Source organism: Tardiphaga sp. GW821-FHT12E02 (genome assembly GCF_058807155.1).
Genome location: NZ_JBXAQK010000003.1, coordinates 56,588 through 113,149, shown reverse-complemented (window position 1 = coordinate 113,149; position 56,562 = coordinate 56,588). Strand labels below are relative to the sequence as shown.

53 protein-coding genes (2 of these 53 only partly in view) are annotated in these 56,562 nt (G+C 62.4%); 25 read left to right on the top strand and 28 right to left on the bottom strand.

The window, feature by feature from the left end; all coding sequences use genetic code 11:
* A protein-coding gene (blh, locus tag AC1RQ5_RS30815; protein ID WP_493204617.1) for a bifunctional sulfur transferase/dioxygenase Blh crosses the window boundary here: on the bottom strand, positions 1-1,124 show its 5' portion. It extends 178 nt beyond the left edge of the window; 1,124 of the gene's 1,302 nt are visible here — the first part of the coding sequence; the start codon lies at positions 1,122-1,124; its stop codon lies off the left edge, out of view.
* 83 nt (positions 1,125-1,207) lie between these two features.
* On the opposite strand from blh, the gene AC1RQ5_RS30810 reads away from it, so the two are divergent.
* Positions 1,208-2,470 (top strand): NAD(P)/FAD-dependent oxidoreductase, encoded by a 1,263-nt coding sequence (locus tag AC1RQ5_RS30810; protein ID WP_493204616.1) that lies wholly within the window; start codon positions 1,208-1,210, stop codon positions 2,468-2,470.
* 13 nt (positions 2,471-2,483) lie between these two features.
* On the opposite strand, the gene AC1RQ5_RS30805 is transcribed toward AC1RQ5_RS30810, so the two are convergent.
* A complete protein-coding gene (locus AC1RQ5_RS30805; RefSeq protein ID WP_493204615.1) occupies positions 2,484-3,131 on the bottom strand; it encodes a DsbA family protein in 648 nt (215 codons plus the stop codon).
* Positions 3,132-3,265: 134 nt separating this feature from the next.
* Here AC1RQ5_RS30805 and AC1RQ5_RS30800 point away from each other — a divergent pair, with 134 nt between their 5' ends.
* Complete coding sequence (locus tag AC1RQ5_RS30800) at positions 3,266-3,931, top strand: winged helix-turn-helix domain-containing protein (protein ID WP_493204614.1); 666 nt, start codon at positions 3,266-3,268, stop codon at positions 3,929-3,931.
* The gene (locus AC1RQ5_RS30795) at positions 3,928-5,340 is read left to right on the top strand and encodes an ATP-binding protein (RefSeq protein WP_493204613.1); all 1,413 of its coding nucleotides are present in this window, start codon (positions 3,928-3,930) and stop codon (positions 5,338-5,340) included. Before AC1RQ5_RS30800 ends, AC1RQ5_RS30795 begins: the two co-directional genes overlap by 4 nt.
* Positions 5,341-5,386: 46 nt before the next feature.
* On the opposite strand, the gene AC1RQ5_RS30790 is transcribed toward AC1RQ5_RS30795, so the two are convergent.
* From AC1RQ5_RS30790 to AC1RQ5_RS30780, 3 genes are read right to left on the bottom strand one after another with little or no spacing between them, the layout of a single operon-like run.
* The gene (locus AC1RQ5_RS30790; RefSeq protein ID WP_493204612.1) at positions 5,387-6,091 is read right to left on the bottom strand and encodes an autoinducer binding domain-containing protein; all 705 of its coding nucleotides are present in this window, start codon (positions 6,089-6,091) and stop codon (positions 5,387-5,389) included.
* A 14-nt stretch (positions 6,092-6,105) separates the two neighbouring features.
* Complete coding sequence (locus AC1RQ5_RS30785; protein WP_493204611.1) at positions 6,106-6,936, bottom strand: alpha/beta hydrolase; 831 nt, start codon at positions 6,934-6,936, stop codon at positions 6,106-6,108.
* Positions 6,937-6,946: 10 nt separating this feature from the next.
* Positions 6,947-7,666, bottom strand: coding sequence for a L,D-transpeptidase (locus AC1RQ5_RS30780; protein WP_493204610.1), 720 nt, complete (start codon positions 7,664-7,666; stop codon positions 6,947-6,949).
* Between the two features lie 115 nt (positions 7,667-7,781).
* On the opposite strand from AC1RQ5_RS30780, the gene AC1RQ5_RS30775 reads away from it, so the two are divergent.
* The 9 genes from AC1RQ5_RS30775 (at position 7,782) to AC1RQ5_RS30735 (ending at position 18,822) form a co-directional block, all read left to right on the top strand.
* The gene (locus AC1RQ5_RS30775; RefSeq protein ID WP_493204609.1) at positions 7,782-8,294 is read left to right on the top strand and encodes a thioredoxin family protein; all 513 of its coding nucleotides are present in this window, start codon (positions 7,782-7,784) and stop codon (positions 8,292-8,294) included.
* A 91-nt stretch (positions 8,295-8,385) separates the two neighbouring features.
* Positions 8,386-9,738 carry a c-type cytochrome gene (locus AC1RQ5_RS30770; RefSeq protein ID WP_493204608.1) on the top strand — a complete coding sequence of 451 codons (1,353 nt, stop codon included), beginning with the start codon at positions 8,386-8,388 and terminating at the stop codon, positions 9,736-9,738.
* The gene (locus AC1RQ5_RS30765; RefSeq protein ID WP_493204607.1) at positions 9,735-10,646 is read left to right on the top strand and encodes a c-type cytochrome; all 912 of its coding nucleotides are present in this window, start codon (positions 9,735-9,737) and stop codon (positions 10,644-10,646) included. The genes AC1RQ5_RS30770 and AC1RQ5_RS30765 overlap by 4 nt, the downstream gene beginning before the upstream one ends.
* 320 nt (positions 10,647-10,966) lie before the next feature.
* Positions 10,967-11,977, top strand: coding sequence for a GGDEF domain-containing protein (locus tag AC1RQ5_RS30760; protein ID WP_493204606.1), 1,011 nt, complete (start codon positions 10,967-10,969; stop codon positions 11,975-11,977).
* A gap of 216 nt (positions 11,978-12,193) precedes the next feature.
* Positions 12,194-13,759, top strand: a complete 1,566-nt coding sequence (locus AC1RQ5_RS30755; protein ID WP_493204634.1) for a cbb3-type cytochrome c oxidase subunit I — start codon at positions 12,194-12,196, stop codon at positions 13,757-13,759.
* Positions 13,717-14,376 carry a cbb3-type cytochrome c oxidase subunit II gene (locus tag AC1RQ5_RS30750; protein ID WP_493204605.1) on the top strand — a complete coding sequence of 220 codons (660 nt, stop codon included), beginning with the start codon at positions 13,717-13,719 and terminating at the stop codon, positions 14,374-14,376. Before AC1RQ5_RS30755 ends, AC1RQ5_RS30750 begins: the two co-directional genes overlap by 43 nt.
* Positions 14,377-14,378: 2 nt before the next feature.
* Positions 14,379-15,620 (top strand): c-type cytochrome, encoded by a 1,242-nt coding sequence (locus AC1RQ5_RS30745; RefSeq protein WP_493204604.1) that lies wholly within the window; start codon positions 14,379-14,381, stop codon positions 15,618-15,620.
* Complete coding sequence (locus tag AC1RQ5_RS30740; RefSeq protein ID WP_493204603.1) at positions 15,617-16,651, top strand: c-type cytochrome; 1,035 nt, start codon at positions 15,617-15,619, stop codon at positions 16,649-16,651. Before AC1RQ5_RS30745 ends, AC1RQ5_RS30740 begins: the two co-directional genes overlap by 4 nt.
* A 5-nt stretch (positions 16,652-16,656) precedes the next feature.
* Complete coding sequence (locus AC1RQ5_RS30735) at positions 16,657-18,822, top strand: heavy metal translocating P-type ATPase (RefSeq protein ID WP_493204602.1); 2,166 nt, start codon at positions 16,657-16,659, stop codon at positions 18,820-18,822.
* 27 nt (positions 18,823-18,849) lie between these two features.
* Here the strand turns inward: AC1RQ5_RS30735 and AC1RQ5_RS30730 are convergent, their stop codons facing one another.
* From AC1RQ5_RS30730 to AC1RQ5_RS30720, 3 genes are all read right to left on the bottom strand, one after another.
* Positions 18,850-20,301 (bottom strand): bifunctional metallophosphatase/5'-nucleotidase, encoded by a 1,452-nt coding sequence (locus AC1RQ5_RS30730; protein WP_493204601.1) that lies wholly within the window; start codon positions 20,299-20,301, stop codon positions 18,850-18,852.
* An 82-nt stretch (positions 20,302-20,383) separates the two neighbouring features.
* On the bottom strand, positions 20,384-20,779 hold the full coding sequence (locus AC1RQ5_RS30725) for an ArsR/SmtB family transcription factor (RefSeq protein ID WP_493204600.1): 396 nt from the start codon (positions 20,777-20,779) through the stop codon (positions 20,384-20,386).
* Positions 20,776-21,396: a peroxiredoxin gene (locus tag AC1RQ5_RS30720; protein WP_493204599.1), complete on the bottom strand. Its 621-nt coding sequence runs from the start codon at positions 21,394-21,396 to the stop codon at positions 20,776-20,778. Before AC1RQ5_RS30720 ends, AC1RQ5_RS30725 begins: the two co-directional genes overlap by 4 nt.
* A 198-nt stretch (positions 21,397-21,594) precedes the next feature.
* Between AC1RQ5_RS30720 and cydD the strand changes: the two genes are divergently transcribed.
* The 5 genes from cydD (at position 21,595) to cydX (ending at position 27,908) form a co-directional block, all read left to right on the top strand.
* A complete protein-coding gene (gene cydD, locus AC1RQ5_RS30715) occupies positions 21,595-23,259 on the top strand; it encodes a thiol reductant ABC exporter subunit CydD (RefSeq protein WP_493204633.1) in 1,665 nt (554 codons plus the stop codon).
* Positions 23,256-24,947, top strand: a complete 1,692-nt coding sequence (gene cydC, locus AC1RQ5_RS30710; RefSeq protein ID WP_493204598.1) for a thiol reductant ABC exporter subunit CydC — start codon at positions 23,256-23,258, stop codon at positions 24,945-24,947. Before cydD ends, cydC begins: the two co-directional genes overlap by 4 nt.
* Before the next feature lie 69 nt (positions 24,948-25,016).
* On the top strand, positions 25,017-26,594 hold the full coding sequence (locus AC1RQ5_RS30705) for a cytochrome ubiquinol oxidase subunit I (protein WP_493204597.1): 1,578 nt from the start codon (positions 25,017-25,019) through the stop codon (positions 26,592-26,594).
* A gap of 6 nt (positions 26,595-26,600) precedes the next feature.
* Positions 26,601-27,752 (top strand): cytochrome d ubiquinol oxidase subunit II, encoded by a 1,152-nt coding sequence (gene cydB / locus AC1RQ5_RS30700; RefSeq protein ID WP_493204596.1) that lies wholly within the window; start codon positions 26,601-26,603, stop codon positions 27,750-27,752.
* Positions 27,753-27,764: 12 nt separating this feature from the next.
* Entirely contained in the window at positions 27,765-27,908 is a 144-nt protein-coding gene (gene cydX, locus AC1RQ5_RS30695; protein ID WP_493204595.1) for a cytochrome bd-I oxidase subunit CydX, read from the top strand.
* Between the two features lie 98 nt (positions 27,909-28,006).
* On the opposite strand, the gene AC1RQ5_RS30690 is transcribed toward cydX, so the two are convergent.
* The 5 genes from AC1RQ5_RS30690 to traA all read right to left on the bottom strand — a co-directional run bounded on the left by AC1RQ5_RS30690 (position 28,007) and on the right by traA (position 34,392).
* A complete protein-coding gene (locus AC1RQ5_RS30690) occupies positions 28,007-28,321 on the bottom strand; it encodes a transcriptional repressor TraM (RefSeq protein ID WP_493204594.1) in 315 nt (104 codons plus the stop codon).
* Between the two features lie 399 nt (positions 28,322-28,720).
* Complete coding sequence (locus AC1RQ5_RS30685) at positions 28,721-29,332, bottom strand: TraH family protein (RefSeq protein ID WP_493204593.1); 612 nt, start codon at positions 29,330-29,332, stop codon at positions 28,721-28,723.
* A 14-nt stretch (positions 29,333-29,346) separates the two neighbouring features.
* Positions 29,347-30,486, bottom strand: a complete 1,140-nt coding sequence (locus AC1RQ5_RS30680; RefSeq protein WP_493204632.1) for a conjugal transfer protein TraB — start codon at positions 30,484-30,486, stop codon at positions 29,347-29,349.
* Positions 30,487-30,502: 16 nt separating this feature from the next.
* Complete coding sequence (gene traF, locus AC1RQ5_RS30675; RefSeq protein WP_493204592.1) at positions 30,503-31,087, bottom strand: conjugative transfer signal peptidase TraF; 585 nt, start codon at positions 31,085-31,087, stop codon at positions 30,503-30,505.
* Entirely contained in the window at positions 31,084-34,392 is a 3,309-nt protein-coding gene (gene traA, locus AC1RQ5_RS30670) for a Ti-type conjugative transfer relaxase TraA (protein ID WP_493204591.1), read from the bottom strand. The genes traF and traA overlap by 4 nt, the downstream gene beginning before the upstream one ends.
* A gap of 277 nt (positions 34,393-34,669) precedes the next feature.
* Between traA and traC the strand changes: the two genes are divergently transcribed.
* The 5 genes from traC to AC1RQ5_RS30645 all read left to right on the top strand — a co-directional run bounded on the left by traC (position 34,670) and on the right by AC1RQ5_RS30645 (position 37,980).
* Complete coding sequence (traC, locus tag AC1RQ5_RS30665) at positions 34,670-34,966, top strand: conjugal transfer protein TraC (protein ID WP_493204590.1); 297 nt, start codon at positions 34,670-34,672, stop codon at positions 34,964-34,966.
* A 4-nt stretch (positions 34,967-34,970) separates the two neighbouring features.
* Positions 34,971-35,186 (top strand): type IV conjugative transfer system coupling protein TraD, encoded by a 216-nt coding sequence (gene traD, locus AC1RQ5_RS30660; protein ID WP_493204589.1) that lies wholly within the window; start codon positions 34,971-34,973, stop codon positions 35,184-35,186.
* Positions 35,173-37,062: a Ti-type conjugative transfer system protein TraG gene (gene traG / locus AC1RQ5_RS30655; protein ID WP_493204588.1), complete on the top strand. Its 1,890-nt coding sequence runs from the start codon at positions 35,173-35,175 to the stop codon at positions 37,060-37,062. Before traD ends, traG begins: the two co-directional genes overlap by 14 nt.
* A gap of 110 nt (positions 37,063-37,172) precedes the next feature.
* On the top strand, positions 37,173-37,568 hold the full coding sequence (locus AC1RQ5_RS30650) for a thermonuclease family protein (protein WP_493204631.1): 396 nt from the start codon (positions 37,173-37,175) through the stop codon (positions 37,566-37,568).
* 97 nt (positions 37,569-37,665) lie between these two features.
* Positions 37,666-37,980 carry a WGR domain-containing protein gene (locus AC1RQ5_RS30645; protein WP_493204630.1) on the top strand — a complete coding sequence of 105 codons (315 nt, stop codon included), beginning with the start codon at positions 37,666-37,668 and terminating at the stop codon, positions 37,978-37,980.
* A gap of 10 nt (positions 37,981-37,990) precedes the next feature.
* Here the strand turns inward: AC1RQ5_RS30645 and AC1RQ5_RS30640 are convergent, their stop codons facing one another.
* The 10 genes from AC1RQ5_RS30640 to AC1RQ5_RS30595 all read right to left on the bottom strand — a co-directional run bounded on the left by AC1RQ5_RS30640 (position 37,991) and on the right by AC1RQ5_RS30595 (position 46,535).
* On the bottom strand, positions 37,991-38,302 hold the full coding sequence (locus AC1RQ5_RS30640) for a DUF736 domain-containing protein (RefSeq protein WP_493204587.1): 312 nt from the start codon (positions 38,300-38,302) through the stop codon (positions 37,991-37,993).
* 643 nt (positions 38,303-38,945) lie between these two features.
* Positions 38,946-39,593 (bottom strand): hypothetical protein, encoded by a 648-nt coding sequence (locus tag AC1RQ5_RS30635; protein ID WP_493204586.1) that lies wholly within the window; start codon positions 39,591-39,593, stop codon positions 38,946-38,948.
* Positions 39,506-39,886 carry a hypothetical protein gene (locus AC1RQ5_RS30630; RefSeq protein WP_493204585.1) on the bottom strand — a complete coding sequence of 127 codons (381 nt, stop codon included), beginning with the start codon at positions 39,884-39,886 and terminating at the stop codon, positions 39,506-39,508. Before AC1RQ5_RS30630 ends, AC1RQ5_RS30635 begins: the two co-directional genes overlap by 88 nt.
* Entirely contained in the window at positions 39,886-40,812 is a 927-nt protein-coding gene (locus tag AC1RQ5_RS30625; protein WP_493204584.1) for an ArdC family protein, read from the bottom strand. The genes AC1RQ5_RS30630 and AC1RQ5_RS30625 overlap by 1 nt, the downstream gene beginning before the upstream one ends.
* Before the next feature lie 296 nt (positions 40,813-41,108).
* On the bottom strand, positions 41,109-41,696 hold the full coding sequence (locus tag AC1RQ5_RS30620; protein WP_493204583.1) for a hypothetical protein: 588 nt from the start codon (positions 41,694-41,696) through the stop codon (positions 41,109-41,111).
* A 573-nt stretch (positions 41,697-42,269) separates the two neighbouring features.
* Complete coding sequence (locus AC1RQ5_RS30615; protein WP_493204582.1) at positions 42,270-42,572, bottom strand: DUF7673 family protein; 303 nt, start codon at positions 42,570-42,572, stop codon at positions 42,270-42,272.
* A gap of 472 nt (positions 42,573-43,044) precedes the next feature.
* Entirely contained in the window at positions 43,045-43,374 is a 330-nt protein-coding gene (locus AC1RQ5_RS30610) for a hypothetical protein (RefSeq protein WP_493204581.1), read from the bottom strand.
* The gene (locus AC1RQ5_RS30605) at positions 43,371-44,258 is read right to left on the bottom strand and encodes a DUF7007 domain-containing protein (RefSeq protein ID WP_493204580.1); all 888 of its coding nucleotides are present in this window, start codon (positions 44,256-44,258) and stop codon (positions 43,371-43,373) included. Before AC1RQ5_RS30605 ends, AC1RQ5_RS30610 begins: the two co-directional genes overlap by 4 nt.
* The gene (locus AC1RQ5_RS30600) at positions 44,255-44,728 is read right to left on the bottom strand and encodes a UCP036055 family protein (protein WP_493204579.1); all 474 of its coding nucleotides are present in this window, start codon (positions 44,726-44,728) and stop codon (positions 44,255-44,257) included. Before AC1RQ5_RS30600 ends, AC1RQ5_RS30605 begins: the two co-directional genes overlap by 4 nt.
* A gap of 91 nt (positions 44,729-44,819) precedes the next feature.
* The gene (locus AC1RQ5_RS30595; protein ID WP_493204578.1) at positions 44,820-46,535 is read right to left on the bottom strand and encodes a ParB/RepB/Spo0J family partition protein; all 1,716 of its coding nucleotides are present in this window, start codon (positions 46,533-46,535) and stop codon (positions 44,820-44,822) included.
* A gap of 596 nt (positions 46,536-47,131) precedes the next feature.
* Between AC1RQ5_RS30595 and AC1RQ5_RS30590 the strand changes: the two genes are divergently transcribed.
* Positions 47,132-47,527, top strand: a complete 396-nt coding sequence (locus AC1RQ5_RS30590; protein ID WP_493204577.1) for a VOC family protein — start codon at positions 47,132-47,134, stop codon at positions 47,525-47,527.
* 312 nt (positions 47,528-47,839) lie between these two features.
* Here AC1RQ5_RS30590 and AC1RQ5_RS30585 read toward each other — a convergent pair whose 3' ends face one another.
* From AC1RQ5_RS30585 to AC1RQ5_RS30570, 4 genes are all read right to left on the bottom strand, one after another.
* The gene (locus AC1RQ5_RS30585; protein WP_493204576.1) at positions 47,840-52,945 is read right to left on the bottom strand and encodes a helicase-like domain-containing protein; all 5,106 of its coding nucleotides are present in this window, start codon (positions 52,943-52,945) and stop codon (positions 47,840-47,842) included.
* Positions 52,946-53,054: 109 nt separating this feature from the next.
* The gene (locus tag AC1RQ5_RS30580) at positions 53,055-53,453 is read right to left on the bottom strand and encodes a DUF3085 domain-containing protein (RefSeq protein WP_493204629.1); all 399 of its coding nucleotides are present in this window, start codon (positions 53,451-53,453) and stop codon (positions 53,055-53,057) included.
* 9 nt (positions 53,454-53,462) lie between these two features.
* Positions 53,463-54,071, bottom strand: coding sequence for a DUF1419 domain-containing protein (locus AC1RQ5_RS30575; protein WP_493204575.1), 609 nt, complete (start codon positions 54,069-54,071; stop codon positions 53,463-53,465).
* Positions 54,072-54,566: 495 nt separating this feature from the next.
* On the bottom strand, positions 54,567-54,881 hold the full coding sequence (locus tag AC1RQ5_RS30570) for a helix-turn-helix domain-containing protein (RefSeq protein WP_493204628.1): 315 nt from the start codon (positions 54,879-54,881) through the stop codon (positions 54,567-54,569).
* 63 nt (positions 54,882-54,944) lie between these two features.
* Here AC1RQ5_RS30570 and AC1RQ5_RS30565 point away from each other — a divergent pair, with 63 nt between their 5' ends.
* Positions 54,945-55,532 (top strand): zinc-binding dehydrogenase, encoded by a 588-nt coding sequence (locus AC1RQ5_RS30565; RefSeq protein WP_493204574.1) that lies wholly within the window; start codon positions 54,945-54,947, stop codon positions 55,530-55,532.
* Between the two features lie 180 nt (positions 55,533-55,712).
* Entirely contained in the window at positions 55,713-55,919 is a 207-nt protein-coding gene (locus tag AC1RQ5_RS30560) for a DUF1737 domain-containing protein (RefSeq protein ID WP_493204573.1), read from the top strand.
* Between the two features lie 144 nt (positions 55,920-56,063).
* Here AC1RQ5_RS30560 and AC1RQ5_RS30555 read toward each other — a convergent pair whose 3' ends face one another.
* Positions 56,064-56,562 carry the 3' portion of a DUF3991 and toprim domain-containing protein gene (locus AC1RQ5_RS30555; RefSeq protein WP_493204572.1) on the bottom strand. 398 nt of this gene lie beyond the right edge of the window, so only the last 499 of its 897 coding nucleotides appear in the window; its start codon lies beyond the right edge, outside the window; it ends in the stop codon at positions 56,064-56,066.

The following is a 56,562-nucleotide window of genomic DNA, read 5'->3' as shown; positions in this document are numbered from 1 at the left end:
TGATTGGCGATGTGGGAATTGAGCTTTTTCTGTTCACCGACCGTGCTCTCCCACAGTGCTGCACGTCCATCCGGCTGGTAGTCATGACCTGTGAAGATGCGTGTTTCGTCGCGCAACGAGAGAATATCCATAATGGATCGCCATAGTCGCTTGGCGCTGCCGCCCGGGAAATCGGCCCGAGCGGTGCCGGAATCCGGCATAAACAGCGTGTCATGGACGAACGCCGCGTCGCCGATGACATAGGTGATCGAGGCGAGGGTGTGTCCGGGCGAAAACATCACCTTCGAGTCGATCGTGCCGAGCTTGAAAGTCTCCCCCTCCTCGAACAGGCGGTCCCACTGACTGCCGTCATTTGCAAAGTCCGGCCAGTTGTAGATCTTCTTCCACAGCGTCTGCACATCGACGACACGGGCGCCGATGGCTGTCGATGCGCCGGTTTTTTCCTTCAGGTAACGGGCCGCCGAGAAGTGATCGGCATGCGGATGGGTGTCGAGGATCCATTCGACAATCAGGCCGTGCTCGGCGACATAAGCGAGGATCTCGTCGGCATGTTCGGTCTTGGTCGCGCCGGACTTCTCGTCATAGTCGAGAACCGGGTCGATGATCGCACATGCATTCGTCGCCGGATCGCTGACGACATATTGGATGCTGCCGGTTTTGGGATCGTAGAATCCCTTCACGTCAGGTTTGCCGATGCGACGGTGCGAAGCGAGCCAGGCCCGTGATGCGTCCGGCGCAATGCCCACATCGCTTGCGACGGCGATGAGCTTGTCGTCACTGAAGCCCTGAACGTCAGCGTCACCGGCCAGAATCCACATGTAAAACGAGCGGGCGCCGGAGCGGCAGTGGGCAATCACCGGGCCGTTCGAGGCGACAATAGCCTCGGCAAAACGGCGAACGTCGTTTTCCGGCATGCATGTACTGGTAACGGGAATGAACACGTAGTCGAGCCCAGCAGCCCTGGCTGCGGCTTCCTCCGCGTCGGAGCCTGGCTGCGTCGCATCTTCGCCATCGGGACGATTGTTGATGACTGTTTTGAAGCCGAGACGGCGTAATTCCGCGAAATCGCTCGGCTGAATTTGCCCGACGACGGAAAACTTCTCAGTGACCGGAATAGGTTTCATAGCGCCGCTCCTTGACGATCCTCAATATGAATTACATAATTACATATAATCAGATATGAGACTCTGCAAGTGGGAGGATAATGATGGACGTCGCATCGCAGCCGCAGGCCAGCCAGGCAGCCATACTCAAGCATCGGATCGTCATCGTCGGCGGAGGCGCCGCCGGCATCACCGTCGCAGCCGAGCTGCTGCGCCGCGAATCCGGTCTCGACATCGCAATCGTCGAGGCGTCTGAAACGCATTCCTACCAGCCGGGTTGGACGCTGGTCGGCGCCGGCGTCTTTACGCGGCAACAGACGCAACGCGCCGAAAAGTCGCTGATTCCCAAAGGCGCGACATGGATCAAGGCGGCGGTAACGGCGTTCGAGCCGGACGATAATCGCATGATGCTGAGCGATGGCCGATCGCTCGGCTACGACTACCTCGTTGCCTGCCCGGGCCTGAAAATCGACTGGGACGCGATTGAGGGGCTGCAAGAGACGCTTGGCAAGAACGGCGTGTGCAGCAACTACCGGGCCGACACGGCCGAATACACTTGGCGGCTTATCCAGGAATTTCAGGGCGGGACCGCGCTGTTCACCCAACCTGCCATGCCGATCAAATGCGCCGGCGCGCCTCAGAAGATCATGTATATGATGGCCGACCGTCTGCGCCGCCGCGGCAAGCTCAGCGCCTCGCAGCTGAAGTTTTGCCTGGCGGGCGAGGCGCTGTTCGGCGTTCCCTTCTTCGTTCCGCCGCTGCAAAAAGCCGTCGACGAATACGGGATCGACGTCTGCTACCGACACAATCTGGTCGCCATCAATGGTCCCGCGAAGACGGCGCTGTTTTCCGTGACCGGCAAGGATGGTGGGGCTCGGGACGTTGAGATGCGGTTCGACATGATCCACGTCGTCCCGCCGCAGACGGGGCTTGACGTCGTGCGCGAAAGCTCGCTTGCCAATGCCGCGGGCTGGATCGAGGTCGACCCCGCGACCCTTCGCCATGTGCGGTATCCGAACGTGTTTTCGCTTGGAGACGCGGCATCGACCTCCAACGCCAAAACGGCGGCAGCTGTCCGGCTCCAATCCCCTGTCGTCGTCGACAATCTGCTGGCGGCGATGCAGGAAAAAGCCATGCCCAGAACTTATGATGGGTACGGTTCGTGCCCGCTGACCGTGGCAATTGGCAAAATCGTGCTTGCCGAATTTGCCTATGGCGGCAAGGTCACCCCAAGCTTTCCGCTCGATCCCAGGGTGCCTCGCCGAAGCATGTGGTACCTGAAAACCAAGTTCCTGCCCTGGCTTTACTGGTCTCATATGCTGAAGGGTGGAATGTTCGACATCAAGCATCGCGAGCGCGGGTGGTGAGAGCGTGGCGCTCTCACTTGCCCTCCGCCTGTTTCTTGCGCGCGTCCGCAACGACTTGCTTGAACCCCTTATAATCGAGGGTCGAGGTTTGGAACGGGCCGACAAGATAGGCTGGCGTACCCTGGAAACCGATGGCATCGGCTTGCGCCATATTGCGCTTGATAACAGCGTCGATCTCCGCCGACTTTCCTTTCATGTCAGCGTCGAGACGGGCCATATCGATGCCGGCGGCCTGCAGCCCCTGCCGCATCTTGTCCTTCGGAACGCCGACGCCGGGGATCCCCATCAAAGCGTGGTGTGCGACGTCGTATTTTCCCTGGTATTTTGCCGCGAGCGCCATCATCGCCCCATCGATCGATGTCGGGCGAATGACAGGCCAGTCTTTGTAGACGAGCCTGATTTTCCCGTCCTCTTTGACGATGCGGTCAAGGTCGGGCGCGGACTTTTTGCAAAATGGGCAATTGTAGTCGAGGAAGGCGACGATCGTGACGTCCCCCTTTGGATTGCCGGCCGTCGGCGCCGCCGGATCGTTGAGGATCATCTCCTTGGAGACATCGGCTTCAGCAGCGGACTGAGCGAAGGTCGCGTGGTTGAGCAGGGGAACGGTCAATACGGCGCCACCAATGGCAAGCACTGCGCCACGACGCGTGAGAGCTGGCATATAGAATCTCCTTTCGGCCTTGATACGGACAGGTCGATGCCTGCGCGGCCTGCGATCCACGCCTGTCACCTTAAGGCTGGCTTAAGGTCGGAGCGGGATCTCCACTGTTCTGTCGGGTCCGAGGTATTGTGCGCATGAGAGTTTTGCTGGTCGAAGACGACGCGGTGTTGATGAACGGGTTGCAGGTCGGACTGGGTCTGGCCGGCTTTACAGTGGATGCCGTTACTACCTGCGCCGATGCTTCAGCGGCCTTGCGCAGCTCCGCTTTCGACGCGGTCGTTCTCGATCTGATGCTTCCGGATGGATCCGGCCTGCAGGTCCTCGGCGAAATGCGCGGACGTCGGGTCGCCACACCGGTGCTGTTGCTGACCGCGCGCGATAGCGTTCCCGACCGCATTGCCGGTCTGGATGCGGGCGCAGACGATTATCTAGGTAAACCGTTTGATCTGAACGAAGTGGCCGCGCGGCTGCGCGCGCTCACGAGGCGGGGCAACGGCGGCGGATCCGCCTGCCGGGTGTGGCGGGATCTCCGCCTGGAACCCGCCACCATGGTGGTTTCGAAATCCGGGGAGCCAGTCCGCCTATCGCGTCGCGAATTCTCCGTCCTGCATGCGCTGATGGATAGGCCGGGTCAGATTCTGTCGAAATCGCAGCTCGAAGAACGGCTGTACGGCTGGCAGGAGGACGTGGAGAGCAATACGATCGAGGTTCATATTCACAATTTACGTCAGAAGCTCGGGCCTGGGATCATCGAGACGGTGCGAGGAGTTGGTTACAAGCTCGCGGAGGAAAGCGCATGAGGTCGATCCGCGGCCGGCTCTTCATGATTCTGATGATTACGACCGGTGTCGTTTGGATGTCGGCGATCGTCTGGATTTATCTCAGCACGCGGGCCCAAGTCGAACGGGTTCTCGACGCACGTCTGATCGAAGCCGCCCGCATGGTCAGCTCGCTAATCACCAGCCAGGAGATCGATCCCAAAAGGGCGGCGCAAATCCCGTCGATCGAGCCGGCCCTGCACACGTCCTACGATCGTCAGCTCTCGTGCCAGATCTGGGCGCTCGACGGCACGTTGGTCGGACGCTCGGATGCAGCTCCGCCAACACCCCTAACCGACAGCGGCGAGGGATTCTCCCAGACGCTGGTTGGCGGAGAAATCTGGCGCGTCTATGCGGTCATGAATAGCGACCTTGGCATGCGAGTGCTTGTTGGAGACAATATGCGCGTTCGCGACAGGTTGGTCGCTGATGTCATCCGTGGCCTTGCGCTGCCCGCCCTGCTGATCCTGCCGATATTGGCGGGATTCATCTGGCTGAGCGTACGCAAAGGTCTCGCACCGATGAACGCAATGGCGAGCACGTTGGAGACACGGCAGGCGTCGGATCTAAGCGCGCTGCCGGACGCGGATACGCCCTCGGAGATCAAGCCTGTGATCCGCTCACTCAACGGACTCTTTGGGCGTGTCAGCGCGGCTCGCCAACGCGAGCGCGACTTTACTGCATTTGCGGCACATGAGCTGCGTACACCCATCGCCGGGCTGAAGACGCAGGCGCAGGTCGCTTTAAGCAGTGAGGATCCCGGGATACGCAACAATGCCTTACGTCAGATGGTGATCGGGGTGGACCGGACCTCCCGCTTGGTGCGGCAGTTGACCGATCTGACGAATACCGAGAGCGGCGAGATCGTAACGGCTGAACAGGATGTCAATTTGGGACAGACGCTCAGACAGTTAGCGGACGATATCCTTCAACATTATTCAGAAACTGCTGTAATCGAGATGAGCCCGCAATTATCGAGCTTTTGCCTTTCTGTCGATCCGTCGCTGTTCACCCTTGCGGCGCGGAACCTCATGGAGAATGCCGCCTTGCATTCGGGCGTTGATGGGGTGGTGCACTGCTCAGTGCGCAGCGAGGTGGACGGAATTGCCGTTGTCATCGACGATAGTGGACCGGGAATACCCGAGGAAGAATTGCCGAAAGTGCGCGACAGATTTTACCGAGGGCGCAACAAGACCGCAATGGGTAGTGGCCTTGGTCTGGCGATCGCGGATCTCGCGATGAGGCGTCTTGGGGGAAAGCTGCATCTCGAAAACCGGCGCGAGGGCGGTCTACATACGGAACTGCGGTTTGCCAACACGGTAAAGACCGATTGCGTGAACAAAGACCAGCCCCGACAACGGCAACCGAAATCACTAAGTGTCAGCGGTTGATGACACGCAGGGCGGTGGAGCTTGATCCGTAAGCACGCCAAGCTCGTCAGATCAGGTTGAGCTTGGTCGCCAACGCCGTGGCCTGTGCGAGGCTCGAAGCTTCGAGGATCTCACGCGCATTATTCAGGTGGAAGTTCACCGTACCGAAGGACAGGTTCTCGAGGACAGCGATATCTTTCATCGACTTTCCCTCAGCGGACCACTTAAGGCAAAGCGCCTGCCGCGCTGTCAGCTGAAACTTGTTGTACGCGGTCGGGCGAACACTGTGGGCTTCCAGCGTCGCATGGAGAAATGCGACAGCCGTCACGGCGGCGATCTGGTCAAGATCGCGGTCTAGCGATAGGGACGGCCTGCTCGATGCGAGCGTCAGCATCGACATGTGGCGGGAGGCGGTGCGCACCGGGATTGTGATCCCGGACCGAATCCCGAAATCGGCGGCTTCCGAGTAGAAGCGACGGACCGCTTTGGTTTTGCACTCACGCGACGCGGGAGCAGACCACGTGAAGGCGCGCATGGTCGCGCAAGCTGTCTGAACAACCGGATCGACGTGTCGATACCGCTCGCTGAAATAGCGGTCCTGCCACTGCTGGGCATAGTTCGAAACGGCATGCATTCGGACCGGTTCGACATAGAGATAGGCGTATCCCTCGAAACCCAACTCCTGCACCAGCGACGGCAATGCGTTCTTTAGCACATCCTCGGTGCGCGCGACCGCCGCAACGTCCGTCAGCCTTTGGAACCATGTTTTCAATTGCAGACACTCCCCTAGCTACGGCCCTCCGTGCATATCGCCGTGTGGCCTGTCATTTCACGCGATCGGTCTCGTGGTTCCGCGTCGCTGCGAACAGTTTCCACGCCACCGGGAAAATGATCTGCAGACGCCAGCGTCTGAACATTTGAAAGGAGAACCGAAGCCATCCGGTCCAAGATTTCGGTTAGTCGATCAGCTGGGCCTGCTCGGAGACGGCTCATCACGAAATGGTCGACACCGAGCAGGGAGATCAGGGCGAAACGGCTGGGAGTTATTGCGTCCACACAAGCTTCGATCACGCCCGCAGGAATAGTTCGGTCTTGTTCGCCCGCAACGATCAGGATCCGCCCTGCAAACTCTTTCAGAATGGCGAAGGCATCACTATCGCGCCAGCTCTCGTGACGCCGAATGATATGCGAAAACGCAGGGCCAAATGGTGCCGTAAACGCTTTGCCGTCGTACATCGCTGGCGCAATCATCACCAAAGCATTCAGCGAGACGACTTGCGACAATCGTACGGCGACATAGCCTCCCATGCTCATGGAAACCGCGCCGAGAAGCTGGCGTGGGCGGATAGCGTCAATTGCGGCCCGCGCTTCTTCGACTCTGAGGGCTAACGAGCTCTCTTCAGGAGAGCCACCGGTAAGCCCATGGCCTCGATGGTCCAGCGCCAGTGTTCCGATGCCGCGCTCAGCGAGGTCGACACGAAGGGGAAAGATGTCGGCAGAAGACGTGTCACCGCCGCCATGAAGCAGTAGCGCCGTTCTCTCCCGCGGGCCAAAATAGCTCGCGTGTAATGTGTAGCCGCGCATCGGGACATCGAAGTTTTCGACATCTTTTTGCATGGCTGACCGCCTATCCGACTAGCAAATGCGACATTGCGGGATCAGGAATAACCACGATGGCGCTACCGTCCCGGACGTTGTCGGCGAGATGAATGACATCCTGATTGAGCATCCGGATGCAGCCGGAGGACACCGATTTCCCGATGCTCGAGAATTCGGGAGTGCCGTGGATCCGATAGATCGTATCGCGGTTGCCCTCGTGAATATAAAGGGCGCGGGACCCGAGCGGGTTGTTCAAGCCAGGCGGCATGCCGCCATTGTCGATACTATACGGCTCGAGTTCAGGCTGGCGCGCGACCATTTCGTTGGGCGGACGCCAACGAGGCCATTCGCGTTTGTAGGCGATGTGCCCCTGACCGGCCCAGGCGAAGCCATCGCGTCCGACACCAACGCCATACCGTGTCGCCCGACCATTTGATCGGACGTGATATAGATATCGATTTGGCGTATCGACGACGACCGTTCCGACCTTTTCGCTGGTCGGATAATCTACTTCGGTACGCCACCATTTCTGATCGACCTCGGTGACATCGACTTCAGGGATCGGAAATTGCTCATTCGGCAGCGCCGCGTACATGAGCGGGACCTGAGGCTCCGGCGTGAGTTCGGCAACCGGTGGCATCATCGGAGCTGGTTGCTGCATCGATACGCAGCCTGCCAGCGTAAAGGCGCTTGCACCGAGTAGGAATGCCCGTCGAGCGAGCGGCTTGCAGCGTATCTTTTCAGTCAATTTGTCTCTCGGCCTTTCCGGGTCATTTCGGATTCGAAATCCCAGACGCCTGCCTCACCTTAAGCCTGCCTTAAGGCTGCAACCGACGATGGCCGGCGAATAAGGAGAGACGTGCATGGATTGTTCGGAATCGAAATCGCTTACCCACGCTGAAGCCGCCGGCATGGCGATGCTGTCCCGCTCGTCGCCTCTCACGACCCGCCGAAGCTTCATGCTTGGAGGCCTTTTCGCCGCAGCGACAGGGGGATTTGCGCGCGACGCTCTTGCCGACACGGTGATCGTGGCCAGTCTCGCTCAGTATAAGAAGGGGCTCAGCCGGCTTTCCGAACGCTACGAGGTCGCGCTGGTCGATATCGGGGCGGAGTGGTGCCCGTTCTGTCAGACCATCGATAACAGAATTCTTCCCGATCCCCAGGTCCGCCAGGCGATGGCGCGTGTGGGGCTTGTCAAAGTCGACGTCACGCGAATGGACCAGGCGAGCCGGGAGCTGCTGGCGCACCTTCGGGCCGAAGGGCCGCCGACGCTGTTCGTGGTACAGACGGCTAGCGGCCGTGAATATTCCGGGACGCGGTCGGTGGGATCGTTCAGGGCCAGCGATCTTATCCGCCGACTACGCCCATTCGCCTGAGCCCACAACGGCGTCGGAGCCCTGGCGTTCGTTGATTGAGATCAATGTGACACAGAGGATGGCTAGGATACTTACATAATTAAAGAATCTGATGGAACGTGCTGTGAAACTATTGGTCAAGCTCGCATTTGTCGGCGTCGCCGGGCTCGCATTCGCCTATGCCACCGCTCTCTCAACACCGTATTGGTTCAAGCCTAAGCAAGAGGCGCAGGTAGACATAAAGGACGCGGAGCTCGTCCGGAAAGGTGAATATCTGGCGCATGCGGGCGACTGTATCGCCTGCCATACCGCCCCCGGCGGCAAGCATTTCGCCGGTGGTCTCGGAATGCAGACGCCGATGGGCACGATCTATTCCACCAACATCACGCCGGACAGCACGACGGGGATTGGCGGCTACAGCTACGGAGATTTCGAGCGAGCGGTGCGTAAGGGCATCCGGCCGGATGGGACGCATCTCTACCCCGCCATGCCCTATGTCTCCTATGCCGTCGTCCGCGACGACGACATCAAGGCGCTTTACGCCTACTTCATGTCGAGCGTCGAAGCGGTGCGCCAGGATAACCAGCCAACGACCATGCCGTGGCCCCTCAGCATGCGCTGGCCGCTTGCCTGGTGGCAGCTTGCTTTCGCTCAGCCCCGCGAGTTCGCCACGGTCACCAAGGATCCGCAGCTTGAGCGTGGCGCCTACCTCGTGGAGGGGCTTGCTCATTGCGGTGCCTGCCATACGCCGCGCGGTATCGCGTTCCAGGAAACCGCGATGGCCGACGGCAACAACAGTCGCTTCCTGTCGGGTTCAGTCCTCGAAGGCTGGTACGCCAAGAACCTGCGCGGCGAGGATACGGGTCTGTCGACATGGACAACGGCCGAGATCGTCGACTTCCTGAAGACCGGGCGTAACGACAAGACGGCCGCGTTCGGCTCAATGGCCGATGTCGTCGAGCACTCGAGCCAGCACCTGTCAAACGACGACCTGACGGCAATCGCGACCTACCTGAAATCCCTGAAGCCTCGCGAGGGCCGCAGCCCGACATGGCACCCGAAGGACGATTTCACCACCGCGGCGCTGAAAGCCGGCGACTTCAGCGCGCCTGGTGCCTCTTCCTATGCCGAGCATTGCGCCATCTGTCATCGGATGGACGGCAAGGGCGCGTCACGCATCTATCCGGCGCTCGCCGGGAATTCGATGGTGTTCGCCGACGATCCGAGTTCACTCATTCAGGTGACGCTTGCCGGCGGGCGCATGCCAAAGACCCCGCATGACACGATGGCATTCACGATGCCGGGCTTCGCAAATCTCACCAACCGGGAGGTCGCCGATGTCTTGAACTTCATCCGCAACGGCTGGGGCAACCATGGCAGTGAGATCACCGAAGCGGACATCTCGCGCATGCGCCACGAGATTGCGCGCAAGCCGAAGCATTACGTGCCGGGAGAACAAAAATGAAGAAGCGCTCCCTTTTCCTGACCGGCGTCGCAATCGTGGCGGTCGCCGCGACCGCCGGGGCATTTGCCCTCATGCACGAGCCCATTCTGGACGCGCCGGCTGCGGATGCGATCGCGGTGCTGGATGCCAACAACAAGCGGATCGGCGACTATCGCATTCCGGCAGACAGCACGATTGCCGCGCAGCCGAACGCGGAAGCCGTCTTGCTCGGCCAGCGGCTTCTCAATGAAACCGCACGCCTGCTGCCGGCCAATGTCGGAAATGGTCTGAACTGCAATTCGTGCCACATGGCGCATGGCAAGATGTCGGACGCGAACCCTTACATCAACACGACCAACAGCTATCCGTCCTTCAACCCCCGCGCCAACCGCGATGTCGACCTGACCATGCGCATCAATGGCTGCTTCCAACGCTCCATGAACGGCAAGCCTCTCGGCCCAGAAAGCACCGAGATGCATGCCATGCTTGCCTACATGGACTGGCTGCGTCAGGGAGTGGAAAAGGGCAACAAGGCTGCGGTGCGTAACGCAGGGCCGATCGATGAAAGCCTGGTGCCCGATCCCGAGAGGGGCAGGACGATCTATGCCGCTCAATGTGCCTCGTGCCACGGGGCCAATGGGCAAGGCATGAAAGACCAGGCCGGATATTATATCTTCCCGCCGCTCTGGGGTGATGAATCGTTCAATATCGGCGCCGGCCTCGCCCGTACCTACAAAGCGGCGCAATTCGTCAAATACGCCATGCCTCCAGCTATGCATCTGCAAGCCCCACTTGGAGCGGGCGGGGTCCTGTCGGATCAGGATGCTGTGGACGTGGCCGAGTTTTTCACTCACATGCCGCGGCCGGATTTCGCGGGCAAGGTCAACGACTGGAAGGGCGTCAAGAAGCCGAAGGATGCCAGGTATTGACGCAAGCATGCGGTCAGGCGTGGGAGAGCCGTGCCACCTGACCGTCGGTATTTTAACAATCTCTGCACGTGTAAATTAACGGTTCGTCTTTATACCGGATCTTGCTCGCCCGGCGCCGGAAGAGCATGTGGCCCTGAATCATATGGCAATGTCGACATCGAGGTCGCGCGGCAGCATCGGTCTTGAACCGCTCGCGTTGGACGAAATGTAATTCCAGCCAATTTTGATGGTCATCATCCTCCCGCGCCGCCAGCGCTGCGTTATGTCATCCGATCTTTGGTAATGCGTTGCGTCGCATTGGGCGCGGGAGATGATAGGATTTGCGGCTTCACATTCAAAAATCAAAAGACGAACGGGCCTGTTCCTTTCTTCTTTATCTTGCGAACCGGGTCGATACACTGAGCCTCATGGGTCTCGGGATCCTGACCACTGTTTGCTTTGCTGCGATCGCCGTGTTCAGCTTCGCGCTTCACTCAAGCGGATTACACGTTGCGCCGCTATATATGGTTCCGGTCGCTTTGGTGAGCTGGCGACTCGGGCTCCGGGCCGGCATTACCGTCGCCCGGACCGCGGCCGCGACATCACTCGCGATCTGCCTGGCTTGCGGAGGCCCTGCCAAGGCCTTGGCTCTCAGTAATCTTGCGCTTCAGTTGGTGACGCTTCCAGTGCTGGCCGCAATCGTCGCCAGCTTCCGCTGCAGCTTCGATCGCGAGCATTTTCTGGCCCGCCGCGATGGTACGACCGGCGCCTACAATCGTGTCGCATTCGAACAGATTGCCGAGCAGATGATATCGAAAGCCAGTTCGAAGCGTGTCCGGCTCCTGCTGATCTATTTCGACCTGGACGGCTTTAAGATCATCAACGATCGCTACGGCCATGAAGCTGGTGACCGCGTGCTCGAAAGCCTAGGCGCAGCCGCCGGTTCAGAGCTCCCGCCTGGGGCCTGCTTCGGTCGCATGGGCGGCGACGAATTTTCTGTTCTCATGCCTCTCGATCCTCATGACGAAACGAGCCATGTCACCGAGCATCTGCATCGAAAGCTCTCCAGCGCATTATCTGAGACCATACACTGCGCCACATGCAGTATGGGGGCGGTGATCATCCCGCCGGGGTTGAACCTACCCCTCAAGGACATTATGAGGCGGGCAGACCGTGTGATGTATGCCGTCAAGCGCAGCAGCAAAAACGGCGTGCAGCTCGCCGCGTTGTCCAACGGAGTGGAGCAGGATGAGTTACCGCTATTCGCCGGCACGAGGGCGGGGGCGGATCGACATCGATCATCCGAGACCGGTACGCGTCGACATTCCGCCGATGCCGTTACGTTGAATTAGAAATGCTTATCTCTGACGCGGGAGATTGGCTTACCCTCGTCCTGAGGCCACTCGACCTCATCGCAACCAACTCGACCGCTTTTAGCTGAAGTTGGTGCCTTTCTTCCCCGAAACGCAGCTTTCTTAAGGTTGCCTTAAGGTTGGTTTCCGAGCGCTGAATTCCGTGTGCCTGCCGCAAGAGCATGGACGCGTGCGGGAGGGAAGCGCATGGTGACTATGGGACTTTTGCTAGCGTTGAGTTTCGCGGTCTCGCTGCTCGCGCTTGCTTTCCTGATTTGGGCGATCAGCAACAGGCAGCTGAAGCTCGATCAGGAAGACGCCAAGGTAATTTTCACACCCGGAGAGGAAGGGCACCTCGACAGCCCGGACGCCGAGAAAAATCCTGCAAGGCGCCATTACTTCGATGCAGAGACCGCGGGCATCGATCGCATCTCCACCAAGCCCGTCGCGATCCTTATCGTCGCCGCCACAATCTGGCTTCTGATCGGCTCGACTTTTGGCCTTGTCGCCTCGCTAAAACTTCATTGGCCGGACTGGCTCTCGGCCTACGCGCCGCTGACCTTCGGCCGCGTCCGTACCCTGCATCTCAATCTCGTTATTTACGGCTGGCTGTCGCAGATGGGCGTGGCCTCGATGGTCTGGATCCTGCCACGCATCTTCCACACACCATTGCGCGCGCCGCAGCTGCCCGTCATAGGCGCAATTCTGTGGAATATCGCCGTCTGTCTGGGCGCGCTCGCGATCGCCAACGGCTGGACCGACGGCGAAGAGTGGCTGGAGATCCCCTGGCAGCTCGATATGCTGTTGGCGCTGGCGGGCGTATTCTTCGTCATCCCACTTGTGAAGACGACGATCGCCCGGCAGGTTCACCATATCTATGTGTCCGGTTGGTACTTCCTCGCCGGCATCCTGTGGTTTCCCTGTCTCTTCGTCATCGCCAATATCCCCTACATCCATTCGGGCGTCGAAGAGGCCACAGTCAACTGGTGGTTCGCCCATAACGTTCTGGGGCTTTGGCTGACGCCGCTCGGTGTCGGAACCGCCTACTACTTCATTCCGAAGATCATCGGGAAACCAATCTACTCCTATTCCGTATCATTGCTTGGGTTCTGGGGCCTCGCGCTCTTTTACAGCCAGGTGGGCATCCATCATCTGATTGGCGGACCGGTGCCCACCTGGGTTGTGACCCTGTCGATCGTCCATTCGGTGATGATGTTCATCCCGGTGATCGCGGTTGCCATCAACCAGCACGTCACGGTCGCGCGCAATCTCTGGGCGCTGAAGGAATCGCTCCCGCTACGCTTCATCTCGTTCGGCGCCGTCATGTACACGCTGGCATCCTTCCAGGGCTCGACTGAGGCCCTGCGTTCAATCAACACCGTCACACATTTCACCCACTACACCGTTGGGCATGCTCATCTTGGTGCTTACGCCTTCGTGAGCATCGTCATGTTCGGCGCTGCCTATCACATGCTTCCGCGGATGACCGGACGAGCGTTCCAATGGCCGGCGCTGATCAACGCGCATTTCTGGCTGATCGTGGTCGGCTTCGCGATCTACTTCTTCGGACTGTCGATCGGCGGCATTCTGCAGGGTCTCGCCATGCTCGACGCGACCCGGCCGTTCGCGGATAGCGTCACTGTCACGATCCCCTATCTCGAGGCGCGCAGCGTTGGTGGCAGCCTCATGACGCTCGGCCACGTCGTCTTCGCGTTCAACGTCGCCACGATCCTGTTCCCATGGCGGGCATCGGCAGCCGCAAAAGTGGTGCCCGCAGAATGAACCGGTATCTCCCCCTCTCGATCATCGCTTTGGGTATCCTCGCTTTCGCGACGCTGATGCTCGTCATCGCGCCAGGAATCCAGATCGGCCGGCACGATGTTCCGTCTGAGCTCAAACCCTATACCGAGCAGCAATTGCGCGGTCGGGAGGTCTACGTGTCACTCGGCTGCGTCTACTGTCATAGCCAACAGCCGCGCTCGCCTGACCAGGCGCCCGATGGCGTTCGAGGCTGGGGCCGGCCGGCAATCGCCGCGGACTACACCTATGACAGCCCACACCAGCTCGGGACGATGCGCACCGGACCGGACCTCCTCAATGTCGGCGCGCGTCTCCCGTCGCGAGACTGGCATCTCACCCATCTTTATCAGCCGCGCGCCATCTTCAAATGGAGCATCATGCCGGCCTATCCCTTCTTGTTCGAGGAGAAGAGCGCGGCCGCACCCGGTGACGTCGTCGTGGCTCTGCCATCAGAGTATGCACCGAAGGCCGGCGCCATTGTCGCTAGGCAGGAAGCGCTCGACTTGACTGCTTACCTGCAATCGCTCGACCGGACCTATCCCGCGCCCGCAAACGCTCTGCGCGACGACGGCTACAACCGTCAGGAGGGTGGGCGATGACGATGGACAAATCTTCCCGCAACGACGAGGCAGAACGGCCCGACGAAAACTTCGAGCCCTACGAGCTTCATGGCAAGATGCCGTGGCCGTTGATCGCCATTGCAGTTGGCCTTGGCATATGGGGCGCTGCGACACTTTTCGACACCCGCGAGGATGCCGCAGCTCAGCGTGACGAGCGGGTCGCAGAAAGCCGCAAGGCGACGGGCGCAAGCACGGAGCCGGGTGCCGCGCTGTTCACCGCCCGATGCTCGACCTGCCATCAGCCCGACGGCATGGGTGTACGAGGCGCTATCCCGCCGCTCGCCGGATCTGCCTTCGTCGCGCAAGGCCCGGACCTTGTTTCGAGGATACTCTTGCGCGGCATTGATGGGCCAATTCGCGTTGGAGATCATAACTTCAACGGCCACATGCCGAGCTTTGCCAGCGTGCTGACCGATATCGAGATCGGCGAACTGGCTACCTATGTGGCGCATCGGTTCGGCAAATCGTCGGAGAAGATCGAAGCGCCGGCCGTCGCCAAGCTGCGCACCGAGGTTGCCGATAAGGGTGGCTTAAAGGGAGGGGCGGAGATCGCGTCCTCCGCCGGCACTGCGCTTGGTGGCCAGCCTCCTTTCGTGGCGCAGACGGCCGTTTCGCTCAGCCCTGATGTCTCTGCAATGATCTTCACCGGGCGCGGCGAGCAATGGGCATGTGCGAGCTGTCATGGCGATCTCGGCCAGGGCAAGGAAAATGTCCCGCGCCTCGCAGGCCTTCCGGCTGACTACATCGTCAAGCAGATCAACGATTTCGCGCAAGGACGTCGTCTCAACGAATCCATGCGTATCGTCGTGACGTCCCTGTCCGATCAGGAAAAGCGCCAGCTCGGCGAATACTATGCCAGCCTGCGTGTGCCTTCGAACGCCAAACCGGAACTCGGTGGCGACCTTGCGCGCGGTGAGGCGCTGGCGCTGCACGGCGACTGGAGTCGCAATGTGCCCGCTTGCTTCTCCTGTCATGGGCCATCGGGCTTTGGCGTCGCGCCGGAGTTTCCCGCTCTCGCCGCACAGCACGCCTCCTATACCGCAAGTCAGCTCGCAGCTTGGGTCGGTGGTCACCGCAACAATTCCTCGCTCGACCTGATGGGTCGGATTTCACGCGAGCTTTCCGACGCCGATCGCAGAGCGGTCGCAGACTATCTCGCCTCGCTTCCCCCCGTTCCGGCAGGAGAAGACGCCCAGATCGCTAGGATTGGAGAACGGCCATGACGGAGCAAGAACACAGCCCAGGCGCTAAGCCCGCCGACCCTCAAAAGGGGCGGGTGGCGAGAACGTGGATCCATGCGTCCGGAGCCGCCTTGATCGTCGCCGCGCTCGGTGCGCTCGCTTATGAAAGCGGCTTCATTCCGGGTCGACAGTCGGCGCCGGACAAGAACGGCCAGGCGAGCGCCGGCACGTTTCAGCCGCCGACCGACGATCAGATTCCGAACGATCAGTTCGGAGCGGCAGTCCGCCGCGGTCAGGCGATCTTCATGAATACCTCGACCAATGCCTCGCAATATGTTGGCAACGGTCTGTCCTGTTCCAACTGCCACCTTGGTGCCGGTCGCCAGCCTTATTCGGCGCCCATGTGGGCCGCCTGGGTCCAATACCCGAAATATCGGTCCAAGAATAAACAGATCAACACCATGGAGGACCGTGTCCAGGGCTGCTTTACGTTTTCGATGAATGCCCAGCACTCGGTCAAGGGCGGCCCGCCGCCTCACGGCGACGACATCTATCGTGATCTCGAAAGCTACTTCTTCTGGCTCGCGACCAACGCGCCGACGAACAAGGAGCTGGAGGGTGTCGGCTTCGGCAAAGTCGCCAAAACGGATCTGGGTTATGCTCCCGAGCGCGGCGCGCAGGTCTTCGCCAACAACTGCGCCGTGTGTCACGGTGGCGATGGCCAAGGCCAGAAGGACATCAACGGGCGTTATGTCTTCCCGCCTCTGTGGGGAGCCAGCTCCTATAACTGGGGTGCCGGCATGGCCCGGATCGACACTGCCGCGGCCTTCATCAAGCACAACATGCCGCTATCGCAACCTGGACGCCTGACCGACCAGGAGGCTTGGGACGTCGCCGCCTACATTAACAGCTTCGAGCGTCCAAAGGATGCGAGACAGAAGGACAAGACGATCGAGGAGACGCGCAAGCAATATCACGATGGTGATCAGATCTACTACGGTCGTACTGTCAATGGCGTGTTGCTCGGTGTCGGTACGCCGAATCCGGATCGTCCGGTCGGCGCCGTGGACTGAACGGTATGCGTCGTCTGGTCGGTGTCAGCGGCATGGCCTGCGGCGGCTGCGCTCGCGGGCTGGAACGTCAAATCGGTCGGCTTGAAGGGATCAACGCCGTCGGTGTGCATCACCTGACCGCTTCGATGCTTGTCGAATGGGACGCGCAGCGAATCTCCGTCGACGACATCGCTGCAGCTGTATCACGGGCAGGATATAGGCTGATCGATCGTCACAGGCCCGAAGAACTTTCGGCGATCCTGTCCGACGACATAAGCCGCCTGTCCCTGCGTCTTGCCGTCGCCGTCATGTCGGGGATGTGGTCGATGGCGCTCGCAGTCGTGCTCTATGTTTCTGTTCTCGATCCGGTGGTTGCCTGGTGGATGGCGCTCGGCTCCGGCCTTCTGGCGCTGCCCGTCGTTTCTTGGGCCGGGGCCGGCATTTTCTGGATGGCGTTTCGATCGATCCGCCTGCGCGCGCCCGGCATGGACCTTCTGATCGCGCTTGGCGCCGGCGGCGCGTTCCTTCTGTCCGTCGTCTCGCTCGCGTCGGGCTCTTCCCATGTCTATTTCGACACTGCGACGATGCTGATCACGCTGCTTCTCATAGGGCGCCTTGTCGACCTAATCACCCGACGCAACGCGATCGACGCGCTGAAGGCCCTCGAAGATACATCCATCCGAATGGTGGTCAGGAGAACTGAGACGGGCGACGAGGCCATCTCCGTCAAGGAGATTGAGATCGGTGATACCATCGTCGTCGACGCTGGCTCCATCATCGGTATGGACGGAGAGATCTGCGATGGGCGGAGTCTCATCAATCGCGCGGTGCTGACCGGCGAAAGTCGCGCAATTCCCGTCGAGATCGGGCATCGCGTCGAGGCGGGCTCGATAAACTTGCAGTGTCGCGTTCTCGTAACGGTCGATCGCGCCTTCGGAGATTGCGATCTGGATCGGATGGGCGGAGCAATCGCGTTGGAGGTCGCGCAGAAAGGCACAGCGGCGTCACGGGCGGACCGGATCGCTGCAGCATTGAGCTGGGGAATTCCTTGCCTCGCATTCGCGACGACGGCGGTCCTCCCAATCGCTGGCGTAGCGTTGGCGGAAGCTGTGATCAGAGGCCTGACGGTGCTGGCGGCGGCGTGCCCCTGTGCCTTGTCGATCGCAGGCCCCCTCGCGCAGGCGCGCGCTGCAAGCATCGCGGCCAGGTGCGGGCTTCGCCTGCGCGATCCTGTTGCGTTCGAAGCGTTGGCCAAGCCGGCGACCGCGATCTTTGATAAGACCGGAACGCTGACGGCCGGCCACCCGACGGTTGGCACGGTCTCCGCCGCCGAGGGTTGGACCGAAGACGAGGTGTTGCGTCTTGCGGCTCGGGCGGAGACCGGCATCGATCATCCGCTGGCGCGTGCGATCGTCGCACGTTACGGCCGCGAAGAGGGGACGGGCGGCATCCGCCTGGACCGCGGCGCCGAGGCCGTGGACCGGAATGGCCGGTCAATTGCCATCTGCGGCTTTGAGGGAGATGACGGTCTGACATGGCTCGCCGTGAGCCTCGACGGTAAGGAAATCGGCAAGCTCAGTCTGGCCGACATGCACACCGACGAGGCGCTTTCCACCGTCAACCAATTGAAACAGATGAATGTCGGCGTGTGGATCGCTTCTGGCGACGCTGCAGGGCCGACGCTCAGGGTCGCCGCAGCACTCGGTATTCCATCGCGGCAGGCCCTATACGGCTGCTCGCCTGCCGACAAGGTCGGCCTCCTGAAAAGCGTGGCTGGTCCGGTTTTGTTTGTTGGAGACGGCGTCAATGACGCGCCTGCGCTCGCGGCAGCAGAGTGCGGCGTGTCTGTCGCCGAAGCGCATGGAGCCGCTGCACAGACGGCTGACTTGGTGATCGTCAAAGGCGGCATCGCCCAGCTCATAACGGCGATCGCCTTATCACGGCGTACTCTACGAGTTGCCCGGCAAAATATCGGTCTGGCTATCGTCTACAATTTGATCGCTCTCCCCGTTGCAATCGCCGGCATCCTCACACCATCCATGGCCGCGCTGGCCATGCTCGCCAGTTCTTTATCCGTGGCGGGAAATAGCCTGCGGCTGTCAAGAATGCCGACAACGCGTTCTTCGGAAAAGCGTGTACGCCGGACCGAGAACCATGAGGCCGCGTCCCCAGGCGAGGAAGCCATCGTGTAGCTTATTTCAAACGCACGTCTTTGAGACTTAGATCGGAATGACGCGTCCCGGTGTCGTGGCAGCTGGAGTGTTCTTCGCGAGATATGCTTGCAGCGCCTCGATTGCTGAAATCTGCATCTGGCCTCGGTCGCGGCCGAACCGACCTGGCACTCCTTGGGCGGTGACAAATGCCACCTCGTAGCTCGCCGCCGGATCGATCTTTTTTTCCCCGGCGAAAATTTGCACGATGCGGCTGCCAAAGGGGTTTTCGATCTTGGCGAAGATCGTTAGTCCGCAGAAGCGCTTCACATAGCCGCTCATCTGGCCAAACGGATCCGCGCAGAATGTCCGGTCGAGATTCTGCTCCATCATCTCGCGGATCTCTGCGCCAGTCATGGTTACCGTCGAGACGGGAGGATTGACCGGGATGATGTTCCAGAGATCGTTCATCGTAACCGGGCCGGGCGGTATCGGCGCGCCGTAGCGCCACCCGTTCGAGAAGGCGATCTTCCGTCCGGAGGTATCGCATAGGGCAGCCAACAAGAAGTCGTCCATCGTGCAGTCGAGGATCGTGTTGCGATGAAGCGCCATATCGAGCTGGCCGACAGGGACTGAGAGATGCTCTCGCAACGGCGCCATCACGCCTTCCACGAGTTTTGCCATCGACGGATCAGGATCGACCGTTTCATCCATGGCGACCAACTCGTGGCCCTCCAGTCGGACACCGTCATTGCCGACGCTCAGGTCTAGCCGGCCGACGAAGGCGCCATGGCATCCTGACTGAATGATGATCGCACCGTTGGCCAAGACGGGTCGTTCCAGCCGGTCATGCGTATGGCCGCTGAGAATGACGTCGATTCCATTCACCAGTCCGGCAAGCTTGATGTCCTGCGGCAGGCCGAGATGGGAGAGAATGACGATAAGCTCAACGCTTTCTTTCTGGCGGAGCCGACGGATCTCGCGCGGCAACTCCTTTTCACCGTTGGTGAACCGCAAGCCTTCGCTGAAATGCGGCGGCATCGTCTTGTCGACAATGGTCGCAGCGACGCCGATTACGCCGATCCTTACGCCCCCGCGTTCGATGACACGCGATGCGGCAAACGGCCTGCGCCCCGTTTTCTGGTCGAAGCAGTTGATCGCCAGGACTGGATAATCGAGCCGCTTGGCAAGCGCTTTGAAGTGCGCCGGTCCCCAAGCAAACTCCCAATGTGCGGTCATCGCGTCGAACGCGAGCGCGTTGGTCAGAGGAACGAGGGCCTCACCCTTCGAAGAGACGGCCGCATATGTGCCGTGAAATGTATCGCCATTGTCGAGAGCGATGACGGCGTCAGGGCATTCGGATCGGACCTGGTTTAGGTAGCCTGCTATGCGTGCATAACCGCCAAGCGTTGGGAAATGCGGGTTCGCGCCGTGCCAGATCAATTCAGGATGTGGTTCCAGATAGCCATGCGTATCGTTGACCTGCAAAAGCGTAAGACTGCGGCGTACTTCTTTTGCCATTTCTGACACTCTCCTCCAACGCGGTTGTTCGGAAGAGCGCCTTGCCTTGAAGCTTAAGAGCGGCTTAAGACCTCCGGCTGAATCAGCGTATTCGAGCGAAGTTCGCCGCCCCTTTTACAGTTCCGCTTCGCTCCGGCCGCACATCCGGTCGCACCATGCTCATGAGCGCCCGCTCGGGGTCTCCGGCCCCGAAGACCGCCTCGATGCTGCGCACGCACAGGACAACTGTATCATCGGCGAGGCTATAGTAGACTTGCTTTGCCTGCCGGCGCGTTGTCACGAGCTCTGCCTTGCGAAGCTCCGCGAGCTGCTGACTCAATGCCGGTTGGCCGATTCCTGTCGCCATGTCGATTTCGGTGACCGATTTTTCCCCTTCAAGCAGGAGCGAAAGGATCATCAGACGTTGAGCCTGCGCGAATTTGCGCAGCTTATCGGCGGCAACATCCGCCTGTTCGCGCGATTGCCAGAGCGTCTTCATGCTTCGCTCCGGCAGAACCAATCGGCGTCTTTCTGAGCCTTTTCGTCGGCGAGCTGAAGCAGGGGCTCGCCCGGCTTCCAGTCGGCTGGCGCCAGCCTCTCACCCGAATAGGTGGCTTGCAGTGCAGCGACCATCCTTACCATCTCGTCTACCGATCGGCCGAGCGTCAGGGGGTAATGGGTGATCGCCCGGATCACGCCTGCTGGATCGATGAAGTAGGTCGCGCGAACACCGGCGCTGCTTTCAGACGTTTCATCGATCATGCCGTAAGCCTTTCCGACAAACATCGAAGGGTCTTCGATGACCGGGAAAGGGATGTCGACGGAAAAGAGCTCGCGGATCGCGCGGGTCCAGGCAAGATGTGAATAGAGACTGTCGACCGATAGTCCCAATAGCGCACAGTCGAGCTCGGCGAACCGCTCATGGGCTTTGGCGAGTCCAACGAACTCTGTCGTACAGACGGGCGTAAAATCGGCCGGGTGCGAGAAAAAGACCAGCCAACGGCCCTTGTAGTCGGAGAGGCGGACAGGCCCCTGCGTCGAGCGAGCCTCAAAGTCCGGAGCAGTATCGCCCATTCGCAATGTCGAGAGGGGCAGGCGGTTCGTGGCGTCGCTCATCAATTAGGTATCTCGGCAGTGTGATTTTGAAACCATGTTGCACGGCGGACGGGTTGACGCAATACGATTACATAATTACATAGTTAGAGAGATTAGTAAACTGAAGCAGTGCGGCCTGGCTCGGCGGTGCAGTGGTAGCCAATCCACCGCCGAAAAGTGCTTTGGCGTGCCTTGGGCACGCCTGATGAGGCTAGTGTGATCAATTCGGACCATAGCGCGAAGCACGGGGGCGAGCCATCTCACCTACTGCCTTCCACTCGACTGCCCGCGGCCCTGCAAGTCGTCGCCGCCCTTTTCTTTATTCCCCAGGCTGGCCTTATCGCCCATTCCATCAGTCGTATCGCCAATGAAGGCGGGTTCTATGACGTTCTCTGGCCTGCCGCTTTCATCGCCATATTGGGGATCGTAAGGAACTGTCTCGAGGCGGCCGGCGGCCGCCTGGCATTCAAGATCGCCCGTACCGAGCTTAGCAAACGCCGCGCGGCAGCTGTTGCAGCGCTTGCCAGGCGATCACCCGCTGATCCCTTGCGGCAGCCATCAGGCGAAGTGGCCAGCATCATCGGCGAGCAGGCCGAGCTGATCGTGCCCTATATCGCGCGGTTCCAGCCGGCGCGGTTCAAGGCAACGGCTGTGCCTTTCGTGATGCTCGTCTGCATCTTTCCAATTTCCTGGATTGCAGCCCTTATCCTGCTGATCGCCATGCCGCTGATCCCACTTTTCATGGCCCTGATCGGCTGGCGCGCCCAGGCCGCCAGCGAAAAACAGCTGGCCGCAACCGGCGGACTGAACGGCTTCCTCCTCGACCGGCTGCGGGGGCTGACGACGATGCGTGCACTCGGCGCCGTCGATCAGACAGCAGCCCGCCTGCGCGCGGACGCAAACGACCTGAAGAGCCGGACGATGGCGGTACTCAGGATCGCCTTCCTCTCCTCCGCCGTGCTTGAACTCTTTGCCGCACTGGGTGTCGCGCTGCTCGCCGTCTATGTGGGCTTCAGCCTTCTCGGCGAAATCACCTTCGGCGCCTGGACCAGCGGCCTAGACCTGAGCACCGGCTTCTTCCTGCTGCTGCTTGCTCCGGCCTTTTTCGAGCCGCTCCGCGACCTCTCGAATGTCTGGCACGACCGCGCCAACGGTGAAGCAGCGCTCGCCGCACTCGATGGAATCGCAACCGGTGGTCTCAATATCGTCAAGGCAGCAAACGGCAAACAATTCGCGCGTTTCGATATCGAACTTGCCGATGCCGGTTTCCGCTACGCCGCCGATAAGCCGCTTGCGATCGACGCGTTCAACTGTCGCATTATCCAGGGCGAGCATGTCGCGCTGCTCGGCGCTAGCGGCAACGGCAAATCGACTTTGCTTGCGCTGATCGCCGGGCTTGCTCCGGTTTCAGAAGGTGCTGTCCGCATTGGCGGTCTACCGCTCGACCAGGCTGGTGACTGGCGCCGCCATGTCGCCTGGATCGGACAGAAGCCGCATATCTTTGCTGGTTCGCTCTCGGGCAACATCACGCTCGGTCGCGCCGGCACCAAAGTCGATGATGCGCTCCACGCCGCCAGCTTGGAAGTTGTCGCTGCAGCATACGGCAAGCGGCCGCTCGGCGAAGGCGGGCTTGGCCTGTCGGGCGGCGAAGCCCTGCGGCTCGCCATCGCCCGCGCCGCCTGCAATCCCGATATCCGTATCATCCTGGCCGACGAACCAACTGCGCATCTCGATGCGGACACAGGGGCCGAAATCGCAGAGAGCCTGATCGATCTCGCCAAAGGCAAGACGCTTGTCGTCGCGACACATGATCCTCGGCTCGCCGCCCGCATGCAGCGGGTGATCGCCATCGGCGAGGAAAATCTCATGGAGGCTGCGGAATGATCACGCGTCTCAGCGACCTCAAGCCCGTCATCACCATCTTTCTATCCGAACAACGCCGCAGACTGGTGGTCGGTGCCTTGATGTCGGCGTTGACGGTTCTAGCCGGCATTGCGCTCCTCGGCCTTTCCGGTTGGTTCATCACCGCTGCCTCGATTGCCGGCCTGTCTGTCGCCACGGCCGTCACCTTCGACGTTTTCGCACCATCCGCCGGCATCCGCCTGCTCGCCATTGGACGCACAGTCTCGCGCTACGGCGAGCGGATGACGACACACGACGCGACATTGTCGGTGCTGGCTGCGCTGCGGGAACGCCTGTTTCGCGGCTGGGCCAAGGACGGTGCGGCGCGCTACCTCGCGGCCCGGCCTTCAACGCTTCTGTTCCGGCTAACCGCCGACATCGATGCGCTTGACGGGCTCTATCTGCGCGTCCTCGTGCCCGCCGCTGTGGCAATCTGCGCCGCGATCGCGGCGAGCGTGGCTCTCGGGTTCATTCATCCGCTGCTTGGCGCCGCAACTGGGATGCTGCTCCTGCTAGTCGGTCTTGGCATTCCCTATGCCGCCAGCCGCGCAGCTGCAAAATCCGCACGCCGCCGAATGCATGGCGTCGCGGCGGTGCGCGGCCGCGTTATCGATCTCGTCGCCGGCCAGACGGACCTGCTGATGGCCGGACGCCTGGAGGCTCAGTGCGCCGCCGTCATCGCGGCTGACAGCTACACATCAGCTGCGGACGACCAGCTAAACCGTATCGAGATCCGCGTCGGTTTTGGCCTCTCGCTGACGTCCGCATTGCTCCTCGCTGGTTCACTAGTCGCCGTCGCGTCCCTGGCGGGCGCCGGTTTGATTGGTGCGCCGGTCGCCGCGCTTGGGATGCTGATCGCGTTTGCGGCAATCGAACCCTTCGGCGCCTTGCGTCGTGGCGCTGTCGAACTCGGGCGCACGCTGATCGCCGCACGACGGGTCGGTGAAAGACTGAAAGCAACCGAAGTAGCGATCCGGTATGGCATGCCCGAAGATGGCTTGGCCTTCAGGCTCAACGCTGTGACCGCGTCATATGATCAGAGCATGCGGCCAGCGCTGCACGAACTCTCACTGCATCTGAAGGATGGCGAAAAACTCGCTCTCGTCGGTACAAGCGGCGCGGGCAAGTCAAGCCTGCTTGCGTTGTTAGCGGGCGAGCTGCGCCCACGAAGCGGATCGGCGGTTGTCACCGAGGCGACCTTGCTCACGCAACGCACAGAGCTGTTTACAGGCTCGATCCGTGACAACCTCCTGATCGCCAACCCACTGGCAAACGAGCAACAGTTGCGCGGCGCACTGGAAGCGGCCGGCCTGCTTGCGACCATCGATGCCTTGCCGCGCGACCTCGATACGATGCTTGGTGAGGGCGGACTTGGCCTTTCCGCAGGGCAGTCCAGACGTCTAGCGCTTGCGCGCCTCTTCCTCCGCGATGCGTCTCTCTGGCTGCTCGATGAGCCGACCGAAGGACTAGACGGCGACACCGGGCGCGACGTGATGCGCCGGCTTATCAAAACATCGATGGGCCGCGCGGTTGTGATCGCCAGCCACACGCGCCGGGAGGCAGCCGACGCCGACGTCATCGCGGTGATCGACTGCGGTCACCTAACCGCCGTTCTACGCCGTGGGGAGGCGGCGTTCGAAAGGGCTCTCGACCGACTTCGGCCGGACTGAGCTTCAACGCCCACGCGCGCTCATGCGGCGCACGCGGAACCCGCCCCACACAGCCTTGAGAGAAGGACCATGGAATTCGACATCGTCTCGCTATCGCGCTTTCAATTCGCGCTGACAGCTCTTTACCACTTCCTGTTTGTGCCGCTGACACTCGGGCTTTCCGTGCTGCTCGCCATCATGGAAACGACCTACGTGATGACGGGTCGCCAGATCTGGCGGCAGATGACCAAATTCTGGGGCACGCTGTTCGGCATCAATTTCGTGCTCGGCGTCGCGACTGGCATCGTCATGGAGTTTCAGTTCGGCATGAACTGGAGCTATTACAGCTATTATGTCGGAGACATCTTCGGCGCACCGCTCGCCATTGAAGGATTAATGGCCTTCTTCCTGGAGGCGACCTTCGTTGGCCTGTTTTTCTTCGGATGGGACAAACTTTCCAAGGTCGGACATCTGGTCGCCACATGGGCGGTCGCCCTCGGCTCGAACTTCTCAGCGCTATGGATCCTGATCGCCAATGGCTGGATGCAGAACCCGGTGGGCTCGGCGCTTAACCCGCAGACTATGCGCATGGAGATCACCAGCTTCTTCGACGTGATCTTCAATCCGGTTGCCCAGGCAAAGTTCGTACATACGGTCTCGGCCGGTTACGTCTGCGCCTCGATCTTCGTGCTTGGGGTTTCGGCCTGGTACATACTCAAGGGCCGGCACATCGAGCTCGCCAAACGCTCGATGACGGTCGCCGCCTCCTTTGGTTTGGCGTCGGCGCTTTCCGTCGTCGTCCTGGGTGACGAAAGCGGCTATCTCGCCACCGAAAACCAGAAGATGAAGCTCGCCGCCATCGAGGCGATGTGGAAGACCGAGCCGGCGCCCGCTGCATTTACCGCTTTCGGTTTCCCCGACCAGCAAGCACGCGAGACGCATTTTGCGATACACATTCCTTGGGCGATGGGACTGATCGGCACCCGCTCGCTGACGACCGAGATTCCCGGCATCGACAAGCTGGAGAAGCAAGCCGAACAGCGCATCCGCGATGGAATCAAGGCCTATGACGCGCTCATGCAAATCCGCGCGGAGACGCCTGACAAACAAGTCGCGCAGGAAGTCCGCACCTCGTTCGAGGATCTTGGTCACGATCTGGGTTACGCTCTCCTTCTCAAGCGCTATATCGACGATCCCCGTCAGGCGACCGATGCGCAGATTGCCCAGGCCGCACGGGACACGGTCCCTCACGTGCCGACGCTGTTCTGGTCGTTCCGCATCATGGTCGGTCTTGGCATGTTTTTCATTGTGCTGACTGCGACCTTCTTCTGGCTGTCGGCGCGGCGCCGCCTCGACAGATACCCTTTGCTGCTGCGGATTGCGGTCTTTGCCATCCCATTACCGTGGATTGCGATCGAAGCCGGCTGGGTGGTCGCCGAGATTGGCCGTCAACCTTGGGTCATCGAGGGCGTGCTGCCGACTGCGCTGGCGGTATCCAACCATGGCGCATGGGCTGTGCTTTTGACGATCGTCGGTTTTGCAGCGCTCTACACGGTGCTGATCGTCATCGAAATGGCATTGATGATCAAAGCCATCAAACACGGCCCGGAGCCCGACGACGAACCCGAAGCCGAGCTCATTTCCGAAACCCTTGTTCCTGCGGAGTGATCGGCCATGATCCTGTACGAACTGATCGACTACGAAACACTGCGCGTCATCTGGTGGCTATTGCTTGGCGTGCTCCTGATCGGCTTTGCCGCGATGGACGGCTTCGATCTTGGCGTCGGGACGCTTCTACCTTTCGTCGCCAAGACGGACGTCGAACGGCGTATCGCCATCAACACGATTGGACCGGTATGGGAGGGCAATCAAGTTTGGCTCATTCTCGGCGGCGGCGCGATCTTTGCCGCGTGGCCACCGCTCTATGCAGTGTCGTTTTCCGGCTTCTATCTGGCGATGTTCGCGATCCTCTTCGCCCTCATCCTCCGCCCGGTCGGCTTCAAATACCGCTCCAAGCGCGAGAGCACGCGGTGGCGCAATGGTTGGGACTGGGCGCTCTTTATCGGCGGCTTCGTTCCCTCGCTGATCTTCGGTGTTGCGGTCGGGAACGTCATGCAGGGCGTGCCGTTCCGCTTCACCGACGACATGCGCATCTTTTACGACGGGACTTTCTTCGGCTTGCTGAACCCATACGCACTGCTTTGCGGCCTACTGTCAGTCGCCATGCTCGTCATGCACGGTGCTTCCTGGCTGATACTGAAGGCTTCAGGTCCGGTCGCAGCGCGAGCCCGCACTTTCGGCAGCATCGCCGCAGTCGCCGTTATCGCACTGTTCGCGCTCGGAGGCCTTTTCCTGGCAGTAGGTGTCGATGCTTATCGCATCACCAGCAACATCAGTCCCATAGGCCCGTCGAACCCTCTTCTGAAAACGGTGGAACAGGGCGGGACCTGGTTTGCGAACTACAAGTCCCAGCCATGGCTATTGGTCGCGCCTGTCCTGGGTTTCCTCGGAGCGCTTTTGGCCTTGATCGGCATGCGGGCAAGGCGCGAGATTGCGACCCTGCTGCTGAGCAAACTTTCGATCTTCGGGATTATTTCGACGGTCGGAGTTTCGATGTTTCCCTTTATCCTCCCGTCGTCGATCGATCCAAGATCGAGCCTGACGGTTTGGGACGCGTCTTCCAGCCACCAAACACTCTTCATCATGCTTGTCGCCACGATGATCTTTTTGCCGATCATCATCGCCTACACCAGCTGGGTCTACAAAGTCCTGTGGGGCAAGGTCGACGAAGAGAGCGTCACCAACAAAAACGGCCACGCCTACTGAAGGAGAAATACGATGTGGTACTTCGCATGGATTCTGGGCTTGCCGCTTGCCGCCGCCTTCGCCGTCCTCAACGCCATGTGGTACGAGCTGATAGACGACAAGGCCAAGAATGAGCGGTCCTCACGCCCATCCGATGGAGCGAGAACAATTCCGTAAACATTCATCTGCGCAATGCTCGCGACATCCTTGCGGGCGCTCGGCTGTCGTAGCAGTTGACTGCGCCGGCGATCAAGCTAGCGCTGATCTTGCCAACGTCAGTCGGTTGGAACGTCTGGAATATAGCCGAGCACATCGAGCAAAGTGGACAACACCGTCTGGTGAGCGTGAAGGTCGATCATTGCTCTGACATAGGCCGTGCCAGCCGGCCCCACGATCGGTTCAGAGCCCTCGGGTTGGCGGGATTCGGTTTCCCGCATCTCGGCAAGGTCGCGCAAATAGCGGTGTTTGCGGATTGCCTCGACGACCAAAAGTTCGAGAACAGATTTTGGGAGGCCGCGGGTCAGTCCAACGATCGGCCTCAGGATCGTCTTTGCGTGCGTGTTTGCGTGATCATTATCGGAGCTTTCCATCGTAACCAATCTACACTTATGTCAGCGGTGCGCCCCCGCCAACAGACATCCCATGACCCCAAGCCGGGGGTTAGAATCCGTGATGAAACGGCCCTGAGACCTTTAGCGAGATGCCTGGACATGCGTCACAGGCCCCCGGCCGTAGGTCAGAGGATCTCGGTGCCGTTACGGCCGACACCAACCGTTCATCAGGGGATTCTAAGCCCCGAGGCGGCGCGTACCGCCCTGCGTCCTTCATAGATGGAACAGTTGTCGTTCGCTAGATCGCAGCGCGTGCATTTGTGTGAAAGAAGCATGCAAGTGAAGGCGCTGCTTACCTTAAGAAGCGCTGTCATGGTCACCTGGCAATGGCCGTCCAGCTCCAAGCCTTGCTTGGTCCGCCGCGTGCCTGAAGGCTTCTTATGGGGTCCGTCCGCCAATCCCTGAAAGATCGACGCGAATCGCTGCCGTGTTCGGGTCACCAACCGGCGCCTCGCCCTCGGAGGGCCGTTCAGCTTCCGGCGCCGGCTGCGGGGGATCATCGTGTTTCCGCTCGACCACTTTCGGCTGCCCCGGATCAGGCGCGCTGAAAACCGCCGTGCCCTCGAACTTTCCTGTTTTCCAGGCGTCGAGCGCGTCATCGAGCACCTGGGGCATGACCTCCTCGGCTTTCGGATTGCCGTACCATTTGAGAACAATCCGCCAGACCTTGCCGAACAGGGCCGTGCCCATGCGGATGTTCTCACAAGGATCGACGAGGGCTGGAGTGAGCTCCGACACTTCCCGGACGCCGATGCCCGCGGGATACTGGGTGATGCCGACCCGCACGACGGCCGTCCCGATATGCTCGCGGATGAGCTCGAGCGCCTGCTCGGGCGTTTTCGCCGGCGGCACAAGAATGATACGGGAGCCGCTGCTCACGGTGACAGCAAGCGGGTCCGGTGACCCTGCCTGCCTGACGAACTGCTCGACGATCGCGGGCTTCAAGGATGGATCGGCGCATCTCTGGAGGAAGTCGGCATCGAAGACCATGGGCGGGCTCCTGTTCAGCGGTTGAAGGATGTGACGAGGGGAAGGCCGAATAGGCGTGACCAGGCCTTGAGGCTGGCGAGCTGGATCGCGGGCACGGAGGTTTCGGTCGCCCACCAGGTATTAGCGATTGCGACGACCGCATCTGGGCGATACAGCGCCGATTGCAGGATCGGCCAGACCAGGAGCTGTTCGTAGCAAATCAGCGGCGTGACACGGCGGCCGGCGATCTCGATGGCAGGATCGCCAAAGAAACTCGCGCGGGCGCCGCCGCTCTCCCCGACCCAGGAGCGCCAAGGCTGCCACATGGAAACCGGAACCGGCATGCGCGCGCGGTAGCGGACAGCAGCGCCGGCCGCGCCAAATTCGACCATGACATTGTCGTAGCCTTGGCCATCGATCACGGCAGCGCCAGCGATGACAGTGAGATCGAGGCCGGCGATCGCCTCGATCCAGAAATCCTCAACCGTCGAAGTAAGTGGGCCAAGCGCACTCTCGGGCAGCACCACGACCTTCGCGCCCCGGAGCGCCTGGCTTCGCACCAGCCCCGCGAGCTGGTGGTGCCGGTCCAGCGCACTATCGCGACCCAGCGCTGCGCCCAGCTGCGCGTCGACGCCCATCCACCTTTCCGGCCGCTCTGGATCCGTCCAGTCCGCCGCGGACCAGAGCCAGATGCCTCCCAGCGCGGCGGCGACGGCGGGCCAATACCTCGTGGTCATCACAGCGAGGCAAGCGGCCGTCGCGATCAGTCCCCACCATGCCCATCCGGGAAAGAGGACGCCGGCGGCGGTCACCGGATGCGCCCAGCCGAGGATGCCGAAGGGCGGGACCGCCATCAGCACCGCAGCCATCAGGTAGCGCAGCGCCCTTCTCCATCCCGGCCGCGCGGTCCACAGCAAGGCGTGCACGCCGACGAAGGAAACCGAGGCCAGCAGCCAGAGCAGGACCCCAGCCCAGACCGACGCATCGAAGAAGGCAGCGACGCCCTGCGGCAAACCTCGCGACGCAGCCAAGAAGTATGCCGCCGACACCGCTGCGGCCGTTACCCGGTTTGGCGCCCACGCCCACATCGCCGGGAAGAACATGGCGAACGGCAAGGTTAGGACGTGCCCGCTCCAGCCGGCCCAGCCGATCGCTGCAGCGGCAGCGACGAGCACCAAGGTGCGGCGGGGATTAGGGATCGACGATGAGAACCGGTCGCGCCAGGCCGAGAAGGCCAGAGAGCGGAACCGGCCCGAAGTAGCGGGAGTCATAGGAACCTGCGAAAGGAGAATGGAGGAAGAACTGGCCCGCCGGCACGATGCCGCCGGACCATATCGCGAGTTGGCGGCCGGCCCCGTCGTGGAAGCTCAGACGGGAATGAGGAAGGGCGACGCCGTCGATCACGATCTCGTTGACGACACCGATGCGAGCGCCGGAAAGCGCGGCGACGGTCTTAATAAGGGGCGCCACGTGGCCGGGGCATGATCCCCACCGGAAATACCCGCGCTCGAGCCCGATGGTGGAAACTGGCCCTCGCGGCGGGCAGACGAAAACCAAATCGCCGACAGCGAGGGGACGATCGAGCGGCACGATTCGCCACAGCCCGAGCGGCTCACTCGGCGTGAGATTGATCCGGAACCCTCCCAGCAAGCCGAGGCCGGCGATCGCCGAGACGGCGATCAGGCCGCTGGCGAGGACGGCAAGCGCCCCCCGGCGTGCCCCGCCCCTCGCCCTTCCGGTCGCCTTCCCGCCCTCCGCTTGCTCGACAGCCATCATTTAAGCGACAGCCCCTGCCGCTGCGACTGGCGAATCGTCTCGGCCTGCTTCAGCGCCTCGGTCGTCCTCTGATGGGCGGTGAGCTGCTGCGCTGTTCGCATCGCCGGCCAAGCGGCCTTGAGCTCGTCGCGCTGGCTCGCGTTCATGCCGGCGGCAAGCTTCTCGAAAGCCGGACCATCCGGCGTCTTCGCGGCGTTGGTGAGCATGGAGCGCTCTCCGAATCGCTCGGAGACGGCCCGGGCAAAACCTTCGAGCTCGGCCTTCACCATCTTGTCCTCGAGCGAAAATGCGAGAGCGGCCGGAAGATCATTGCGGTCGATCGCGTCGCGGACCTTTTCGAGGGTCTGCCTGGCGAGCGGCGACAGCGCCGGGATATCGAGCGCGACCTTGATGCGAGCGACGCGCTCCTCGGTCTGATGCTTGTGTTCGGCTTCGGCGCGCAGGCGCAGATATCGCTCCAGATCCCGCGCGAGCGCCGGCGTATTCAGGCTCGCCCGCTCGCGATCGTGCTTGTCGGCGCGGCTGGCGAGTAGGCCGGTCCTGCCCTTCAGCGCACCGAAGCTGTCGGGCCTATCCTTGAGCGCCGAGAGGGTGGATTTCGCGATCTCGGCATTCTTCATCATGCCGTCGACGTCGACCTTGCGGAACGCCGCTTCCGGATCGGCGAAGACGAAGTGGAAGCGGCTCGAGACCTCCTCCCACTGTTTCTTCAGCGCAGGATCGGCGGCGAGCTTGTCCTCGACCACCTGATCGATCGATCTCGCGAATGTGGTGATGCCCGCGACCATGGACCTAGCCTCCTTCTCCGTTTGCGGGACCGTCTGTTTTGAAGCGCCGCCAAATCCGAGTTTCTTGCCGAGCGCGACGAACCGTGCCCCAAGGTCGGCGAGCTTTTGCTTCTGTCGGACGGTCCAGCGAAGCCGATCGGCGAGAAGCGTGCGGGCGACCCGGACGAGATGCAGACCGCGTGAATCCGCGAAGCGCAGCGCGGCGCGGTAGAGCGACGAATTTCGGTAGTCGAGCGTGGTTTCCTTGGCGCGGCGCTGCGACAGGATTTGCGTCAGACCTCCGGCCTTCCGGAAGGAAATCGCTCCATAGTACAGGCCGACATCCTCGCGATGGCGGGTCAGCGCGACATAGGAGAGATGCCGGTCGAGAGAGAGGGTCGCGAGAACCTTCACCCGATCGACAGTCGACCCTTGCGACTTGTGGATCGTCGTCGCATAGCCGTGATCGACATTTCCGTAGAAGCGCTGATCGACCTCGACGCGGCGGCGATGCTCCCCCTCGCCGACCATCGCGGCGAACCAGCCTCCGCGCGCCTCGACGATGTGGCCGATCATGCCATTCTTGACGCCAAGCGAGCCCTCATTTTTCAGGAAGACGATCTGGTCGCCGGCGGCGAAACGGCGGATGCCGTCCTCGGTGCGGAAGGCATCGCCTTCGCCCACAATGCCGCGCTCTACAAGCTTCGCCCGCGCCATATCGTTGAGGGCACGGACATCGCGGCGGAGATGGGCGAGGATCAGCGTCGACTTCGCCGGATCGTAATTGCGGTTCCAGTCCTCGATGAGTGCTGCGACTGCCTCGGCCTTGAACTTGCGCGGCTCGAGCTTGCCGTGCGCCTGGTAGGACTGCAATGCCTCGGCGACATTGCCGCGCGCCAGATCGAGAGAAGCGTCGCGCATCCATTGTTCGCGCTGGCGGTAGATGGTCTCGAGCTCGGCATAGCCGGTGCGCTCGACGATTGCGCGGAACGCGGCGCCGGCCTCGATCGGCTGCAGCTGGTCGGGATCGCCGACAATCACCAGCTTGGCGCCGGCTTTGACGGTCGCTTCGACGAACAGCGCCATCTGGCGCGACGACACCATGCCGGCCTCGTCGAGCACGAAGATGGTCTTGTCGTCGATCTGGTCACGTCCCTTCGACCAGGCGAGCTCCCATGAGGCGAGGGTGCGTGAGGCGATTCCGGCTTCCTTCTCCAGGCCCTCGGCCGCCTTGCCGGCGAGCGCCGCACCGACGACGCTATAACCTGCCGCTTCCCAGGCTTCGCGCGCCGCCATCATCATCGTGGTTTTGCCAGCGCCGGCGCGGCCAACCACAGAGGCGAGTCGTCCCTCGCCGGTCACATGCGCGATGGCCACGCGCTGCTCTTCTGACAATCGCGCATGACGCTCGAACGTCGCCGTCAAGACCGGCTGCCGAACGCCGTGCGAAGCGCGGCCGGCGAGCCACATGGCACGATTGACCATCTCGGCTTCGAGCTTGATGAGCTCCCGCGTGGTGTACTTCGCCGGCGCCCGCGCTCCGGTCGCGAACTCGATGCGCTCCGTCTCCAGCCGGAGCACATCCGGGCTCTGGAAGATCTGCGCCATCATTACCTGGAATGTGCTGGCATCGTCGATATAGCGATGCAGAATCTTGGCGATGTCGCGTTCGGTGAAGACGCTCATCTCCCGCGTCACGAGATCGAGTACGATCTCCGGCCGTCGCAGAATGCGCTCTCGGTTGTCGGCCCTGCGCTCTTCATGGAGCTCGATGCGCTCCAGCCGGGGCGACCACCCAGCAGTCTCCTTCTTCCGATCGATCGCCTTCGCCGCCACGCCGACATGGGTCGTCGGCGTGAGATCAATGCCGCGCTCGGCGTAGGATCGTCCGTCGACGCGGATATCGAGCCCTGCCAGCGACAGATGTTTGTTCTGGAGACCGAGCCAGCCCTCGCGCTGCTCGAGAAACTCGGCCTTCTCACCCGACCAGAGCCGATAGATGATCTTGCCGGACTCGCTGCGCAGCGGCTGCCCGTCCTCGCCGGTGATGGCCACCTTCTTCGATCCGAAGCCGTCCTCCGTCAGGGGACGCAAGGTGGTCATCAGGTGGATATGCGGATTGCCGAGTTCATCGTGAAAGACCCAATCGGCGACTTGCCCGCGCGCCAGCACCTGCGTCTCGATGAACTCGCGGACCAGGGCGATGTTCTGGTCGACGGTGAGCTCGATCGGCAGCGCGATGATGAATTCCTTGGCGAGTTGGGCATCGGAGCGCTTCTCGAAGGCCTCGACGGCGTTCCAGAACGCTTCCGCCGCGCCGGCCACTGAGCGATCGGCGATCAGCGCCCGCGCCCAATCCGGCGCGTTGGCCGGTAGCAAAAACTCCTCGTGCCTGAGACCCCGCTTTGCAGAATAGTCGACGGTCCGTCCCTCGGCCTCGTGCTCCATCCGGGCGCAATGGCGATACGCGGCCGACAACACGGCGCTGCGGCCGGAGCCGCGCGAAATGAGCTGGGGCGTGAAATGCGTAATTGCCAAGGCGGCGCGGGCTCCCGAACAGCGCTGAAACAGTCATGTTCGTCGGGAGCGCCGGCCACGGCACCGCCAGATCGGCGGGCCATTGGTCGGGGGGAAGCAGGGCGTCGCGGCAGCGACGTATTACTGCGCCCTTGGACCATTCCTTCGGAACGGTCGGGATGATCTCAAGCGGCGTCGGCTTCGCCGACTAGCTTTTTTATTAGTCGCTCACTTCGGCGACCTCCGCGATTCTCCATGCAATCCGCCGAACCGGGAACAGCATGGAGATCCAACCGGAATGAAGAAGCCGTCATCGAAAATCCGCGAAGAAATCGCGCGCCTGCAGGACCAGCTCAAGGCCGCCGAGACGCGAGAGGCCGAGCGGATCGGGCGCATCGCCCTGAAGGCCGGGCTCGGTGAGATCGAAATCGATGAAGGCGAGCTACAGGTCGCGTTCGAGGAAATTACCAGCCGGTTTCGCGGGAAAGGCGGAAAAGCGACCGGAAGGAAGACAGGCGATGCGGCCGGCGAGCCCGGCGCTTCGTCCACGAAGGTCGCGCCTGGCGCGTCTTCGGGCGGCGCTGGCGAGGATTGAGCGCATGCGCCAGACCTCGTCTTCCGATGCCCGCAAAAAGGATACGCGCGAGAAGATCGAGCTTGGCGGCCTGATCGCCAAGGCAGGCCTGCGCTATGAGAAGCGCGCGGTCCTGCTCGGTGCGCTGATCGAGCTCGGTCGCCGGCTGGAATCCGATGATGCCGAGCGGGCGCGGCTCGCCGCAATCGGCGCGGAGGCGTTCGGCCGTGACGGCAAATAAGCTTCTGCTTGCCATAGCGCCGATCACGCTGATGATCGGGGTCCTAATCGGCCTGTCCGGGTTCGAGCAGATGTTTGCGGCGCTCGGGAAGACCGACGCCCAACGGCTGTTGTTTGGCCGCGCTGGACTGGCGCTGCCCTTTCTTGCCGCTGCATCCATCGGCGTGATCTTTCTCTTTGCTGGCGCCGGCGCGACCAACATCCGCGCAGCTGGTTGGGGCGTGTTCGCCGGCTGCGTAACGGCGATGGGAATAGCCGGGCTGCGCGCAACATCCCGATCAGCCGCTCTCGCCCAGATCGACCCGGCCTACGCGATTGGGGCGAGCGCGATCCTGATCGTAACTGGCTTCGCCCTGCGCGTCGTGGTGAAGGGCAACGTCGCCTTCGCCGCGCCGGTACCAAAGCGCGTGCACGGCAGGCGCGCGTTGCATGGCGACGCGGACTGGATGTCGATGCCGGAGGCGGCAACGCTCTTTCCCGACGCTGGTGGTATCGTCATCGGCGAGCGCTATCGCGTCGACAAGGACAGCACCGAAGGCCGGCCCTTCCGCGGCATGGATCGGCAGAGTTGGGGCGCAGGCGGCCGGTCGCCTCTGCTCTGCTTCGATGCTTCCTTTGGCTCGTCGCACGGTATCGTCTTTGCCGGTTCCGGCGGCTACAAGACAACGTCGGTGACGATCCCGACCGCGCTCAAATGGGGTGGCGCACTCGTCGCGCTCGATCCGTCGAACGAGGTCGCGCCGATGGTGATCGACCATCGCCGGGGCGCAGGTCGCACCGTGCATGTCCTCGATCCGAAGCAGCCGGCGACCGGCTTCAATGCGCTCGACTGGATCGGCCGCTTCGGCGGCACGAAGGAAGAGGACATCGCCGCTGTGGCCTCGTGGATCATGAGCGACAGCGGCGGTACGCGCGGTGTCCGCGACGACTTCTTCCGCGCCTCGGCCCTGCAGCTGCTCACCGCGCTGATCGCGGACGTCTGTCTTTCCGGGCATACCGAAGCCAAGGACCAGACGCTACGCCAGGTGCGGGCCAATCTCTCCGAGCCGGAGCCGAAGCTACGTGAGCGGTTGCAAGCGATCTACGACGGTTCGGAATCGCATTTCGTGAAGGAGAACGTCGCCGTCTTTGTCAACATGACGCCGGAGACCTTCAGTGGCGTTTACGCCAACGCGGTTAAGGAAACGCACTGGCTCAGCTATCCGAACTATGCGGCGCTGGTGTCCGGCCGGTCCTTCGTCACCGACGATCTGGCGGGCGGCGAAACCGACGTGTTCATCAATCTCGATCTGAAGACGCTGGAGACCCATGCGGGGCTCGCGCGCGTCATCATCGGCGCCTTCATGAACGCGATCTACAACCGCAATGGTGAAGTGCATGGCCGCGCTCTCTTCCTCCTCGACGAGGTGGCGCGGCTCGGCTTCATGCGGATCCTCGAGACCGCGCGTGACGCGGGCCGCAAATACGGCATCACGCTGCTGCTGCTGTTCCAATCCATCGGCCAGATGCGCGAGACCTGGGGCGGCCGTGATGCGGCAAGCAAATGGTTCGAGTCGGCGTCGTGGATTAGCTTCGCGGCCGTTAACGACCCCGAGACCGCCGACTATATCTCGAAGCGCTGCGGTATGACTACGGTCGAGATCGACCAGGTCAGCCGTTCCTCGCAATCCTCCGGTTCCTCGCGGACACGATCGAAGCAACTCGCCGCTCGCCCACTGATCCAGCCGCACGAGGTGCTGCGCATGCGGGCCGACGAGCAGATTGTGTTCACGGCCGGCAACGCGCCTCTCAGATGTGGCCGCTCAATCTGGTTCCGTCGTGACGACATGAAGGCGTGCGTCAAGCAACGAAGGTTTCGACCGGAGGAGAAATCGTGACGGTGCCGCGCGTGCTTGTGCTCATCACGAGCGCGCTGTTGTTAGGCATCTTGGTGATCGCCGCGCTCCAGCGCCCCGGCTCGGCGCAGGAATTCGCCAGCGAGTCTCGCATGGAGGCAGGGCGACTGCGTCAGCTCGTCCGGATCGACATGTACGAGGCGCGGTTCGCGCTATGCGACGGACCGGTCCGGGCCAATTGCGTCGTCGACGGCGATACGTTCTGGTTCAGAGGCGACAAGATCAGGATCGCCGATATCGATGCGCCCGAGATCGTTTCTCCGCGCTGTCCCGACGAACGGCATGCAGGTGAGCTTGCCCGCGAGAGGTTGGTGGTCCTGCTCAACGCCGGCGCCTTCAGCTTGGCGTCAGGCCGGCGCGACAAGGATCGATATGGCCGGAAGCTGCGGAAGGTCGAGCGCGCCGGCCGCTCTATCGGCGAGATGCTAGTTGGAGAGGGTCTAGCCCGTCGTTGGGATGAGCCCCGCCGGGACTGGTGCGCTCTCTAATGCTGCGCTTCGAATATTCACCAAAATGAATCGATTTGCCTGCATCGATTCACAAGACTTGTTGGACGTGGAATTCCGGCAATGCGATTCTGGTCCCATGCTCGCTCAGCCCTATCAGCTCTATGTCGAACGCACCGATAACGCGAAGAACATGTCGCGCTTTTATGCCATGTCGATCGAAGAGACGTTGTTCGGACAGGCTTGCCTGGTCCGGCGCTGGGGTCGCATCGGTGCACGCGGGCAGGTCATGCAACATTCCTTCGAGCGGGAGGACGAGGCGGTGCGTCTCTTTCTCGACCTGCTGCAGCAGAAGCGAAAGAAGGGCTATCGCCCAAGCATTGGAGACGGCGACGCTGGCTCGCCGATTGTGGCGAGCAGAAAACCGACCCCGCCTGGTGGCGGGGCCGGTTGAAGCCGGATCCTCAGTCCCGGCTCGGCCGGGACCAGATGAGCTGGAGACCGTCTTCGCCTTCCACCTCGACCAGGGTGGCGTAGATCGGAGCCGGGAAGCTTGGGTCGTCCAGCTTAACCGAGAGGTAGTCGCGGCCGCTCTGCTCGGAGTGCTTCTGCCAGGCCGCGCCCAGCTCCACGGCGCCCGAGAAGATGCGGAAGTGCGGGCCCTTTTCGGAAGGGTTCTCGACCCGCTCCAGCCGGGCCTTGACGTTGAGGGTGAGAGTCTTGATCGAACCCGAGAAGCCGTTCGAGGTGGAGGTGAAGGTGCCGATGGTAGCCATGGTGCTTGTCCTTTGCTGTTTTCGGGCCACGCCCTTCGCGGCCTCGATGGCTGTCGACAAGACCGGAGACGATCGGACCGCACCCCGCAGGGGCCGAAACGAAGTGGAGGGCGGCAACTATCGATTTTGTTAGTCGGTGAGGAATGGCGGCGCCCGCAGGGACCGCCAGGGGTCAGAAAATCGAGCGATGCCGTTGCGGGAAAACGATCGAGGCGAAGCCGGTTTCCGGTCAGACATGCCTCATCGAGCCCACGGGAGGGCTGGCAGTTCGAAGCAGGGAAGGACTGCCATGACGCTGCCGAACCAGCGGCTTATCCGCTCTGCACGTGTTGCCGAGTATCGATCGCCATTCCCCAACCGCAGGCCATGGAGCCTTGGGCAGCCCCGTCCGATCGGCCCGCCTCTACCTGATCTCGGACCCGCTGGACCACGATGCCTGCCTGATCGACCGCTATGACGGCGGCCTACACCCCGCCGGGTTGGTGCTGACATGCCGATCGTCCCAGACCAGACGTGCTCGACCCTGGTCGAGGTGGACGGCAAAGGGCAATTCTGCTTCGGCTCCGGCGGATCTGGACCATGCACCAACCTCCCGCCGGGATGTCGAGAGGCGCCGCAACTGCACGCACGAGCGACATCGATCTCAGACCCCGCACATGCCCTCGCATTCGTTGCCGAAAAGGTCGAGCTGACCGTGATCGGCCGCGGTGGAAAGATCGGCCTCGTCGAGCGGCACGCAGGAGCGATGCAGGAAAACCTCGCCGCGAATTCCGCGCAGGCCATGGCGCAGCGCGCGATCGACCTCAACGGCGTCGGACCACGCTTCCGCATCATGGTCGCGCATCTGCCGCCAGCGCGCGCTGTCATGGAACGGGCAGCCGATGCAGGCGGATTTCGGAGGCTTGGGATAGCCGTGCCGGCGCAACCAGGCGAGGCAATCCCTCCGGCTGAAGCGCTTCTCAATCAGCGGAAAACGCTTGATCTGCCATGGCTCGAAGCTCGGCTTCGCGCGCACGACCTCGTCCGTCGAGATCCCGATCCAGGTTTCCACAACCGGAAACCGAGGGGATCGCTTTCGAGTGAGACCGGCCAGCTCACGGATCTTGCGCCGGATCGGCACAACCTTGAAATCCGTGGTGCACTGGCGGCGGATCATGCCGATGGAAATGGTCTCGGCCGTGGTGCGCCGCGTCGCGACCTCGATCAGCGCCCCGTCCTCGTCCTCGTCGAGGACCCCACCTCTACGCCGGCCGGCGTGACGGTTTTCGCGAAGGCCGGGATCGAAGCCCAACGAGTGCCCGCGCCGGCCTGCACGAGTTGGTCGCGGATATTGCCGGCCGAGACGATGTGCACCGGGAACGGCAGCACGTTCGGCGACATCAGCCAGGCGAGATGCTCATAGACCGCCTTCGGCTCCCAGCCAGTATCGGCAAAGATAGCGCTATCGGGCATCGGCCCGATCTCGCCCTGGGCGGCGAGCAACGCCAGCGTGGTGGATTGGACGCCTGCGCCCAACGAAAGCGCGCGCAGCCGGATCCGGGAGGGCTCGTAGCCCTCCCCCGTGACATTCGGAGCATGGAACATCAGGCGGCCTCACGCTTTTCGGCGACCGCCGGCTGCAGCCCGTGCAGGAAGGCGACGGCGCGCTGCGCATGCGCGGCGGCCGAGAAGATCGCCCGCTTGTCGCCGGCCAACACCTTCAGCCATGAATCAAGATAACTGGCATGGTCAGGCCGCGGCTCGAGCTCCGGCACGATGCCGAGATCGGCGCAGAGGAAGCAGCTTCCCAATTCAGCGATGAGTTCCTCGCGGGCGCGTTCGGTCCTATCCTTGCCGTAACGGCTCAGATCTCGATTCACGCGATGTGGCGCCGCCGTCCAGTGGGTGGCCTCATGGCTGAGGACAGCGACGAAGCTCGCCGCGTCCCTGAACGTCTGGAACGGCGGCATCTGGATGTGATCGCTGCCAGTCGAATAGAAGGCGCGATCGCCGCCATACCGGATCACCGCGCCGGTGTTGGCGAAGAAGCGATCGGCGTCTTCGATCCGCTCGATCGGATCGGGGGTGGGCTGCGCCTTCGCGTAGTAGCGATCCGGCAGCCCGTCGATCTGTGCCACGTTGAAAGCGGTGTATGCTTTCAGGAAGGGTATTTCCCGCTCGACTTCGCCACCATGGCCGTCGGCCTCGGCCTTGGTGAAGCGGCTGGCAAAGACCACCATGGAGCCGGTTTCACCCTTGCGCACAGCGCCGCCGAGCTCGATCGCTTGCTTGAAGGTCATCCAGACTGGCGAGACATAGCCTCGCGCCATCGCCTCCGACCACAGCAGCAGGACATTCATGCCCGAATAAGGCAAACCGTTATGGCGCAGCGGGCGCGTTACTCGGCCGATGGCGTTCCTCGAACGCCAGGGCTGCATCCAGGGCTTAACGCCCTTTTCCAGATCGGCAACGATTCTGTCCGTGATGCGCGCATAGATGTCGTTGCGTGGCTTCTCTTCTTTCCTGCTCATTTCCAACCTCCGTCTCGGAGGTCGCGCCCATCGCGACCCCGTCACGGCGGTCCGGGAGCCGGGGCGATCGGGAGGTCGTGCATCCCGCAGGGACCGGAACGAAAGTGGAGGACGGCGAAGCCGTTGCGCGGACTGCTGGACCCGGCAGGAGCAAGAGCCGCGATGGGGTTGAGGCGGGTCGCTCTCGTCTGACTCCCCCTACTCGGAGCGTCGGGACGTGAAGAAAGGCCGTAGCCGCATTGCGACGCCGGCCGGTGGAGAGAAAAGAGCGGAGCCGAGGCTCCGCCCTGTGCGACTCAACCGAAAGCCGCCATTTGGAGATCTGCCGCCTTGCGGTCGACGCTCTGGCCTGGATTGTCGATCGGGCGCTCGAAGGGCTTCCAGCGTTCTCCGACGACTTGCTCGTAGGCGGCCACAGCGCCTTCGGCCGCCATCCGGAGCGCGTGGGCCTGAAGCCCCATGTCGGCAGCGAACTCGCGCTTGCGTTGCGCGGCGCTATCGAAACCGACCGGACCGTCGAGATCTTCGTCGCGCATGTCGTTCGCCGACTTGGCGGTGGCGTCGCGCGCTTCCGTGACAGCCCGGCTGTAGAACTGGCCGGCACCGTGGGCCGAGCCGACATAGGCTCCAACGATGCGCTGCAGATGGATCTGCATCGCTCGTTCGCCAAGACCTTCCTTAAGCCCGTCGGCGCTCTCGACGATGAGGCGCTCGTGCTGGTCGCGGATGCCGTCGCTGTCGAGGAGCGGAAGACCAAAGCTCTCGGAGATCAGGGAAACCTGGTGAGCGTCGGGGCAGGCGAGCCGTACCATTTCGAGGGTGGTGCCCTTGCGGAGCTGGACGATGCGGGTGGTTGAACGGGGAGACTGAGCGGTCTTGGCCATGATAGGTTCCTTTCCGGTTTTGTATCCCGAGGCCTGGCCAGCGCTTGCCGGCGTCCCCTCGGGCGCGGTCGACAGGAACCGGTGGCCGCCGGGCGCTTCAGGGTCCGGCCTCCGCCAGGCGAGCGGACCGGGTGTGCGGATCAGCAGGGCGTCAGCCCTCGCGCAGGACGCGGACCCGGTCTGCCGAGATCGGCGGGGGCCGGCCGCCACGCGGCGCGGCACGCGGCCTTGAAGCGCACGGCAGACGGTTCAGACCCGCAGCAAACCCGAGGAGATGCCGGTGAGCGCGTTTCAGGTGACCGAGGCAACCGGAATGGAGGCAATGGCCTCCCGCCGCCATAGTCCCAACCTGCCAGGTGTTCCGCCGCGGGTGTTGCCGGAGAGTCAGGCCCCTGCCCGCCGCCAGGATGCGCCCGTTTCGAGAGCGCTTCGTTCATGGGCCTGTGCCGACCGGCATCAAGCGGGCGCGTGATCAGTATGGCGGAATGGCGTTGCCCAGGAAGGCCTTGCTAACGGAAAGAAGATGCCGCCGCGTATCGGCGCATATGTCGAAACGGCCCCGGCCGGCTTTGCTCAGACCGTTTCCAGGGAGCGAGTCCAAATGTCCGGGCGCCATTGCGCGATGACGGCCTCGATCTCGGCCCGGTATTCGCTGGGGTACTCTGCGCCGGAGAGGTTGGCGATATGGCTGAACACCTGCGCCATGTCCCTGGCGATGGCCGCATCGACAGCGAACAGGTCTGAGAGATCGAAACCCCCGAGGCTGTCAGCATTCCACCAGGCGAGGATGAAGTTCGCGACACGGCGCGACTGATGGGTATCGCCGCGTGCGATGCGCAGAAGCCTTTCGAAAGCTGCACTCGTCATCTCGTCCATCACGGCGCTCTCTGTTCCCAAGCAGATATGGCATAATATCTGAGGCTATTCACCTGCCATTCTGTATCGCATCGACCTTTTCGATCGTGCCGAGGGCCTTTGGGCAGCCCGCGTACAAACGCCTTCCGGGACAAGCCCATCGGCCTTGCCGGCTCCCGGACAAGCTCCAGAAGTCTGTCGAAGCGCGCGGCCTTGCGTTAGACCATCTCGTGGAAGGCTTCCGGGACAGGAAGCGCTGTTCCCTCAAAGGCCCGCTCCGCGCCCAGCAATATGCCGGTGGCGTCGGTTTCGCGACGTGTCAACACGGACCGCTCGTCGCCCCATTCCTCCTCCTCGACGGCGAGCCGGCACGCCTCATCGAGCGTCTCGGCCTGATAGCTTCGCTGCCGATAGACGAGTAAGCGGTAGGTGGTTTCGATGACGTATTCGGGCCTGTACGCTCCTCGACAATGTTGGGAAAACCCGCCGCGGATCAGGCCGCGCGCGACACGTCAAGAGCATGATGCTCGCGGAGCGCGGCAATGGCCCGGTCCTGACGCGCGAGCTTGCGCGACAACGCGTCGATTTCCGGCTGGCGCTCAGCAGTCAGAGCGGCGAGGTTCGAGCGATAGCGCTCGAGGAACGCCCGCGGATCGAGCGGTTTACCATGACGGTAGACGGTTCGCTTCGGGTGCAACTGCGGTATCAACGCTGTCATGCGCCGCGTGATCTGCCGCTCTATCTGGTCGAGCTGGCGCTGGACCTGCCGACGCGCCTCCTCCATGCGAAGCAGCCGGGCGCGCAGGTCTGCAGGAGACGTCATGATCCCCTCCTCTGCCCGCCAATAAAGCTCGATGACCCACCGTAAACGGTATGCCGATCCGGATCGATCACGAAGCCGAAGCGTCCGGCCGAATACTCGGACGAGGGGACAAGGAACCGGCGCTCTTCTGTCCCCACACCGCGGCGCCCGCCTGGCGTCGCCACACACTCGACGAAGCCCTGCTGCTGCTCCGACGTGATCGCCGAGATCACGATCCAGTCGTCCGAATGCACGGCCTCGAAGGCACGCCGATCTTTCTCTCGCGATTCACCGGGGGCGAGGATCATGCCGAAGATCGCTTCCCAAGCGTCAGGCCATGAATCCTTGATGGTTTGCTCGGCGCAGCGCCGCTCGAAACTGGTAAAGAGATGAGGGAAGGTGATCGCCACGATTGCCCAGGCCTCATCTTCCTCGTAGAAACCACCGGCGATGCGCAACACGGGATCGACTTTGCGGTTGCGCTCCGATGAGAGTTTGAATCCCCCATGCCCGGCGGTCGAATGGCATTCGACGCCCTCGGCGTAGATGGTCGCGCCCTGCGACATGCCCCACGGCGTACGGCGACGCGTCGAGACATCGCGGCGGCCGAGTGCGTTGCGTTCACGCTGATGCTCGGCGTTCTCCAGCACTCTTGCGCGAAAGGCCGCCTCGTCGGCCAGCTCTCCGGAATGCCCGTAGAAATCATCTCGTCGCCATTCGGCGAGCGGCCTGAATATCCTCCAGCCACTGCCGAGATAATGCCGTCCGTCGCGGCTGGGCAGCATCGCGAAGGCGTTGTCGCCGACCCGCGCGACGGGGAAACCGTCGGCTGCGGTGCCGAACGCCACCTGCGGAAACGGCGCCGGGGGCGAAGCAAGACTTTCGGAAGGAAGAGGGATCGTCATGCCGCTCTCCCTTCGACGATATCGGCGCCGATCTCGTCGGCCACGACCTCCTCGAGCACGGCGCGGGGATAGCCGTGGCGCGACAGCCATTCCTCAGCCGCCGCGTGATGCGCAGCTAAATGGACGAGTTCGGCATCCTCGCCAGCTCGATCGAACACGCGCACCGCGCCGATGGCGGGGCGCTCAATGATGGTGAAGCGGAGAGCAGATTCCACCGCGAACGTCCGATTTACACGGATAGCGATGACGCCGTCTGCGCCGAAGTCGGCCTCGTGCAGGGTGAACGTGGACGAGAGTGAGAGATTCCCGATCGCACGGCCACCGCGTTTGCTGATCAACCGGCCGCAACTGTTACTGCTCCGCCACGCTGCGAGCTTTTTGCGGTGTCGCTCCGGCGGGCGGGGCGTGTCGTCTGACCAGGCGACGAGGCACCCGATAGATGCATGATCGTAGATGAGATGCGCGGACATGATCTGTCCTCCTTCGAGATGGGTGGAAACGAAACCGCCGCCGGAGTGACCGGCGGCGGCAGCAAATTGCTTTCGGAAGAAGCGGAGCGGTCTATTCGGCGGCTTCGCGGAACCTGCCGGGGATGTCAGCCTCTTCGAAGCCGTCCTTGTCGGTGTCGAAGTCGTGCGGCGGCTCGATCGGCACGTCTCCGTTGAGCTCGTCCAGTTCGGCCGGTGTTCCATCATCCTCGTCCGCGACGGCGCTGTTCTCCGTCAGCCAGGTGATCAGCGCGGACGCGCCCGGCGCGAACAGCGCCGAGGCGTGGACGAAGTGCCCCTCCCTGAAATGCTCGACGAGCGCGGCGCGCGTATCCTTGACGCGCTGGCGGGGCAGGACGGCCGTGTCCTTGCACGACGCTTCCAGGGCCGGGCGCGACAGGCACGACAGGAACTCCTCCGAGCCCATGTTGGGCATGAACCCGTCGGCGCCAATCGCATCGCCGGCAACGAGGGCGAGGATGCCGGACTTCGTCGCGTTCTCCCGGCATGACAGCGCGTCGATCAGCACGCCCCGGATGGCGATGCGAAGCGTATCGCCGTCGATGGCGAGCTTGCCTTCCTGATCGAACAGCGCAGCCGCATGACGCCCGAAGCGACGGCCCCAGCGAAAGTCGCCGCCCGCACCGGAATCGACACGGACATTCTGCCCGGCGAAGGCGAGCACCAGCAGCGCCATCAGCATGTCGTCCTCGATCGGCGCCCGCGACAGCGCCTCGTGGAGCGCGTCGGTGCGCAGGTCGCCGATCATTTCGATGCCCTTGCGGGTAACGTCAGGCCGCGCCTTCGCCAGCCTGCCGACGTCGTCAATCGTGGCATCGGCCTTGCCCTTTGCCTTCTGCTCTTCGGGCATGCGGTAGTGCACCGTCTGCACCTTGCCCTCGCGGTCAAGATACATCGCCGTGCAATCGCCCTTGCTCGGCTTGCCGTAGACGCGCTCAGCCTTTTTCGGCAGTTCGGGCTGGCCCCAATTGTTGGCTTCAGTGATCAGTCCCTTCCTTGGCAGGTTCTGCGTCATCCACTCCTGCTGAGCGCCGAGGAAGGCCTCGACGTCCGTTGTGTAGCGGGAGTCCTCGTCGGCCTGCGCGAACAGGTCCTCCACCCACTGGATGCCGTAGGCCTGGGCGAGATCGTCGTCGAAGGAGGCGTCACGCGCATACATGCGCTTCCTGGACAGCGCGTTCGCGACGCTCCACCACGACACTTGCGGATCGCCCTTCTTCGGCTTCTGCGCCTTCCAGACTTCCTTCTGCTCGTCGAGCGAGGCGGCCGCGATGATGCGAAGCTGCCGCTCCTCGGGCATATCGCCCTTTGCCATCTGGTCGAGCATGGCGGGGAGGACGTTCGCCAGCAGCCGGAGCTTGCGGATCTGCCGAACCGGCAAAGCCAGCGCGACGGCGATCGCCTCCTCTGTCCAGCCGAGCGCGACCAGCCGCTCGATAGCGCGCCACTGATCGACCGGGTTCAGCGGCTCGCGGGCGATGTTTTCGACCATGGAGCGCATCGCGCCATTGTCGTTAGCGGCATCGACCACCAGAACCTCGATCTCCTCGAGCCCGGCCTTGATCGCCTGCTTCACCCGGCGGTGACCGGAGTCGATGATGTAACCGTTGCCGCCGCCCGTTTCAGGAGCGATCACCGGGGGCTGTACGAGACCGACCGCCTTTATGGTGGCGAGCAGCAGGGCGTCCGCCTGCGGAGTGGATTTTGTCTGGCGCGTACGGTCGGGATTATCCTTCAGTGCGCGCGGGTCGACCTTCATGAGATGCATGGGAATGCTCCTTTCGAGGGGTTGCGGACACAGGCGCTAGTCCTGAGTCCTTCTCCGTCTTCTTCCCGAAGACCCCCACCGGCCCGCGGAGCGGACGGGCCGGTGCAACTGCGCGCGAGCATCCCTGCCCGGCCGGACGAGCAGGGCTAAAAGCCCTGCGAAGGACGCCGGGCCGGGATCGCGCAGGGCGCGGTTGAGCGTCAGCGCCGACGGCCAGTCCGGTCTGCGAGGAGGTGTTTCTTCCCCCCTCTCTCCCTCTTCGTGAATTGCCACCTTCAAGGTGGCATATTGCGCCATGGAGGAAAGGCGCCCGGCCTATGTTCTCGAAGCGATCAAGCTCGCCCTAAACTCGGTCGACCCATTGATCGAACAGGCGTCATCGATAGCCCAAAGGGTTTTGGGACTGTTTGTAGGACTTGGACGGACGAATGACTAAAATCGGGTGGGTTTCTGCCAGCCCTCTTGCGGAAGGCCGCTGCATCGAAGCGGACATAGCGCCGGGATCGCCCACGAATCCATACTGACTATGTATTGCCACGCTGGCGTGGCATGATCGCTGGAAGGTCACGCTTCACTAGTGCAACGAAGGAGATTCCGTGCCTCGTTCCGTCACACCGTTCTTGATGTTTCAAGAAAATGGGGCCCTTGCCCTTGAATTTTACAAAGTCGTTCTCCCTGATGTCGTTGTCGAATCTGTCGATTACTACGCCGAAGGCGAGTTGCTTCCCTCAGGAACGCTCAAGGTGGCAAACCTTTCTTTTGCGGGTCAGTCGATCCGGTTATTCAACAGCCCAGCAGTTCATAAATTTAACTTCACGCCGTCGATCTCGATCTTTGTTGAGTGCGAAACAGAGGACGAGTTGAGGCAACTCGCGGCAGCCTTGCAAGAAGGAGGTAGCGAGATGATGGCCGTGGGAGATTACGGCTTCAGCAAGCTCTACGGATGGGTGACCGACGGCTTCGGCGTATCGTGGCAACTCAATCTCGCGTAAGTTGGCTATTCACCCGGAACCCAAGCCGCCGGACACTTGGTGAATGGCCGGTTGAGTAACAACCGACGAATCCGGACGACCGGATTGGGGCCGAAATCGGAAATAGTGGAGCAGTCGCAAAACTCCTGGAACTACGCGACAAAATGAAATCTTCTCCAAGATAAGGCGCGTGCTCGAAGTCAGTGAGCAGCATTCCGACAGCGCGCTCGGTCCAGATCGCAGAACGCTCATAGACGGCGCGCACCGGCCGGGTGGACCGACAACTTTTATCCGCCAATTCGTTTGGAGCGAATCATTCAACTCCGGCATCTATTACGCCACTAGCCTGTCTGCATCGGCGCCAATACCTCCCAAATCGGCAGCAAGCGCCGCCTCGACCCCGGCAAGCTGCCGCCGCTTTTCAGCAAGCACGTCAGCAAAGGCGAACAGGCCGCCCTGGCGGGACCGGTAGGACGATAGCCGCCGCTCGGCCTCGGTTAGACGCTGGCGATAGCGGTCCTGATCGGCGTTGAACCCGTCGAGTGCATGTTCGAGGCGGCCGATCGCTCCGAGCGGCGTGACCGTCACCGGCAGCTCGATCTCATGATCGGCACCGGTGCGCAGCAGCGTGGCGGCATAGCGGTAACCATCCTTTCCGAAGCGCTCGCCGGAATATTCCAGCTCGAACCCGCCAAGGGATGCAATGACAGTCTCGTCTTCATGCTGGAGCTGTACAAGGGTAAGTATTTCTTTCATCAGCGCGCGGCCGGCGGCTTTTCGTTCGCAGAACGAAAGGCCGCTCACCATCATGGCGAAGGCGTCTCCCCGAGTGGAAATCAGCCGGTCGATGTCCTGCCCGATCTCGTCGATGCGCCGGGTCGAGGCCTCGATATCGCGCTCGGCATCGCGGATCTGCCGGCGGACGGCGAACTGGTCGTCTTGATGCGCGGCGCGCAGGCGTTCCAGCCGGGCGATGTCGGCTTCGAGACCCGCCTTCTGCATGAGGCGCTGATCACCGCTGGCAATCGCCTTCGCCATGGCGAATTGGTTCGCCTGTCCCTCGCCGAGGTCCTCCAACCTGCGGATCGAGGTGTCGCCGGAGAGCGCGGCCGCGATGAAGCGGGCTTTGCGCTCATTGTTCTGCCACATGGTAGCGTCGAGGGACCCTTCCGTCGCATAGGCGAAGATATCAACCTCGTCGTGCTGGTTGCCTTGCCGCACGATCCGGCCTTCCCGCTGCTCAATCTGCGAGGGAAGCCATGGCACGTCTAGATGGTGCAGGGCCTTCAGCCGAAGCTGAGCGTTGACGCCGGTGCCCATTGTCTCGGACGAGCCGATGAGGAAGCGAACCTTGCCGCCGCGGACATCGCCGAACAGCCGCTGCTTCGCCTCGGATTTCTTGTAGTCCTGCATGAAGGCGATTTCGGACGCCGGCACACCCAGGCGGATGAGCTCGTCTCGGATCCAGCGATAGGCCGAGAAGCCGCGCGTCTTCTCGACGCTGATGGTTCCCAGGTCTGAGAAGATCATCTGCGCCGCGCCAGGCAGCTCAAAGGCTTTGCCGTCGGGCTGCAGATAAGTCCGCTCAGCCGTCTCACTCCAGATGCGAAAAGCATTGCCCACAAGCGCGTTGAGCTTGTTCTCCGGCTCGTTGTCATTGTCGGGATCGACCAGCCGCAGGTCGATCGCCGCATGGCGCCCGTCGGTGATGACGGAGAGCAGGATGTCGTCGCCGGGTTCCGGCGGCCGGTCGCGTTCCTCGATGACTTTGATACGGGCGTCGAGCACGGTCTGATAGCGCATGAAGGCGGCTGTCGGCTTCGCGGTGACGATCTGGCGCCGGCCAGTCGAGATCGCCGGCACCTTCACATAGCGGCGCAGGTCCTCCGGCATAACCACATCCGCGAAGGAGCGGAACAACGCGATCAGCTCCGGCACGTTGACGAAGCTGGCGAAGCGGGAGACCGGCTTGTACTTGCCGGATGGCTGCAGCTCGAGTTCGGTCGTGGTGTCGCCGAAGGTCGAAGCCCAGGCGTCGAACTCGTGCAGCCCCCGCTCCATCAGCGCAGCATGGTCCATCAGACGCTGGACCGAGAACATCTCGCCGAGCGTGTTGGTGATCGGCGTACCGGAGGCGAGCACCAGAGCGCGGCTGGGATTCTTCGTTTCGATAAAGCGGGACTTCACATAGAGATCCCAGGCCCGCTGCGAGCCGTTCGGATCGACCCCCTTCAGCGTCGACATGTTGGTGGCGAAGCTAAGCTTCCGGAACTCTTGCGCCTCGTCGACGATGATCTGGTCGATGCCAATCTCGGCGATGGTGAGGAGATCGTCTTTCCGCGTCGACAACGCCTCCAGCCGCTCCTGAAGCCCTTCCTTCAGGCGCTCGAGCCGCTTGCGTGAGACACGGTCGTCGCTCTCGACCTTGGCCAGCAGCGTCTCGTAGAGCTCAAGCTCATCATGGATCATCTGCTGCTCGAATGCGGATGGCACGCCGATAAAGCGAAACGCGCTATGCGTAATGATGATCGCATCCCAGGTCGCCGTCGCGGCACGCGACAGGAACCGGGCGCGCTTGTCCTTCGTGAAGTTAGTCTCGTCGGCGACGAGAATGCGGGCGGACGGATAGAGCGCCAGGAATTCGCGCGCGGCCTGCGCCAGGCAGTGGCCCGGCACGACCAGCATCGCCTTGGCGATCAGGCCGAGCCGTCGCTGCTCCATGATCGCGGCGACAAAAGTCATCGTCTTGCCGGCGCCGACGGCATGGGCGAGATAGGTCGAGCCCGCCGCGATGATCCGCCAGATGCCGCGCTTCTGATGCGCGTAGAGGGTGAAGGCGCTGCTGGCGCCCGGCAACTTCAGATGATCTCCGTTGAAGGTACGCGGCGCTATATTGTTGAAGCGATCATTGTAAAGCCGCGCCAGCCGATCGGTGCGATCGGCATCCGACCAGACCCAGTTCTGGAATGCGGTCTTGATCTTGGCGAGCTTCTCCTTCGCCGCCTCGGTATCGACGACGTTGAGGACGCGCCGCTCCTTGCCGTCCTCCTCGAAGGTGTCGAAGATCTGCGGCACCCGGCTGTTTAGCGCGTCCGCCAGCAGCTCGCCGGCATGGCGGCGTTCCGTTCCCCATTCCGAGGTGCCGGCCGCAAGCCAGCCAAGCTGGCGCGCCTCGACGGTCCAAGAGGCAAGCTCCGGCATGTGGTGGATGCGGATGTCCGCGCCCGTGGTTTCCTTCACGAAGCCGACGACGTCGGCCGCCGGGATCCATGGGGCGCCGAGGCGCGCGGTGATGTCGGAGGGGCCGAGATCGGCCGGCTGTACCTCGATCAGGGAGCGGACATTGCGTTCGAAAGCCGGATCGAGCACGGCCGCGGTCTCCGCCGCCTTCAGCTTTTCGCGAACGGCGCCGGAGAGATAGGCGTCGGCCGTCTGCCATGAGCCGTCGACCGGATCCTGAAAGATCGCCTCACCGAGGTCCTCGATTACAGCGGGAACATCGCGATGGACGAGCTCGGCGATATGCTCGAGATCGACGCGGCCGCGCTCGTTCAGCACGACGACCAGCGCGTCAGCCGCCGAGGTGATGACGGGCGGCGCTGGCGGCGCGATGACGCGCTCCGAGAAGATCGGCCCGGGCTTCGCCGTGTCGATGTCGACGTCGTAGTTCTCGATCGAAGCGACCAGCCAGCAATCGGGATCGTCGACGAACGGCTGAAGGTTCGGCCGGCGATGCGTCTCGCGGACCTCGCCGGTCTCGTCATCCTCGCTCACCGAGACCGTGGTGTGATTGATCGGACCGAACTCGCGCACGAAGCTCGACCATGCGATCCGCAGCCGTACCTGCGCCTCCTTCCAGGGCCGGTCCTGTTCCTGGCATTTCAGCACCTCGCGCACCGCATCGCGGATCGGGATCAGCCTGCGGATGATGCGGATATGCTTTTCGGGGACGCCGTCGCCGGACCGGGCTTTCCTCGCCTTGATCGCGACCGCCACACCGTCGACGATCTGCTTCAGGCCATGGCTGGCGTCGAAGAAATAGCTGCCCTCCCGGACATGACGAGCCGCGTGCGCCACGGCGTTGAAGCGATCGTCATGACCATGATCGTCGAGATCGATCTCCGTCGGCTCGCCGTCGTAGATGGCTTCCGGAAGAAGAGAGATTGCGGCGTCCAGTGCTGCGCCGAGCTCCATGCCCTCATGCGGCAGGCAGGTGTAGGTCTCGCCGAACGGACCGGAGGTCAGGGCATGCGTGCCGAGCACGAAATCCGGATGCCGCACGAACCAACGGTTGACCCGAATGGCGCCATCGTCGGCCGTAGCGGCACGAACTTCATCGAGATCAAGCCAGGTCTGATCTCCCTCGGGCTCGCCGACCTTCCTCTTTCGGAAGAAGAGGATGTCGACCACCACATCCGTGCCGGCGTCATTGCGGAAACTGCCTTCGGGCAAGCGGATTGCCGCAATCAGGTCGGCCGACTTCGCGATGCGCTCGCGTGCGGTCGCGTCGGCTTTGTCCATCGTGCCGTGCGAAGTGACGAAGGCCGCGAGCGCGCCGGGCTTCAACAGATCGATCGACCGGGCGATGAAGTAGTCATGCAGCCGAAGGCCAAGCGAACGATAGGCGCGATCGGAGCGGACCGTGCGATCGGAGAATGGCGGATTGCCGATGGCGAGATCGAAGACCGCCGGCAGGTCGGTGCGCGCGAAATCTCCCCTGACGATCCGGGCCCGCGGCTGCAGCAGCCGTGCGATTCGCGCCGTGACCGGATCGAGCTCGATGCCGGTGATGTGCGAGGCGTCGCGCAGGCCCGCCGGCATCAGCGCCGGGAACAGCCCTGTGCCGATCCCCGGCTCGAGCACCCTGCCTCCGCGCCAGCCGAGCCGCTGCAAACCCGTCCAGATCGCTTGGATGATGAACTCCGGGGTGAAATGCGCATATTGCGTGCAGCGCGCCAGCGAGGCGTAGTCGGCCTCGGTCACGGCGTCCTGCAGCTCGGCGCCGAGCGCATTCCAGCCGGCGCGGAATTCCATCTCGCCCGGCCGGCGGAAGACGCCATTAGCAAGATCGGACGCGCCGAAGCCGGTAAAACGGATCAGACGCGCCTGTTCTTCGACGGTCGCTGGCCTCTCCTGCTCTTCGATCTCGGAGGCGAGCCGGATCGCGGCGATGCTGTCGCGCGCCCGGGCCTTCCAGCCAGCGGCGAGTCCACGGTCGCCGTCGAGGACGAAGTTCGTCCCCTTCTCCCTTGGCTTGCCGAGGATTCGTACCTGAGCAAGCGCTGGCTGCGCAAGCGCAGGCGCCGGCGTCGTGGGATCGGGATCGTCATCCGGATCGTTGTCGGCGATGCCGGCGAACGCCGTGACGCCGAGGCACAGCCCGGAAGACACGGCGGTGTTGCCGAAGAGGTCGATGGTAAAGGGGTCGTCATGCGCCATGGAAGCGTCTCCTGTCGTGAAGGCGCGCGCCATCGGCCCGCCGGGTGTCGAAGGGCAGGTGCGAAGATCGCGAGCAGGTTGAGGAAAAGGGCCTTTGCGGCCCGGTATTTCAGCGGCGGACCGCCGTGACCGACAGGCTGGTGGCGGTCATGACGATCTGCAGGTGGGTCGCTGTCGGCGAGGCGGCGATCAGCCTGACGAGCATCTCGGCGTCGAGGAAATCGATGCCGTCATCCGCTCCGAAGTGTCGGCGCTTGTAGTGCCAGAAGTCCGGATTCGTCTTCGGATCGCACTCTTCGGCGTAGACGACGAACGGGCACTGCCCCTCGGGCAGCTTGCCGTTCGAGAGGAAGTAGCCCCCTTCATCCCCGACCAGCCAGGCGCCGGGCTTCTCACCCTCGCCGGGCCGCAAGCCGTAATAGGGATTGCGGAAGCCGCCGTTCAGGAGCGCGTCGATGCGCCCCTTCGTGATGACGGCGCGGACCGCCGTCACAGTGAAGGTGAACATGGCCATCCCTCACGCCGCGATCGCGTCGGGGAGGTGGCGCAGATGCACAGGCAGCTTGGCCGAGATATCCGTATCGCTCAGCTCGCCAAGAATCCTGAAAGCCCGTTTCTGCCAGGATGCGCACATCATCACGATGCGCTCACCGCGCTGCGCTTGCGCGAATCCCTCATCGGCGTAACCGCGATAGGCGTCCTCGGTCGCGCTCCAGATGTGCTCGAGACGCTCCTCGCGGCTCATCGCCCGCACGGGCCGGGATTCACGCTCGACGATTGCCGAACGCATGCGCTCGGGCGAGCCTCTGTCGGCCAGATCGCAATAGCCGTGGAAATGCCTGAGGCGGCCCTCGATTGACAGCGCGAAGAAGATCGAGGTGATCGAGCCGGTCAGGTACTCGCGCATCGCGAACATGTCGCCACGCATCCATAGCGGCGGCAGGATCTCGAACATGTAATCGTGCTCGGCCTGGCCGATCTCGAACCATTCTCCACGGTAGAAATGGCCGTCGTCGCCGTTGAAGCGGTTCGGGCGCTGGGCATGGCGGTCGAACAGGCGAAACATCTGGCGACGGTCGGCGACGCCCTGATACACTTTGCGGATGGAATGGACGGAGAGGTTCATTGGCGGGCTCCTTCAAGGCCTCGTCCAGGCCGGAGCGCGGCTCCCCTTATGGGATCACCATCTTCTCTTCAGCCCTTCATGACCCCTCCCCCGCCGCCGCCTCTCCGTCCGGACGAGTCAAGGGCCGGCGCAGCCGGGCGAAGCTTCACCCTTGACGCGGCCGGCGGGCATGCGGCAGGCCCCGTCTCTCCTCCATCCCGCCCTCTTTCTCCCACTTTCGGACCTTTAGAGGGTTCCAATGCCCCGACGGTGCGAGGCGAGGCCGGTCCGAGCCGCTTCAAGAATCCTTCGCAGGCCCGTGACGAATCCGTCTCCTCGCGCATTGCCGTCGAAACGAAGACGAGCTGCGCACCTCGGGTACCGGCGGATCAATGCCGCCGGTGGCAGGAGGGGTGGGAAACTCGAGACGGGTCAACCTCACTCGGCGGCAGAGGGTAAAGATTCAGACAGGCAGCCAGAGCGCTGCCGAATTAACTTGCGGACGGCTCGTCGATCTCATCTTCCCGCTGCATGACCCGCATTTTGACGAACAAAGGCATGGGGACTTTTGCCCATCTCCCCTCGAAACGCGAAGATCAGGGCCGAGGGGGTTCCGTAACCCAGCTCCATCGCCACGCTGGTCACGGACATTCCGCTGCTTAGCAGTTCGATCGCGCGAAATACGCGCAATCGGCGCCTCCACGAGCGGAGTGGGGCGTCAACCTCGGCTTCGAAGCGTCGGGTCAGCGTCCGAACCGACATGCCGAGTTCCCGAGCCCAGTCATTCGCACTTCGCTCGTCGTTCGGGTCGAGGAAGAGCGCTTCGCAAATTTTGGTCAGCGCCTCGCTTCGTGGCCACGGCAGCGCGCTCGGAAGTTGCGGTGCGCGACGAAGTTGGTCGAGAATGAGGGCAGCTATGCGGAGATGATGATCGCCCGCAGCACCGGCTTGGTTTCCATTCCCGACGAGCTGAGTTCAGAAGAAGCAGCTCCGATCCTGTGTGCGGGTATCGCGACCTTCAACGCCCTGAAGAAATCCGGCGCCGAGGCGGGCGATACGGTGGCCGTTCTCGGCATCGGTGGGCTCGGCCACATGGCTGTCCAATACGCACGCCGCATGGGTTTCAGGGTTGCAGCTATCGGCCGCGGTGCGGATATCGCCGAGGATGCGCATGGGCTCGGAGCTCATAGTTACATCGACACGGAAGTACAGGACGCGGCCCAGGCTCTGAATGCTATGGGCGGGGCCAAAGCCATCATAGCGACGGTCGGCCTGACGACGGTGGTATCGCCACTGGTGGCCGGGCTTGCCCCGGGAGGGCGGCTCGTCATGCTCGGAACCGGCAAGGAGCCCGTAGCCATATCGGCCGGTATCTTGGTTGGTGGCGAGCGGAGCGTGCAAGGCTCCATAACCGGTACGCCCCTACGAGAACGAGCGGACCCTAGCCTTCAGCGCCCTTACGGAGGTCCGGCCTTGGATTGAGACCATGTCTCTCGAGCACGCACCTGACGCCTACCAGCGAATGAGGTCAGGCAACGCGAAATTTCGGATGGTCCTGATAATGGCCACGGACGGCCATCGATGACGTTAAGCAGACGCTCAACGCAGTCTAACTGCTTTGGGCTTCAGCCTTCGATTCCCGACGGACAAAGGAGAAGATTAATGACGATGTTATACCGCTTCCTGACAGGTCCGGACGACTCGACCTTCTGCCATAAAATCTCCGAAGCCTTGAGCAAAGGCTGGGCCCTGCATGGGCCAACGACAATGACCTTCGATACGAACACACAAAAGGTGGTTGCTGGTCAGGCCGTCACCAAAACGATCGAAAAGCCTTATTCTCCCGAGATGAAATTGGGACAGCAGTAAGGAGCCGACCTCGGCTCGAGCTCTCGAGAACTCGAGTGAACGCATAGTCCCAAAGTTCGCCCATGCGGAGCGTTTGCTCATTGAGCCGGAACATCGTCTGGCCAGCATTCCTCTGTGAGGGCGGCCACCTCATCTTGCCTTTTCCTATTTCGCCCGGGCACGAAGCGCATCGTTCCAATCTTCCGCCGCCGGCGTCAGGCGAAGGCAGTCGCAACCCGCTTCCTCTGCCAAAGTGCGCAGGCGAGAGGCAAACGCCTCGCCCTGCGCATTGGCATCCGTGGCGGCAACCAGTTGCGCGTGGGGACGCATGGCGAGCACTCGCAACGCCGCCGCAGTCGTCGGCGACCATCCGCCGCCGGTGCTGAGATAGAGGGTTTGCTCCCGCAACCCTTCCAGAGCTGCGAGGCTCATCGCGTCGATCGCCGCCTCTGTCACGCACAAGCGCAGACCATCGGTGGCGCCCAGCCGGAACAACACTTTCGATCCGCCAGTCGAGAAGCCTCGCCATAGCGGGCCTCGCTCCTCCCAACCGGTGACGACACCGGCATCATCGACATGCGCCGCCCATAGACTGCCGCGCGGACCTTCGCGTAGTTGGTTCTGGCGGACGGCGGCGTGGATGATGACATCCGGAAGAGACCGG

Excerpts from the sequence above, each read along its gene's own strand:
- AC1RQ5_RS30810 (WP_493204616.1), top strand. The coding sequence starts at position 1,208 with ATGGACGTCGCATCGCAGCCGCAGGCCAGCCAGGCAGCCATACTCAAG.
- AC1RQ5_RS30805 (WP_493204615.1), bottom strand. The coding sequence starts at position 3,131 with ATGCCAGCTCTCACGCGTCGTGGCGCAGTGCTTGCCATTGGTGGCGCC.
- AC1RQ5_RS30800 (WP_493204614.1), top strand. The coding sequence starts at position 3,266 with ATGAGAGTTTTGCTGGTCGAAGACGACGCGGTGTTGATGAACGGGTTG.
- AC1RQ5_RS30795 (WP_493204613.1), top strand. The coding sequence starts at position 3,928 with ATGAGGTCGATCCGCGGCCGGCTCTTCATGATTCTGATGATTACGACC.
- AC1RQ5_RS30785 (WP_493204611.1), bottom strand. The coding sequence starts at position 6,936 with ATGCAAAAAGATGTCGAAAACTTCGATGTCCCGATGCGCGGCTACACA.
- AC1RQ5_RS30775 (WP_493204609.1), top strand. The coding sequence starts at position 7,782 with ATGGATTGTTCGGAATCGAAATCGCTTACCCACGCTGAAGCCGCCGGC.
- AC1RQ5_RS30770 (WP_493204608.1), top strand. The coding sequence starts at position 8,386 with ATGGAACGTGCTGTGAAACTATTGGTCAAGCTCGCATTTGTCGGCGTC.
- AC1RQ5_RS30765 (WP_493204607.1), top strand. The coding sequence starts at position 9,735 with ATGAAGAAGCGCTCCCTTTTCCTGACCGGCGTCGCAATCGTGGCGGTC.
- AC1RQ5_RS30755 (WP_493204634.1), top strand. The coding sequence starts at position 12,194 with ATGGGACTTTTGCTAGCGTTGAGTTTCGCGGTCTCGCTGCTCGCGCTT.
- AC1RQ5_RS30750 (WP_493204605.1), top strand. The coding sequence starts at position 13,717 with ATGGCGGGCATCGGCAGCCGCAAAAGTGGTGCCCGCAGAATGAACCGG.
- AC1RQ5_RS30745 (WP_493204604.1), top strand. The coding sequence starts at position 14,379 with ATGGACAAATCTTCCCGCAACGACGAGGCAGAACGGCCCGACGAAAAC.
- AC1RQ5_RS30740 (WP_493204603.1), top strand. The coding sequence starts at position 15,617 with ATGACGGAGCAAGAACACAGCCCAGGCGCTAAGCCCGCCGACCCTCAA.
- AC1RQ5_RS30735 (WP_493204602.1), top strand. The coding sequence starts at position 16,657 with ATGCGTCGTCTGGTCGGTGTCAGCGGCATGGCCTGCGGCGGCTGCGCT.
- AC1RQ5_RS30730 (WP_493204601.1), bottom strand. The coding sequence starts at position 20,301 with ATGGCAAAAGAAGTACGCCGCAGTCTTACGCTTTTGCAGGTCAACGAT.
- AC1RQ5_RS30725 (WP_493204600.1), bottom strand. The coding sequence starts at position 20,779 with ATGAAGACGCTCTGGCAATCGCGCGAACAGGCGGATGTTGCCGCCGAT.
- AC1RQ5_RS30720 (WP_493204599.1), bottom strand. The coding sequence starts at position 21,396 with ATGAGCGACGCCACGAACCGCCTGCCCCTCTCGACATTGCGAATGGGC.
- cydC (WP_493204598.1), top strand. The coding sequence starts at position 23,256 with ATGATCACGCGTCTCAGCGACCTCAAGCCCGTCATCACCATCTTTCTA.
- AC1RQ5_RS30705 (WP_493204597.1), top strand. The coding sequence starts at position 25,017 with ATGGAATTCGACATCGTCTCGCTATCGCGCTTTCAATTCGCGCTGACA.
- cydB (WP_493204596.1), top strand. The coding sequence starts at position 26,601 with ATGATCCTGTACGAACTGATCGACTACGAAACACTGCGCGTCATCTGG.
- cydX (WP_493204595.1), top strand. The coding sequence starts at position 27,765 with ATGTGGTACTTCGCATGGATTCTGGGCTTGCCGCTTGCCGCCGCCTTC.
- AC1RQ5_RS30690 (WP_493204594.1), bottom strand. The coding sequence starts at position 28,321 with ATGGAAAGCTCCGATAATGATCACGCAAACACGCACGCAAAGACGATC.
- AC1RQ5_RS30685 (WP_493204593.1), bottom strand. The coding sequence starts at position 29,332 with ATGGTCTTCGATGCCGACTTCCTCCAGAGATGCGCCGATCCATCCTTG.
- traF (WP_493204592.1), bottom strand. The coding sequence starts at position 31,087 with ATGATGGCTGTCGAGCAAGCGGAGGGCGGGAAGGCGACCGGAAGGGCG.
- traC (WP_493204590.1), top strand. The coding sequence starts at position 34,670 with ATGAAGAAGCCGTCATCGAAAATCCGCGAAGAAATCGCGCGCCTGCAG.
- traD (WP_493204589.1), top strand. The coding sequence starts at position 34,971 with ATGCGCCAGACCTCGTCTTCCGATGCCCGCAAAAAGGATACGCGCGAG.
- AC1RQ5_RS30650 (WP_493204631.1), top strand. The coding sequence starts at position 37,173 with ATGGAGGCAGGGCGACTGCGTCAGCTCGTCCGGATCGACATGTACGAG.
- AC1RQ5_RS30645 (WP_493204630.1), top strand. The coding sequence starts at position 37,666 with ATGCTCGCTCAGCCCTATCAGCTCTATGTCGAACGCACCGATAACGCG.
- AC1RQ5_RS30640 (WP_493204587.1), bottom strand. The coding sequence starts at position 38,302 with ATGGCTACCATCGGCACCTTCACCTCCACCTCGAACGGCTTCTCGGGT.
- AC1RQ5_RS30630 (WP_493204585.1), bottom strand. The coding sequence starts at position 39,886 with ATGTTCCATGCTCCGAATGTCACGGGGGAGGGCTACGAGCCCTCCCGG.
- AC1RQ5_RS30625 (WP_493204584.1), bottom strand. The coding sequence starts at position 40,812 with ATGAGCAGGAAAGAAGAGAAGCCACGCAACGACATCTATGCGCGCATC.
- AC1RQ5_RS30620 (WP_493204583.1), bottom strand. The coding sequence starts at position 41,696 with ATGGCCAAGACCGCTCAGTCTCCCCGTTCAACCACCCGCATCGTCCAG.
- AC1RQ5_RS30615 (WP_493204582.1), bottom strand. The coding sequence starts at position 42,572 with ATGGACGAGATGACGAGTGCAGCTTTCGAAAGGCTTCTGCGCATCGCA.
- AC1RQ5_RS30610 (WP_493204581.1), bottom strand. The coding sequence starts at position 43,374 with ATGACGTCTCCTGCAGACCTGCGCGCCCGGCTGCTTCGCATGGAGGAG.
- AC1RQ5_RS30605 (WP_493204580.1), bottom strand. The coding sequence starts at position 44,258 with ATGACGATCCCTCTTCCTTCCGAAAGTCTTGCTTCGCCCCCGGCGCCG.
- AC1RQ5_RS30600 (WP_493204579.1), bottom strand. The coding sequence starts at position 44,728 with ATGTCCGCGCATCTCATCTACGATCATGCATCTATCGGGTGCCTCGTC.
- AC1RQ5_RS30595 (WP_493204578.1), bottom strand. The coding sequence starts at position 46,535 with ATGCATCTCATGAAGGTCGACCCGCGCGCACTGAAGGATAATCCCGAC.
- AC1RQ5_RS30585 (WP_493204576.1), bottom strand. The coding sequence starts at position 52,945 with ATGGCGCATGACGACCCCTTTACCATCGACCTCTTCGGCAACACCGCC.
- AC1RQ5_RS30580 (WP_493204629.1), bottom strand. The coding sequence starts at position 53,453 with ATGTTCACCTTCACTGTGACGGCGGTCCGCGCCGTCATCACGAAGGGG.
- AC1RQ5_RS30575 (WP_493204575.1), bottom strand. The coding sequence starts at position 54,071 with ATGAACCTCTCCGTCCATTCCATCCGCAAAGTGTATCAGGGCGTCGCC.
- AC1RQ5_RS30560 (WP_493204573.1), top strand. The coding sequence starts at position 55,713 with ATGACGATGTTATACCGCTTCCTGACAGGTCCGGACGACTCGACCTTC.